The organism is Vicinamibacterales bacterium (assembly GCA_036504215.1).
Classification (GTDB): domain Bacteria; phylum Acidobacteriota; class Vicinamibacteria; order Vicinamibacterales; family Fen-181; genus FEN-299.
Genome location: DASXVO010000061.1, coordinates 1 through 57,671 on the forward strand (window position 1 = coordinate 1; position 57,671 = coordinate 57,671).

Here is a 57,671-nt window from a genome sequence, read left to right on the forward strand (position 1 = left end):
GCCGGAGGGCGTGGAGATGGTGATGCCGGGCGACAGCACGAGCATCCGGGCGGAACTGATCACGCCGGTCGCGATCGAGAAGGGCTCGAAGTTCGCCATCCGCGAAGGCGGACGCACGGTGGGCGCGGGCACGGTGACGGAAATCCTGGAATAGGCGGAGATTCAGGCGCAGGGGCGGTTCGCGAACCGCCCGTACCAGGCGTCAGGACCGGGCGGTGCCCGAATCCCGAATCCTGAATCCCGGCCCCTGTTAGAGACCGAAGCGAGCGAGTAGCAGTTATGCGTGACATCATCATCCTGGCGTGCACCGGGTGCAAGCGCCGGAACTACAACACGACGAAGAACAAGAAGAAGACGACCGAGCGTCTCGAGCTCAAGAAGTTCTGCCCGTTCTGCCGCACGCACACGGCGCATCGGGAGACGAAGTAGCGCACAGGCCAGTAGCTCAACTGGAAGAGCACCGGTCTCCAAAACCGGGGGTTGGGGGTTCGATCCCCTCCTGGCCTGCCACTTACGTCGGGCAGGGATCGGGGATCAGGGCTCAGGGTTCAGGGACAGCCCCCTGACCCCTGATTCCTGACCCCTGATCCCCTGACTCGTTTTGAAACGCTAGGAACCGGCGGTGAAGACCGTGGCCATCATCGATAACGTCAAGGATGCCGGCGGCAATGTCACTGGATGGATGGGGAATTTCCGGACGTTCCTCACCGAGGTCCGCAACGAGCTCAAGCGCGTCACCTGGCCTTCCCGCAAGGAAGTCTACGCCACGACGCTCGTCGTGATTCTCACCTCGATCTTCTTCGGTCTCTACCTCTTCGCGCTGGACGGTGTGTTCAACATCGGAATCCAGTGGATCTTCAAACGATTTGGTGTGGCATGACCGACGACCGGACGAAACAGTGGTACATCGTCCACACCTACTCGGGGTTCGAGAAGAAGGTGTCCGAATCGCTCCGTCAGCGTGTACAGGCGTACGGGCTGCAGGACGAAATCGGTGAAATCCTCATTCCGACCGAAGTGGTGGTGGAGATGCGCGGTGGGCGCAAGGTCGAGACGCCCAAGCGCTTCTTCCCCGGCTACATCCTGGTCGAAATGCACATGTCCGACAACGCCTGGCACGTGGTGAAGAACACCCCGAAGGTCACGGGCTTTGTCGGCGCCGGCGCACGGCCCACGCCGCTCACCCGCGAGGAGGTCGACCAGATCCTCCTCCAGGTGACGGCCGCGGCGGAGAAGCCGAAGCCGAAGTACTCGTTCGAGAAGGGCGAGCGCGTTCGGATCAACGAGGGGCCGTTCACGAGTTTCGAGGGCATCATCGACGAGGTGAATGCCGACCGCAACACGTTGAAGGTCATGGTCACCATCTTCGGCCGGGCGACGCCGGTCGAACTGGATTTCATGCAGGTGGAGAAGGTCTAGAAGGGGCGGGTCTCGTGCCTGCCCGTGCATGGGCGGCCACGAGGGCCGCCCTACGGAATCGTTGGGACAGGACTTATGGCCAAGAAAATTCAGGCGGTGGTGAAGCTCCAGATTGCGGCGGGCAAGGCAACGCCCGCGCCGCCGGTCGGCACGGCGCTCGGCCCGCACGGGCTGAACATCATGGACTTCTGCAAGAACTTCAACGCGAAGACCGCCAAGGACGAGGGGCTCATCATTCCCGTCGTGGTCACGGTCTACGCCGACCGGAGCTACACCTTCATCACGAAGACGCCTCCGGCCGCGGTCCTGTTGAAGCGGGCCGCCAACATCGCGAAGGGGTCGGCCGAACCGAACAAGAACAAGGTTGGAACCGTCACCGCGAAGCAGGTCGAGGACATCGCCAAGCTGAAGATGCCGGACCTGAACGCCGAGAGCCTCGATGCCGCCGTCAAGACGGTGTCCGGCACGGCGCGGTCGATGGGGTTGGACGTCATTGGGTGACCGATGGGCGGGCGCCAGGCCCGAGCCTTCGATGATGGCGACACGGTCGGCGTAGGGGAGGCGCTTGCGGCCGCCCGGACACACCGGTCGTTGTGGCATGGTGTCGGGAATCACGCGTGGGAGGGTCCGACGGTCGGGCCCGTTGACCACAGGGAGGGTCGATGAGGAAAGCGGGGAAGAAGTTCACCGCCGCGAAGGCGGAGGTGGGCGACCGGCAGTTCAATCTCGACGAAGCCGTGCCGCTCGCCCAGAAGGTCAAGTTCGCGAAATTCGACGAGACGGTCGAAATCGCATTCCGGCTCGGCGTGGATCCGAAGCACGCCGACCAGATGGTGCGCGGCACCGTCGTCCTGCCGCACGGCCTCGGCAAGACCAAGAAGGTGCTCGCGATTGCTGGCGGCGAGAAGCAGAAGGAAGCCCAGGAGGCTGGCGCCGACATCGTGGCCGGCGAGGAGATCGTCGAGAAGATCCAGGGTGGCTTCATGGACTTCGAGGCCGTCGTCGCCACCCCGGACATGATGAAGTCGGTCGGGCGCCTGGGAAAGGTTCTCGGCCCGCGCGGTCTGATGCCGAACCCCAAGACCGGCACGGTGACCTTCGACATCGGCAAGGCTGTTCGCGAGATCAAGGCCGGCAAGGTGGAGTTCCGCGTGGACAAGACCGGCATCGTGCACGCGCCGGTCGGCAAGGCCTCATTCCCGACCCAGAACCTGCTGCAGAACGCCACCGCGCTGGTGGAGGCGATCGTGAAGGCGAAGCCGGCGGCGGCCAAGGGCAAGTACCTGAAGAGCATCGTCCTCTCGACGACGATGGGGCCGGCGATCAAGATCGATACGGCCAGCGTCGAGTTGGCGATGAGGAAGTAGGGGTGCAGCAGTCATGGCATTGACCAGAAACGAAAAGACGGCCGCGGTCGAGCAGTTCGCCTCCGCGTTGCAGAACGTGGACAGCGCGATCCTGTTCGACTACAAGGGCCTGAACGTACCCCAGGTGACCGAACTCCGGCGTCAGGTTCGCGCGGCGAAGGGGCAGTACCGCGTCGTCAAGAACACGCTGGCCCGGCGCGCGCTGAAGGGCACCGAATTCGAGCCGCTCGTGGAGTTCTTCCAGGGGACGACGGCGATTGTCTACACCCGGACCGATCCGGTGGCGCTCGCCAAGACACTGACGACGTTCGCGAAGACGGCCCCGGCGCTCACGATCAAGGCGGCGGTGGTCCAGGGACGGAAGATTCAGGCTGCGGAGGTGACCGAGCTGGCGGCGCTGCCGGGCAGGCCGGAGTTGTACGCGAAGCTGCTGTTCCTCCTCAATGCACCGATGGTACGCCTCGTCACGGTCCTCAACGCGGCCCCACAGGCGCTGTTGAACGTGCTCACGCAGGCAGAGAAGAAAAAGGGCGAGGCATAGCACTTGGCGGGTCGACGACCCGCCCTACACCGCAGGGCTCCGGTCCTGCACCCGTAGGGCGGACCACACCGGTCCGCCAATGGGTCTTCAATTGAGCGAGGAGAACTGACATGTCGGAACTGAATCAGCAGCAGGTCATCGATTACATCAAGGGCATCAGCGTCCTCGAGCTGTCGCAGCTCGTGAAGGCCCTGGAGACCGAACTCGGCGTGTCCGCGGCGGCGGCGATGCCGATGATGATGCCCGCGGGCGGCGGCGCGGCGGCGGCGGCCCCGGTCGAGGAGAAGACCGAGTTCAACGTGATCCTGACCGAGGTGGGCGACAAGAAGATCAACGTCATCAAGGTGGTCCGCGAGGTCACGAGCCTCGGGCTGAAGGAAGCCAAGGACCTGGTCGAGGGCGCTCCGAAGCCGATCAAGGAAGGCGTGCCCAAGGACGAGGCCCAGGCGATCCGCAAGAAGTTCGAAGAGGTCGGCGCAAAGGTCGAGATCAAGTAGTCGACCCGCGTCCCTTCCGCTGCAGAGTTGCAGCGTCCCGATCGAGCGGCTTCAGGCCGCAGCCTGCGGCCTGAAGCGCGGCCATCCGTCGCGCCCCGTCCGGCGGGGTGCTGTAGTTGGGATCTTCACAGGATGTACAGCCTTCCCAAGAACGTATACCGAGAGCGCATCGACTTCTCGAAGATCAAGACGACGGTTCCAATCCCGAACCTCATCGAGATCCAGAAGAACTCGTACGAGCGCTTTCTCCAGATGAACCGCCTGCCGTCCGAGCGCGAGGACGCGGGGTTGCAGTCGGTCTTCAAGTCGGTGTTTCCGATCTCCGACTTCCGGGAGAACTCGTCGCTCGAGTTCATCGAGTACTCGATCGGGAACTGGGAGTGCAAGTGCGGCAAGCTCGTCGGGCTGCACCACTTGCGCAAGCCGTGCGCCAACTGCGGAGCGACGCTGGTGGCCGATCCGTTCGGCGACCGGGAAGTGCTCTGTCCCCGCTGCGGACGCGCCAACGAGGCGAGGGGCGACGCCTGCGACATCTGCGGACAGACCGTCGGGTTGAAGCTGAAGTACGACGTGGACGAGTGCCAGGAGCGCGGCATGACCTACGCCGTGCCGCTGAAGGTCACGATCCGGCTCGTCGTCTGGAACAAGGACCCCGAGACCGGCGTGAAGACCATCCGGGACATCAAGGAGCAGGAGGTCTACTTCGGCGACATCCCGCTGATGACGGAGAACGGCACCTTCATCATCAACGGGACCGAACGGGTCATCGTCTCGCAGTTGCACCGTTCGCCGGGCGCGTTCTTCCACTCCGAGGACAAGACCCTCTACATCGCGCAGATCATCCCGTACCGCGGGTCGTGGGTCGAGTTCGAGTTCGACGCGAAGAACCTGCTCTACGTCCGGATCGACCGCAAGCGGAAGTTCCCGGCCACGGTGTTCCTGCGCGCCCTCGGGCTCCAGAGCACCGAGGAGATCATTCGGAATTTCTACACCGTCGATCGGCTGTACCTCAAACCGAGCGTCTACTGGACGGTCAACGAGAGCCTGGTCGGCCTGCGCGCCGGCGAGGACATCGAGATCAAGGGCTCGGACATCGTCATCCACAAGGGGAAGAAGATCACCAACTCGGCGGTCGGCGCGCTGCGGAAGGCGGGCGTCGAGGCCGTGCGGATCGACGATGCCGAACTCGAAGGTGCGTTCGCGGCGCAGGATGTCATCGACACGGCGACGGGCGAGGTGTTGATCCAGGCGAACGAGGAACTGACCGCGCGGCAGCTCACGATCCTCCAGGAGAAGGGCGTCGAGCGCATCGACATCTTCTTCCCCGAGCGCGACGAGATCGGCTCGATCATCTCGCAGACGCTGCGCAAGGACACGATCCAGAACCACGTCCAGGCGCTCGTCGAGATCTACCGGCGCCTCCGGCCGGGCGACCCGCCGACCGAGGACAGTTCGCGGTCGCTGTTCGAGAACATGTTCTTCAACCCGCAGAAGTACGACTTCTCGCGCGTCGGCCGGTTGAAGCTGAACACGAAGCTCAGCCTGAACACGCCGCTCGACGAGAAGATCCTGCACCCGCAGGACTTCTACGAGGTCATCAAGTTCCTGCTGAAGCTGCGGCGGAACCCGGCGGCCGTGGACGACATCGACCACCTGGGCAACCGGCGCGTCCGCTCGGTCGGCGAGCTCCTCGAGAACCAGTTCCGCATCGGGCTGGTCCGGATGGAGCGTGCGATCAAGGAGAAGATGTCGGTCTACCAGGAAATGGCGACCGCCATGCCCCACGACCTGATCAACGCGAAGCCGGTCATGGCCGCGATTCGCGAGTTCTTCGGGTCGTCGCAGCTGTCGCAGTTCATGGACCAGACCAACCCGCTGTCCGAGGTGACGCACAAGCGGCGCCTGTCGGCCCTCGGGCCCGGCGGCCTGTCGCGCGAGCGCGCCGGGTTTGAGGTGCGCGACGTGCACCCGACGCACTACGGGCGCATCTGCCCGATTGAGACGCCGGAAGGCCCGAACATCGGGTTGATCTCGTCGCTGTCGTGCTACTCGCGGATCAACGAGTTCGGCTTCATCGAGTCGCCCTACCGGAAGGTGAAGGACGGCAAGGTGACCGACTACGTGCTGATCGCGGCAGCCGGCGGAACGAAGTTCAAGGCCGGCGAGGTTATCGAGGTCGCTGACGCCGAGGAAGAGAACAACCAGGCCAAGACCAAGCGCCGCAAGCTCGCCGAATGGGAGCCCTACTCCTTCTACCTGTCCGCGTGGGAGGAAGACCAGTACGTGATCGCGCAGGCGAACGTCGAGCTCGCTCCCGACGGCCGGCTCAAGCAGGAGCGGGTCAACGCGCGCAAGGAGGGGAACTTCATCCTGGCGCCGCGGGAAACCGTGCAGTACATCGACGTGTCGCCCAAGCAGCTCGTGTCCGTCGCGGCATCGCTCATCCCGTTCCTCGAGCACGACGACGCAAACCGCGCGCTGATGGGCTCGAACATGCAGCGACAGGCGGTGCCGCTGCTCCGCGCCCGCGCGCCGTTCGTCGGCACGGGGATGGAGTACATCACGGCCCGTGACTCGGGCGCCGTCGTGGTGGCCCGGCGGTCGGGCTCGGTGGACTACGTCGACAGCCAGCGCGTGGTCGTGCGCGTGCATGGCGAGGACGGCGATGCCAGCAAGGAAATGGGCGCTGACATCTACAACCTCACCAAGTTCAAGCGCTCGAACCAGAACACCTGCATCAGCCAGAAGCCGATCGTGAAGGTCGAGCAGCGGGTGGTGAAGGGACAGGTGCTGGCCGACGGGCCCTGCACCGAGCTCGGCGAGCTCGCGCTCGGCCGCAACGTGCTGGTCGCGTTCATGCCGTGGCGCGGGTACAACTTCGAGGACGCCATTCTCGTCTCCGAACGGATGGTGAAGGACGACTACTACACCTCCATCCACATCGAGGAGTTCGAGATCGAGGCGCGGGACACGAAGCTCGGGCCCGAGGAAATCACGCGGGACATCCCGAACGTGCCCGAGAGCGCGCTGAAGGACCTCGACGACAGCGGCATCATCCGGATCGGCGCCTACGTCAAGTCGGGCGACATCCTGGTCGGCAAGGTCACGCCGAAGGGCGAGACGCAGCTGACGCCGGAAGAGAAGCTGCTGCGCGCCATCTTCGGAGAGAAGGCCGGCGACGTCCGCGACGCCTCGCTGGTCTGCCCTCCCGGCATCGAGGGCATCGTCGTTGGCGTGAAGATCTTCTCCAGGAAGGGCATCGAGAAGGACGAGCGAGCCAAGTCTATCGAGCAGGACGAGCTCGACATGATGGAGAAGAACCTGCAGGACGAGGTCCGCATCCTTCACGACGAGGTGAAGAAGCGGATGGTCCAGACACTGCAGGGCCAGGTTCTCCGCTCCGACCTGTACGACGAGTACGGTCGCGAGAAGATCCTGCGCAAGGGGACGGAGCTGACACTCGAGGTCCTGCAGGGGCTGCTGTACGACCAGATGATCCGGGTGAAGGTGAACTCCGACGACCCGCGGCTCCAGGACGACCTCCGCGACCTCGAGGAGCGTACCGAGCGGCAGGTGGAGGTCATCCGCCAGCTGTTCGAGGAGAAGAAGGAGAAGATCCGCCGCGGCGACGAACTGCCGCCGGGGGTCATCAAGCTCGTCAAGACCTACGTGGCGATGAAGCGCAAGCTCTCGGTCGGCGACAAGATGGCCGGTCGCCACGGGAACAAGGGCGTCATCGCGCGCATCCTCCCCGAGGAGGACATGCCGCACCTGCCCGATGGCACGCCGGTCGAGATCGTCCTCAATCCGCTGGGCGTTCCGTCGCGCATGAACGTCGGGCAGATCCTCGAGACCCACCTTGGATGGGCCGCCCAGGCGCTCGGCCTCCACTTCGCGACGCCGGTCTTCGACGGCGCGACCGAGGACGAGATCAAGACGTGGCTCCTGAAGGGCGGCCATCCGAAGTCCGGCAAGACGCGGTTGTTCGACGGCATGACGGGCGAGGCGTTCGAGCAGGAGGTGACGGTGGGCTACATCTACATGCTCAAGCTGTCGCACCTGGTCGACGACAAGATTCACGCGCGGTCCATCGGGCCGTACTCGCTCATCACACAGCAGCCGCTCGGCGGCAAGGCGCAGTTCGGCGGCCAGCGGTTCGGAGAGATGGAAGTGTGGGCGCTCGAGGCCTACGGCGCGGCGCACATCCTGCAGGAGCTTCTCACCGCGAAGTCGGACGACGTCACCGGACGCGCGAAGATCTATGAAGCGATCGTCAAGGGTGACGCCTCGTTCACGCCGGGCTTGCCCGAGTCGTTCAACGTGCTCATCCGTGAACTGCAGTCGCTCTGCCTCGACGTGGAGTTGATCCCGCTGAAGAAGCGGCCGCAGCCGCCGGCACCGCCGCCCGCGACCCCGGTGCTGGAGGAAGCGTAGGACACCCTTATGAAACCAAGTTTTCACGACAAGGGCGCGCTGATGGCGGACTTCGACGCCATCCGCATCAGCTTGGCGTCACCCGAGCGGATTCTGTCGTGGTCGCACGGCGAGGTCACCAAGCCGGAGACGATCAACTACAGGACCTTCAAACCGGAACGGGACGGCCTGTTCTGCGCGAAGATCTTCGGGCCGATCACCGACTGGGAGTGCTTGTGCGGCAAGTACAAGCGCATGAAGCACCGCGGCGTCGTCTGCGACAAGTGCGGCGTTGAAGTCACCCAGGCCAAGGTGCGGCGCGAGCGCCTCGGGCACATCACGCTCGCGACGCCGGTGAGCCACGTGTGGTTCTTCAAGGGGCTCCCGAGCCGCATCGGCCACCTCCTGGACATCTCGCTGCGTGACCTCGAGCGGATCCTGTACTTCGAGGCCTACGTCGTGGTCGAGCCGGGCGACACCGACCTCAAGCAGAACCAGCTCCTCACCGAGGAGTTGTACCGCAAGGCTCGCGAGGACTACGGCCCCGGCGCGTTCCGGGCGCAGATGGGGGCCGAGGCGATCAAGGAACTCCTCCGGCGCGTCGACGTCGAGCAGCTCGCCACCGAGATGCGCGAGAAGATGCGCAAGGAGACGTCGGCGCAGAAGCAGCTGAAATTCGCCAAGCGCCTGCGCGTCGTGGACTCGTTCCGGAAGTCGAGCAACAGGCCCGAGTGGATGATCCTGGACGTCATCCCGGTCATTCCGCCGGAACTGCGACCGCTCGTGCCGCTCGACGGCGGCCGGTTCGCGACCTCCGACCTCAACGACCTGTACCGCAGGGTCATCAACCGGAACAACCGGTTGAAGAAACTGATCGAACTGAAGGCGCCCGATGTCATCATCCGCAACGAGAAGCGGATCCTGCAGGAAGCCGTCGACGCGCTGTTCGACAACGGCCGGCGCGGCCGCGTTCTGCGCGGCGCCAACAACCGCCCGCTCAAGTCACTGTCCGACACGCTGAAGGGCAAGCAGGGACGCTTCCGCCAGAACCTGCTCGGCAAGCGCGTCGACTACTCGGGCCGTTCGGTCATCGTCGTCGGGCCGGAACTGAAGCTGAATCAGTGCGGCCTGCCGAAGAAGATGGCGCTCGAGCTGTTCAAGCCGTTCATCTACAACAAGCTCGAGCAGCGCGGCCTCGTCGCGACGATCAAGCAGGCCAAGGAGATGGTCGAGAAGGCCAGCCCCGAGGTCTGGGACGTGCTCGAAGAGGTGATTCAGGAACACCCGGTCCTCCTCAACCGCGCACCCACGCTGCATCGGCTGGGCATCCAGGCGTTCCAGCCGGTGCTGGTCGAAGGTAAGGCGATCCGGATTCACCCGCTCGTCTGCACGGCGTTCAACGCGGACTTCGACGGCGACCAGATGGCGGTGCACATCCCGCTGTCGCCCGAAGCCCAGATCGAAGCGTCGGTGCTGATGATGTCGTCGAACAACATCCTCTCACCGGCCAACGGCGCGCCGATCGCGATCCCGTCGCAGGACATCGTGCTCGGCTGCTACTACCTGACCAAGGCGAGGCCGAACGCGAAGGGCGAGGGGCGCGCCTTCGGCAACGCCGAGGATGTCGGGCTGGCGCTGCAGGCCGGCGAGGTGGAGACGCTCACGCCGATCCGCCTGCGGTACAGCGGCGCGCTGATGGATCTGTCGGCCATGCAGCGTGACGATCAGGACGTGCTGCACGCCGACATCCAGCAGGTCCAGAACCGGATCGTCAACACGACCGTCGGCCGCGTCCTGTTCAACGATGCGCTGCCCAAGCAGATTCCGTACGTGAACGGGCTGCTCAAGCGCAAGGGGCTCCAGCAGCTCGTGAACCGGTGCTACCTCGACTTCGGGCACCAGCTCACGGTCGAGATGCTGGACAGCCTCAAGAACCTGGGCTTCCACTACGCGACCCGCTCGGGCCTGTCGATCGGTATCGACGACCTGGTCATCCCGCGGGAGAAGCCGGCGCTCGTGGACGCCGCCCGCGAAGAGGTCATCAAGGTCGAGCAACAGTACCTCGAAGGCGCGATTACCAACGGCGAGCGCTACAACAAGGTCATCGCCATCTGGTCGGACGTCACCGAGAAGATCGCCGATGAGATGTTCACCGAGATGGGCGAGATGGACACCGAGGGGCGGAGCTTCAACGCCGTCTACATCATGGCCGACTCCGGCGCGCGCGGATCGAAACAGCAGATCCGCCAGCTGGCCGGCATGCGGGGCCTGATGGCCAAGCCGTCCGGTGAAATCATCGAGACGCCGATCACGTCGAACTTCCGTGAAGGCCTCACGGTGCTGCAGTACTTCATCTCGACGCACGGCGCCCGCAAGGGGCTGGCCGACACGGCGCTCAAGACCGCCGACTCGGGCTACCTCACACGCCGGCTCGTCGACGTGGCGCAGGACGTGATCATCTCCGAGCCGGACTGCGGCACGCTGGACGGCATCGAGGCGAAGGCGATCATCGAGAGCGGCGAGATCATCGAGGCGCTTCGCGACCGTATCGTCGGCCGCGTGTCGCTCGAGAAGATCGTCGACCCGGTGACCAACGAATCGATCGTCGACGCGAACGAGGAAATCACCGAGGACCTCGCCTCCAAGGTGCAGGACGCGGGCGTCGAAAAGGCGAAAATCCGGTCGGTGCTGACCTGCGCGTCGCGACGCGGGGTGTGCGCGCGCTGCTACGGCCGCGACCTCGCCTCCGGCAAGTTGGTCGAACTCGGCCAGGCGGTCGGCGTCATCGCCGCCCAGTCGATCGGCGAGCCGGGCACACAGCTCACGATGCGGACGTTCCACATCGGCGGCACGGCGTCGCGCGTCACCGAGCAGTCGACGCAGGAAGCCAAGAACGCCGGGACGGTTCGCTTCCAGGGACTCCAGGTGGTCGAGGGCCGGAGCGGTCTGGTCGTCATGAACCGCACCGGGTCGCTCGTCGTGCAGGACTCGAAGGGCCGTGACAAGGAGCGGTTCCCGATCGTCTACGGCGCGCGCTTGAAGGTGAGGGACGGCCAGCACGTCGAGCCGGGCCAGGTCCTGGTCGAGTGGGACCCGTACACGTCGTCGATCCTCACCGAAGAGGGCGGCGTCGTCCGGTTCAAGGACATCATCGAGGGCGTCACGGTCCACGAGGACACGGACGAAGTCACCGGCCTGTCGCGCTACATCATCGTGGATTCGCCGGATGAGAAGAAGCAGCCTGCGGTCGAAATCCGCAAGGCCGACGGCAAGACGGTCCTGCGAAAGTACCACATGCCGTCACGCGCCCACCTCATGATCAGCGACGGCGAGACGGTCGAGCCGGGCCAGGTCCTCGCGAAGATCCCGCGCGAGACGACGAAGACCAAGGACATCACGGGCGGCCTGCCGCGCGTGGTCGAACTGTTCGAGGCCCGCAAGCCGCGCGACCCGGCGGTCATCAGCGAGATCGACGGCATCGTGAAGTACGGGCCGACGGTCAAGGGGCTCCGCAAGATCCAGATCGTGCCCGACGAGCCGGGCGCCGAGGATCGCGAGTACTCGGTCCCGCGCGGCGTGCACGTGAACGTCCAGGAAGGCGAGCACGTCCGGGCGGGCGACCCGCTGATGGATGGTCCGCGGAACCCGCACGACATCCTCAGCGTGCTCGGCGAGAAGGAACTGCAGGCGTACCTGGTCAACGAAATCCAGGAGGTCTACCGGCTCCAGGGCGTGAACATCAACGACAAGCACATCGAGGTCATCTCCCGGCAGATGATGCGGTGGGTGAAGGTCGAGAAGGAAGTCGGCGACACCGAGTTCCTGATCGACGAGGTCGTCGACAAGTTCCGCTTCCTCGAGGAGAACGAACGCGTGCTGTCCGAGGGCGGTCGTCCCGCCGAGGGCCGGCCGATTCTCCTCGGCATCACCAAGGCGTCGCTGTCGACCGAGTCGTTCATCTCCGCGGCCTCCTTCCAGGAGACGACGCGGGTGCTCACCGAGGCCTCGATTTCGGGCAAGGTGGACTACCTGCGCGGCCTGAAGGAGAACGTGACGATGGGCCGGCTCATCCCGGCGGGCACGGGCTTCGAGTACTACCGCTCCGTGCGGATCCCGCCGGACGAGCCGCCGCCTCCGCCGCCGCCGACCGAGGAAGAACTCGCCCTCGAACGGGAGATGGAGTACTTCGTCGAGCCCGAGGAAGGCGTGCTGCCGAGGGGCGGGGATGTTGGAGAATAGTGTCAGTCGGAACTGACGCAGTCAGTCGATGCACGAGATAGCCAGTCGGTTCAGGGGCGAGGGTCGCAGGATCTTCGCCCCTTACGTTTGTACTGTGCGACCCGTCGGGCGGTGCCGTCGCGGTCGAGGCGCGCCCGCGCGGGCGATCCATCCCCGGTGACGTCGCGTCTTGGGTTCGTCCCTGCCGGGTGTTGCGGTATGCCACAGGCATGAAGAGCTTCTTCGTCCACAACGGCGGGGTCGCCGTGCACGTGCTGGACAACGGCGTCGAATCGCCCGCGACGCCGTCGTTGCTGGTGGTGGGCGGGCTGTGGGAGCCCGCCGAGCGGGCGATTCCGCTGCTGTCCGGGTTGCGGAGCCACACGGTGGCGCTGAGCTTCCGCGGACGGGGCTTGAGTTCGACTCCGCCCGCCGGCTACGACCTCGCCGACCACCTGTCCGACATTCACGCGGTCGTACAGCACTGCGGGCTCCGGGAGTACTGCGTTCTGGGCTTCTCGCGAGGCGCATCCTACGCGCTCGGCTGGACCCTCGAGCACCAGCGGGAGATGCGCGGCCTCATCCTCGTCGACCAGCCTCCGGTGCATCAGCGGCCCGGGCCGGGGTACGTCGAGTTCTGGTCGAACCTCGTCTACCTCGGCGTGCCGGTGCTCAATTTCATGCGGCGTGCGGCGCTCGAAGGGCTCGAGCGCGAGGCGATGGCGGTGGACTTCTCGGCGCGGCTGTCGGAGTTGCAGATTCCCGTCACCGTCTTCGTCGGTCGGAATGCGGGTGCCGGGATTCCGTCCGATCTCCCGGACGATGCGGTCAAGCTCTATGCGAGGACGATCCCGTCGTGTCGGATCGTCGAGTTTCCACGCTCCGGGCACATGATCCCGGACGAGGAACAAGAGAGGTACATCGCAGCGGTCGCGGCGTTTGTCGAGAAGGTCGGACGAAATCACTCAGGGAGAGGGATCTGACGAAGGTCGGTCAGCGCCGGCGTGCCGGACGCTCGGTGCGACCCCTGATGGTGATCGTGCCCGTGAAGGTCTCCAGGTCCAGTCGGGACGCGCCGGTTCCAAGGACGAAGCTGAACCGCTTGCTGCGGGCGGCCGCGCTCGGTAGCTCCACCGCCAATCTGGCCCGGAAGACCCCCTGGTACGCGCGAACGTTCACCGAGACGCTGGCCTGCGGGTCGAGCGAGACGTCGATTCCGCCACTGTGGGTGGCGAACTGGTATCGCCCGCCAGGCGTCATCGTGCCGTCCCAACTGATGTCCCCGCCGACGGTGCTGACCTCGACCGTCGCACCCTCGACCCGCTCGAGCGTGACCTCACCGTTCACGGTCTCGGCGACGAGATCGCCCTTCACCCCGGTCGCCCGGATTCCACCCTCGTTGACGGCGTGCAACTCGACCCGCCCGCGCCCGTCGTCGAGCGACACCTGACCGTCCACGGACTTCAGCACGATCGTGCCGGCGCCGCCGACGACCTTGATGTCGCCGCGGACGGTCTCGGCGGTCACATCTCCTCGTGTCCCTTCGATTGACACGTCGAGATACGTGCCGCCGACGGTGATGGCCATCCACGAGGGCACGTCGATCGTGAAGTCGATCGCGTGAGGGGCCCCACCAGCGGCTCGCGTCCGGACGGTCAAGGCGTCCCGAGCCGTGGCGATCTCGATCGTGTCCAACCGGAAGTGCGTCGCCCTGACCCGGACGGCATCCTTGTCCCAGGCGCGAACCACGACCTCGCCACCGAAGAGCCGGACGTCGAGCCGCGTGCCTTTCGACACCGGGACCGTGCGATCGAACTCGGCGGCCGGCGCGGCTCCGGCGGCGCCAACCACGAGCGCCACAGCCGCCACCAACTGCGTCAACCGCATTCCGGTCATCTGCATCAGCGTCGAACCCCGATCTTGGATCAGTTGCTGCCGCCCGCGGCCAGCGTCGCCGCCTGCCGGAGCACCTCGAGCTTCTGTTCCCGCGCCGCCTTGAACCGCCGCTGCAGGTGCGAGTCTCCGGGCTGCTGCGACAATGCCTTCCTGTAGTCCGCGATCGCGACATCGAGCCGGGCCAGATTCCTCTCGAGATCCACCACGACGTGCGGGTCGTAGGTCAGATGAGTACGGACGACGCGCTGGAGTCCTGCGATTTCGACCTCGTATTCACGGTCGGCGGCCGTCGGCGGCGTGGCCACCTGTGAGACGGATATTGTGTCGGTCGTGTCTTCGCCGGCGGGAGCGCGCCGGAGCCACCAGCCAAGCGTCGCGGCGCAAGCCAGGACGACGGCCGCTGCGGCGGCCAGCGCTGGCGCCATCCACCGCGGTCTCCTTCGCACCTCTTTCGGGCGGCCGACTGCCGTCGGAACGGCGATCGTCGCGCGAGGGGTCAGGCGGCGTGCGACGGCTGGCCACAGGTCCGTTGTCGGCTCGGAGTCAGCACGCATCCGACCCCCACGAGCCGAAACCTGTCGCAGTTCGTCCAGTACCGTCCGGCACTCGCTGCAGGTCGACAGGTGTTCTTCGACCTGGCGACACTCCTCCGCCTCGAGTAGTTCCCGATCGAGATACTCGGACAGGCGGTCACGCCACTGATGACAGTCCGCCGTGCCGCCTCGTCCGTCCTGCCCCTTCATGGTTTCCTCGGCTCCAGGCTCCGGGTTCCAGGCGCCGGGCCGGCGCCCAGGTGCTGCCTGAGGATCATCCGTGCCCGATGCAGTTGCCCCTTCGAGGTTCCGGAGGTAATGCCAACGAGCGCCGCCACCTCGCGGTGCTTGTAGCCCTCCACGTCGTGGAGCATGAACACCTGCCGCGCGCCTTCCGGCAGCCGCTCGACCGCTGCCTCGAAGTCTATGCCGAATCCGGCGATTTGCGGCGCGGCCACCGCACCATCGACCGCCTGCTCATCGTCAGCCTCGTGGCGCTGCCGTCGGGCGTGGACCCGCTGGTACTCGAGCACCAGGTTGACCGCCAGACGATGAAGCCAGGTGCCGAACTGGGATTCGCCGCGAAAGGTGTGGATCTTCTCCCAGGCGCGCACGAACACATCCTGGGTCAGCTCGTCGACCGCCTCGGACCCGGCCATCCGGCGTACGAGACCATGGATCCGCGACACGTGGCGGCGGTAGAGACGTTCGAACGCACGCTCGTCGCCTTCACAGGTCAAGGCGACGTCGGCGCGCTCGTCGCTCATTCCCTCCACGGTCCACGGTTCAGTCAGGCATACCTCGCTTCGGCTGAGACTCTCGTCCCTCTGCCGGATTAGATGTCGGACCCGGGCCCTGGGTTGGAACCCTCTCCCAACCCTTCGGAGGGAACGGCCATCCAAGAAGTTGATGACGAACGTTGTTCGAGCAGGCCGCCCCCATTTCAGTTGCCAGCCGGAGGAATGTGGGCGAATCTTCACCTCTCGTTGAAAGGTACGACGCCATGTTGAGACAGAGACTGATACTGACGGTATTCGTGGTTACGGCGATGGGCCGTCTTGCGGTGGGCCAGGCGCCGGGTGCCACTGCCGTCGGCCCCGTGCGGGGCGAGTGGACGGCCCAGGTCTTCAGCGACGAGATCCACCTTCAGTTGAGGACGGGGGATGTGGAACGCCGCCGCGAACAGGATAGTCGATGGCGGGGCGAATGGAACTTCGGCCAGTCCTACCCGCTGGCGGCCCTCGCCGGGCTCCCGAGCGGTGGCGAGCACCTGACGGCGGAGAACATCCAGTTCGAGATGAGCCGCGAGGCAGGCACGCTGCACTTCCAGGGCAGCTTCAGGGAGGGCCGCGGCGCGGGGTTGTTCAGCTTCAGTCCGCGCGCCGCGTACGAAGGTGAGATGAAGGCGCTCGGCTACACGCTCACCGACCAATCGGCGGCCGGGTCGTTCCGCATGGCGGCGTTCGACATCGGACCGCGCCTCATCGGGGAGCTCAAGTCTCTCGGCTTTGCGAACCTCCCGCTCGACATGGTCGTGCGGATGCGCACCCACGGCGCCGGCACCGAGTACATCAAGGAACTGCGGGCGCTCGGCTATCGAGACCTCACCGCCGAGACGATTGTCCGCGCACGCGACCACGGCGCGACGGCCTCCTACGTGCGCGACCTCCAGGCGGCCGGCTACAAGGATCTGCCGCTCGATCAGGTCATCCGGGTGCGGGATCACGGCGTGACCAAGGAGGTCATCGAGGCGTATCGAGCCGCCGGCTACAAGGACCTGCCTCTGGACCAGCTCGTCCGTACGCGGGATCACGGCGTGACCAAGGAGTACATCGAAGCGCTGACGGCAAGTGGTTACAAGGGGCTCCCGCTCGACCAGATCGTTCGCATCAGGGACCACGGCGTGACGAAGTCGTTCATCGATGAGATGGCAGCGGCCGGCTACAAAGGGCTGACGATCGACGAACTGGTCGATGCGCGCGACCACGGGGTCACGCCGGAATTCAGCCGCGAGCTGAAAGCCATGGGCTTCGCCGTGCCACCGCTGGAGGGTCTCCGCCGACTGCGGGACCGCGGGTTGACTCCCTCCTACATCCGAGACCTTCGCTCGCTCGGCTACGACAAGCTGACACTCGACGAGTGCGTGATGCTCCGTGAGCGGGGCGTGACGTCCGGCTACATCAAGGAACTGGCCGGCCATGGCTACCAGAAGCTCCCGGTGGCCGACTTGGTGGAACTGCGCGAGCACGGCGTGACGCCGGACTACGTCGCCGACCTGAAGGATCTCGGGTACAAGTCGCTGTCGGTCAGCGAACTCGTCCGTCTTCGCGATCACGGCATCGGCCCGAGTTTCATTCGCCGGGTGCAGGAGCACGGCTACAAGAACGTCTCCCCAGACGAGTTGATTCGCCTCCGGTCGCAGGGCATCGTCAGGAACGACAGCCACTCTCCGCGGAGTCGCTGAGGGTGTCGGATTCGAGGGTCGGGCGGGGAGTTCGGGGACCGGCGCGCCGGTCGGGGACGCTGGGGCCGAGGTTGCTGATCGCGCCTGGAGTTGTTACGATCAGTGGTCGTTCGTGCCCCGTGGTTTCGGTCTTCGGCTCGCACTCCCATGCCCAACCCAGTGACTCGCAAGCAACCCAACTCACGGATGTGCCTCGTCTGCGGCCTCAAGAACGACGGCGGCCTGAATGCGTCGTTCTACGAAACCGGCCGAGGTGAGCTCGTTGCGCTGTTCACCCCTCGCGACGAGCATCAGAGTTACCCCGGACGCCTCCACGGCGGCATGATCACCGCGATTCTCGACGAGACCATCGGGCGCGCGATCATGATGAAGTACGAGGAGGAGGTGTGGGGCGTGACCGTCGAATTCACCACGCGCTTCAAGAAGCCGGTTCCGCTGGGCGTCGAGTTGCGGGTGGTCGGACGGATCGTGAGCGAGGCCGGACGCCAGTTCGAAGGCACCGGGGAAGTGCTGCTGCCGGACGGTGAGGTGGCCGCCACCGGCGTCGGCAAGTACGTCAAGCTGCCGCTCGACCGGATCGCGGACTTCGATGCCGAGGTACAAGAATGGCGTGTGGTCCGCACCGACGCGGACCCGGCGGAGATTGCGCTTCCGGACGCGAACTCCCAAACCTAGACAGTTTCCTTCACTGGCTCTTCTTCGGCTTCGGCCTCCTCCGGTTCCTCCATGCGGTGGACGTGGGGGTGCCGCACGAGGTGCATGTCCATCTCAGCCGATTCGGTCGGGGCGGCCAGGCGCACCGAGTACCACAGAGCGAACAGAACGACCGCGAGCGCGGTGAGGCCGAGCACGACCAGCAACGACGTGGCTTCGGCCCGCACCGGAGCAAAGAGTTCTTCGTCGGCCTGTGAGACCGCGACGAGCCAGTTGAGATGCGGGTAGCTTGCCTTGAGCTGGCTCGCGGCCACACCGACCAGACGGGCGGAGCCGTCAGCCGCTGTGGCGCCGAAGTGCAGCGGCCCCTGCGGCTGGCCCTGCTGGATGGCGGCCAGCCGTTCACGAAGCATGTCGGCCGCGAAGAAACGGGCGTTCGCGGCGATCGGACGGAGGCCCAGCACGAACGAGCCATCCTCGTGGAGCAGGACCGCATCGCCCGTCTGTCCCATCCTCACGCCGCCCAATAGCGCGCCGACCTCTCGAATATCGGCCACCGCCTTCAGCACGCCGACCACCGACCCACCCGCCGGATCCTCGACCGGGGCCACGATCTCGATGCCCCAGCTCCGCGAGCTGTCGTCATACCGCGCGTCCCCCACGACCAGATGGCCGCGGACGCCATCGCCGAACCCCTCCCGCCACCATGGTTCGTCGGATTGCAGGTAGTTGCTGGTCGTGCCTGAGGCCGCCACGAGGCGGCCGTACCGATCCGTCAGCAGGAGTTCGCGATAGATCGGATTGATCGCCGCGACGTCCGCGAGGAAGCCCGAGGTCTTGTTTCCGAGGATCGCCCGGACGGTCGGCGGGGGTGCGCCCGCTTGCTGCCAGTCGCGGTCGTACACCAGCGCGGCGTTGCGATCGAACGCCTGCCGGCTGTCCGCGGCCGCAGCGTCACGCACCTGGGGAATGCGAGCCAGCACCGTGGCATCGATGATGCGGCGGTAGACGTAGGCATCGACGGAGGCGGCCGTCTGGTCCGCCACCTGGCGAAGGTGGAGACCCCACGCGTCCCGCAGGCGTGCCTGGCCGACGCCGAGCACCAGGTAGCTGGCCACGACCAGCATCCCGAGGCCGACGACCAGGAACGCCGTAAAAACACGAAGATTCATCCGGAGAGTGGCAGGGCGCACGTCGTCCCTCCTTGTGGGATCCGAGGGAAAAGGGACCCGTACGAGGCAAGAGCGTGTCTCCAATGTCGAACTGGAGACGGCCCCTGTCAAGGGGTGCGACCGCCGGAAGCTCGACTATTCGTAGCGGAGCGCCCTCAGCAGGTCCGCCGCCGTGACGCGGCGCGCGGGCAGATAGCAGGCGATCGCCGCCACGACAGTCAGCAGGACCGCCACCCCGACGATGGTCGTCGGATCGTGGGCCGCCACCACCCCGATGGCGAGGCCGGCGAACACGGGCCGCAGTCCCTGCACCACCAGCATCTGTTGCACGTCTCCGGGGCGCGCGCCGAGCGCCCTATCTTCGTCCCCTTGCACGGATTTGGCGTCGAGAGGATAATGGCGCGTTGCCGACCTAGTCTGGGTGTTGTGGCTCGCCGGGAACCCGGTTGGCCGTGTTCGAGGACCGAGGTGCGCCATGGCCCTCTCCACCGGTCAGGACCCTCGTGGTTCTCGCGTCCGAGGACTCCCTGGGACAGTTCTGCACATGCCGAGTGTTGGGAACCCTGACCTGCTCCGGCCGTTGCCGCATACGCGCCCGCTGGGATTCCCAGACAGGCTGCCGCCCGATCCGTCATCCACCATCCATGGTGCGTACAGCGAGGTCGCGCTTCGCGCCCGACACCTCGCGATCGAGGAGTGGGGAGCGGGGCGGGCCGTGGACATGATCGGACAGCACCCGAGCTTCGTGGGCCTTCTCGCGCGCCTGCAGAAGGTCGCGGCCTACGACGAACCCGTGCTCATTACCGGGGAGAGTGGAACCGGCAAGGAGTCACTCGCACAGGCCATCTACCTGCTGAGCCCGCGACGAACGAAGCCCTACGTCTCTGTGAACTGCCCGCAGTACCAGGACGGCAACCTCACGGTCAGCGAACTGTTCGGGCACCGGAAGGGCAGCTTCACCGGCGCCATTGCCGATCGCAAGGGCTGCTTCGAGACCGGCGACGGCGGGGTCGTATTCCTCGACGAGATTGCGGATCTGCACATGAGCGCGCAGGTCATGTTGCTGCGCGCACTCGCGTCCGGGGAGTTCCAACCGCTCGGTGCCGACTTCCGCACGACGGTGAACGTCAGGGTTGTGGCGGCCACCAACCGTCCGCTCGAGCAGTTGATGGTGGCGCAGCAGTTCCGCCACGACCTGTTCTTCCGGCTGCACTACTTCATGCTCAAGGTGCCACCGCTGCGCGAGCGCGGCGACGACTGGCTGTTCCTGCTGGACTACGCGCTCTTCCGCCTCCATCAGAAGTACGGCGTGGCGAAGAAGTTCTCCCGAGAGTCGCTCGACCTGCTGACGCCGTACCACTGGCCCGGCAACGTGCGCCAGGTGATCAGCGTGGCGACGATGGGATATGCGCTGGCCGACGGCGACACGATCAACCCACCCGATTTCGAGGCGCAACTCGGCTTCGGCGGCCTGAGCCGCGACGACTCGGCCGACGATCTGTTCGAGCGCGTGGTCGTCGGTGGCGGGGATTTCTGGACGGCGATCCACACGCCGTTCATGGAACGGGAACTCAACCGCTCGCAGGTGCGGGCGTTCGTGAAGAAAGGGCTTGCGGAGACTCGTGGCAGTTACCGTGACCTCCTGGTGCTTCTGCGCATCCCGACGTCCGACTACCAGCGGTTCATGGATTTTCTGCGGCATCACGACTTGAAACCCGACGGCGACGTCCGGTAATTGCGGCTGGTCTGAAAGCGCTTGCTTTCTGCCGCCGTTGGGCTTATAAACCAGACCACTGCGAGGGAGCCAACCATGATCCAAGTTGCGCGTCTGGCGTGTGCGACGGCCGCAGCCCTCGTCGCTGCAGTGGCGATAACGGCCTGCAGCCAGGTGACCGGCCCCTCGTTGACCGTCTCCATCGAGACGCGGCAGCTGGCGCCATCGTCCACCGCGGTGGCGAATGCGGATACGATCTGCTGTTGCCACGTGCGGGGAACGGTCAAGAACACGTCCTCCATTCCCGTGCACGTCGACATCCGGTTCCACGTCAAGGATTCGAGCGGCAACGATTTCACAGCGCTCGACTGGGTGCGCGACATCCCGGCGGGCGGGTCGAAGCCCTACGACGCAGCCGGCATCATCGCGCCGTGCAAACAGGTGACCACGATCACCAACGATCCGCTCGCGTACGGCCTTTACTCGTTGCCCAACTGACGCCGAGCCGGTCCCGCCCGTCACGTCATCTACTTGCGATACGACGACCGTGGCTCCGTACGCCGTCGCGCCGCGGCCTCCGACCTGCGGCCGATTACAGCTTGCTGGAGGTGGGGCGCGCCAGAATGGCGCCCCGCCTCCAAAGTCGAGGCTGTCGGCACGCTGACACAGGATATCCATAGGGCTTTCTCGACATTGCAGATGGGCACGCCAGTTGCTATGGGTCTGTCCGACATCGCGGCTGGATTCAGCCGTCAAACCCCCAACCATGTTATGCGTGGAGGTGAAGCATGACCGTTACCCGTGGACAGCTGCTGGACAAAATCGTTGAGCAGGCAGAGAGCAACCCGAAGTACTACGATCAGCTCGTCAAGGATCCGCGTGGCTTGATGTCCCGTCAGCTCGGGACCGCGATCCCGAACAACGTCAACATCAAGGTCATCGAGGAGACGGCTGACACGTACTACTTGGTGCTGCCCTACAAGCCCAAGGAAGGCGCCGAACTGAGCGATTCGGATCTCGAGAAGGTCGCCGGCGGATTCCTGGACAAGACCTGCCAGGACAGCGTCCTGTCCACCGTGGTCAACCTGGGCTAGCCTCGCACGTTCTGGCGGCTCGCGGACGCCACCGTGCGTCCGCGAGCGCCCATCCGTTCCCACCTCTCGGAGCCTCCCTCATGGGCCACACCGTGCGTTCGAATCCGCACGACGTCCCTGCCTCCGCGCACTGTATGTCCACGCTCATCGACATCGGCTGGCGCGCGGCCACACTCGACGAACGCCTGACTGCCACCGCAGGTTGTGGCGGCGCTCCAGAGGGCGACGAGGTGCGTGCACGCCGGGCGCGATGGGTGCGGCTGTTCAGCGGCGGCGACGAAATCGCGTGGACGCGGCGTCTCGCATGGGACGATCTGACTGTGGATCGCCTGACGCCGGCGCTCACAGACCCGGCGCCAGCCATGCTCACGGCGCCGTGGGTCGACTCACTTCCGCGTCTGACAGCCCTGGCGGCGGCGTGTGCGCGCGATTACGGCACTGATGGATGGGAAACCGAGGTGCGGTCGCTCGGCGGTACGGACGAGGTCCCATTCGCCGATGTATGGCTGCCGTGCGCTCGGCTCTTCCGTGAACGGCTCGCGGAGTGCACGCACTCAGGCTTCCTGATGCCTGCCGCGCGTCTGGCGCTCGAGCACCAGCTCCTGTCGGAGATTTCCCGCGCGGGCGAGCAGATCCTGCTCGAACGGTACCGTGCCGCCAGAGCGGCCACGGCGGCCCGGTCCCACTCTGGGCCGGAGGCGCCCTCGGACCTATCGCCCGGGCGGGTGCCGCGCGACGTGTACGATGGGTTCGTTCGCGCCTTGTTGGAGAGCGGCCTGACGGATCTTTGGGACGGGTTTCCGGCGCTTGCCCGCCACGTGGTCTGGCTCGTCCACAGCGCCGTCGTCGGGGCCGCGGAAATGCTCGAACGGCTCGCCACCGACGCGGCCGCGATTGCCGCCCACTTCGGTTTTGCGGCCGCCACCATCGCTCGCCTGAATCCCGCGCTGTCGGACCGCCACGACGAGGGCCGGCGCGTCGCCGTGCTGCACTTCCAGAACGGCCATCGCCTGGTGTACAAGCCGCGGGACATCGCGCTCGAGTTCGCCTTCAACGAGTGCCTGGCGTGGCTGCGCCGCGGTGGGCTCGCCGACGTGCCGCGGTCGCTGACGGTGCTCGTCCGTCACGGCTACGGATGGGTGGAGTACGCGGAGCAGGCAGCCCAGCCTGATGCCGACGCCGTGCGTGCGTACTATCGCCGTGCCGGCGGGCTGACGTGCGTGGCGCATCTGCTCCGGGCGCGCGACCTGCACGGGGAGAACATCATCGCCACCGCTCACGGGCCATCGCTCGTCGACGCGGAAGCGCTCGTGCAGCCGGTCGGCCTCTCGGAAGGCGGGGAGGACGGCGACGACAGCACGTCGAGTTGCCTCTCCACCGGGTTGATCTCGCTCCGACATCAGGATGCAACGGGCGAGTACTACGACATCGGTGGATTTCGGCCGGCGCAGGCGCGCACGGCCGAGATCGGCCGCCTGGCATGGAGCGGCCTTCGCTCGGACGCGGTCGAGGCGACAACGTGTCGTGAGACCGATCCGGTCCAGGCAAACGGAGTGACGTGCGGCGAAACCATCCAGGCGCCCGACGCGTTCGTGAACGACCTCGTCGAGGGTTACGAGGCGACGCACCGGTTCATCGACGCGAACCGGGACGAGCTGGCATCCGTGCTGATCGCGAGCCTGGCGGGCCACCCAACGCGTCTCCTGTTCCGGCCGAGCGACCGCTACGCGACGGTGCTCCGCGTGCTCGACGCGCCGGCCCACTGGCGGTCTGGCGTCGATCGCAGCATCGCGTTCGACGCGCTGAACCGGGTGTTCTGCCGGGAGCCGGCGCCGCCCCCGCTGTGGCCGCTCGTGGCCGAGGAGCGCCACGCGCTCGAGCGGGCCGACCTGCCCCGATTCAGCGTCTCGACGAGTGCCCGCGATCTCGTGGCTGCAGACGGCGGGCGGATCACCGGGCACTATCGCTCGAGCGGCGCCGAGGCCGTGGCTCGGCGCCTGGCGGAGATGAGCGAAGACGATCTCGATCGACAGAGCGCCTCGATACGCGGGGCTCTTCGGCAACGGCGACCGGTCGACCTGACGATCGCGCCTCGCCACCAGGACGCACTGGTTGCCGCAGCGGAGGCCATCGGTGAGGAGTTGCTGGCCGCTGGCGTCGAGCGGGGCGGTGGCCTCGAATGGCCGGTGTTCGGACGTCGGCTCGACCTCTACGGCGGCGCGGCAGGGCCCGCGCTGTTCCTCTCGGCGCTCGCGGGCGTTTGTGGCTCACGATGGCTGGAGCCGGCACTCGCGTCGCTATCGACGCTCCGTACGCATCTGGCGGATAATCCGTTGCGTGCCCGGGGCATCGACGGCGTGGGCGCGGGCAACGGCGTCGCATCCGTGGTCTATGCGCTGACGGTGTCGAGCGGGCTTCTAGGTGACCCGTCGTGGCTCGCGCCGGCGCGGACGCTGGCTGGCGAGTTGACCGACACCATGCTCGATGCGTCCGACGCCTTCGACCTGGTCGGTGGCCTCGCCGGTGCCCTGGTCGCGCTGCTCACGCTGCACGACGCGACGGGTGAATCCGAGTGGCTGGATCGGGCCGCGGGAGCGGGGCGGCTGCTGATCCGGCGGCAGCGGCGTGTGTCCGGCGACACGGCGGCGTGGGCCTCGCCCGACGGTCGGCTGCGCGCTGGATTCGCGCACGGGGCGGCCGGCGCTGCATACGCCCTGGCACGCCTGGCGACCGCAACCGGCTCCGCAGGTGCGGCCCGCGCCGCCGCGGACGCAGTATCCTGGGAGCGCGCGGTCTTCTCGCCGGCCGACGGCAACTGGCCGAGCGTGCGAAGCGACGGCGGGACGACGATGATGACCGCCTGGTGCCATGGGGCCGCGGGCATCGCGCTGGGGCGGGCGCTGATGCGGCCGATGGCCGCGTCTTGCGACGTCGATGCGCTCGATGCCGATATTCGGATGGCCGCCGAGACGACCGGACGCGCTGGCGCTTCACGGTTCGACCACCTGTGCTGCGGGACGCTGTCGCGCGCCGAGGCCTTGCTCGTGGCGGGCCGCAGCCTGCAGATCGGAGCGTGGATCGACTCGGCCAGGCGTCTCGCCGAACCGATTGCCGTCCGTGTTCAGCGTCACGGCGCCGCGGGCGCGCACGTGGCCGGGTTCGAACACGGCACGTTCCAACCGGGGTTCTTCCAGGGGCTGTCGGGCATCGGCTTCGAACTGCTTCGCGTGTCCGACGCTCCACTTCCCTCGGTGGCGGGCTTCGAAAGCGTAATGAGGAGGGCATGATGGAGCCGAACGTCAACATCCGGATCGTGCCGCTCGACGCGTCGCTGGCTGATGGCTGCGAGGCGATGACCTTCCCGCGGTTCCGTCACCTGCTGCTGATGTATCCCGCGCCCCGGTTTCCGAGTGAAGGAGACCGGCAGAACGTCCAATCGGTCGGCGTCGTGGCCATGCTCGGACGGCAGGCGGTTGGCCTGAGCCTGGCCGCCATTCCCGAGAACACGCCGGCGCAGGCGGAGATGCTGTCGCTCTTCGTGTATCCGGACCTGCGGGGACACGGCCTCGCGACCGAGTTACTCGCGGACACCGAGGCGGCGCTCGCCGCGAAAGGTGTCGACCGCGTGGACGGCACCTACATGACCGGGAAGGAATCGATCGTTGCGCTCGAGCGCGTCCTGGCCAAGCGCGGCTGGGATCCGCCCGTGTTGCGGACGGTGACGGTCCGCTTCACGCCGGAAGAGGCGCGGACCACGCCGTGGTACGGCCGCAATCTCGTTCCGCGCGGAGCTGAAATCGTGCCGTGGCGGACGGTCACCACCGAGGAGAAGAAGCGGCTGTTCGACGCCAACGCGAAGGACCCGTGGATCGCCGAGGGGCTCGAGCCGTGGGCCCACGAGAAGCTCGGATACGAACCCGAGTCGAGCCTCGCGATGCGGCTTCGTGGCGAACTGGTGGGCTGGGTGATCAACCACCGGGTGTCGGCCGACACGGTGCGGTTCACGCTCAGCTTCATGCGGCCCGACCTGGCCCGCCGGGCCGCGATCCTCGCCCTCTACACGGCGTCCATCGAAAAGGTGGACCAGGCGGGCTACAGCTACTGCATGTTCATCACGCCGGTGAAGTACGAGGCGATGGTGGACTTCATCATGAAGCGCTGCAAGCCGTGGATCGGGTACGTGGGCGAGACGCGGGGCGTGTCGAAGGCGCTCAAGAGGGTGTAGCGCAGCAGGAGGGGTGGGTGGCCGAGGCGTCGCGCGATCAGACGGTCGTTCGTTCGCAGTTCCTCGAGGTGTTGCCGCTCGACACCGGCAACTTTCTCTGCCTGCAGACGCTCGTCCAGGCCCGCCTCGTCGTGAAGCCGGAGGTGCTTGCCATCCTGGATGCGTTCGCCGCGCCGCGCCGGCTCGGCGACGTCATCGACGAGTTCGTCCGCGATCGTCGCGGGGCCTCCGACCGGCTCCACCACGTGGTCACCGCTTTCGTCCAGAACCGGATGTTGTTCGCCGGCACGCACGACGAGGAACGGACCCAGTACCTGGCGGTGCTCTCGCAGTGGTACGGACGCGATCCTGAGACCGCGCGTCAGGCGGCGCGACGATTCACCTCGCAGGCGGTGCCGCGGTTCGCCGCGCCCGTCGCGCGCGATCTCGACAGCTTCGTTCCCGCGGGACGCCGCCTCGACGTCGTGATGGTCGGCCTCTGCGACGTGCAGATCGAGATGGACGTCCTGCGTGAGACGGCCCGCGAATTCGGGATCGATCTGCATCCGGTCGCGACGTTCGAGACGACGCTCGACGTGCTGCGCGACGGCGGGCACCACGCGGTGATCGTGGGTTCGCTCGGCGCTCGCCACGGGCATTGGCATCGTGCGGATGGCGGTGGCGACTTCTCGCCGTCCCGGTACGCCAGCGCGATGCGGGACCTCCTGGTCCGCATCCGCGCGCTGACCGGCGTGCCGGTCCTGGTGCACAACCTCCCAGTGCCCACCTGCTCGCCGCTCGGCCTCGCCGAGCGCGGGGCCGACTCGGCGATCGAACGGTGCCGGCGCATCAATCGCGACCTCGTGGAAATCGCGGCGGAGTACCCGGACATCTACGTGCTCGACGTCGACGCCGCGCTGGCGTTCGAGGGCAAGCGGAGACTCCTCGACGACCGCGTCATGACCACCACGCACCTCGGTGGCCTCGGGTGGTGGACCATGATGGCGCGGCTCGAGGTCGCGAGCGTGCACGGAATCCGTCCGCCGGTCGAACGCCTGTCCGAACTTGGCGTGACCGATCCGTTCGAGTTCGATCGCGTGGTGGCAGCCGAGGAGTTGGCCATGTTGGCCGCCATCTTCGGCGTCGGCCGTCGCGATACGGTGGTGGTGGCACTCGACGGCACGCTGTGGCCCGGGGATCTGACGACCACGGGTTCGCCGTTCCCGGCGGGCGTGGACTTCGGCACCTGGTCGTTTCACGGCTTCTACCTGGGTGTGGCCGAGGCGCTGCGCGGACTCATCGGTCGCGGCCTGCGCCTGGGCGCGGTCACCCGCGGCGACGAGACGACCGTGCGCGCCCGATGGCGTTACCCGGGGCGAGCCCCCATCGATCGCCTCCTGATGGCCGACGATTTCGCCGCACTCCGGTTCGGCGTCTCCGATCCCCCGACGGCCGTGCGCGAGATTGCCGACGAACTCGAAACGACCGCGGCGCAACTGGTGTTCATCGCGTCGGACGCCGTTGACCGCGCGGCCGTTCGAGTGGCGCTTCCGGAGACGATGGTCCTCGGCGACAACCCGTTCGCCGTGCGCGGCGCCCTGCTGACGCACCCGGCGCTCCAGGTCGTGGCGGCGCGGCAGGAAGGTGTCGAACACCCGGCGATGATGGTGGCGCTCGCGCGCCGCGAGAAGGCGCGGAAAGGGGCCGGAGACGAGCGCGACTTCGTCGCGTCGCTCGAGATCCGCTGCGAGGTCGGTCACGGCGTCGAACCGGACGACCTCGATCGCGTCCATGATCTCGTCGTCCGAACGCGGCAGTTCACGACGACCGGACGTCAGTTCACGCGAGAAGCGCTCGCGGCCATGGACGGCGCCGCGGGCGGACGCGTGTTCACGTTGCGCGTCGAGGACCGCTTCGCCGACTACGGGCTCGTCGGCGTCGCGGTCGTCATCGGCTCGGTGCTCGAATTGCTCCTGCTCAGCTGCCGCGTCGTGGGCCTCGGCGTGGATCGGGCCTTCCTTCGCGTCATCCTCCAAGAGGTGTCGGAGGAACACGCAACCATACGCGCCCGGCTGCTGATGCTCGCCGAGAATGCGCCGGCGCGAGGGTTGTTCAGGAACAATGGCTTTCGTCAGGTGGACGACGGCACGTGGGAGATCGCACGCGACGGCATCCCGGCGCCCGGAGCACCGCCATCGCCGGAGGCCATCCGGGTGACGGTGCGCGGGGCCGTGTCGCCCCGGGATCTGGCACCTGGCGCGTCGCACGTGGTGGGAGACTGATCCATGCTCCGCTCGGACATCGAAGCGATCGTCCTCGAGACGATCCGCACGACGAACCTCGCGCGGGACCCCGGCCAGCAACTCGAGGTGTCGCCGGCTGCCCGGATCTTCGGCCGCGGATCGGCGCTCGATTCGATGGGGCTCGTGACGCTCCTGCTGGACGTCGAGGAGGCCCTGGGCACGGCGGGTCAGGACATCACGCTCACGGACGACCGGGCGATGTCGCAGTCGCGCAGTCCCTTCCGGAGCGTTCCCGCGCTCGTGGAATACATCGCCGTTCTGCTGGGAGAAGCTCCATGTCCACCGGCCGCCGCATCCTGATTACCGGCGCCAGCCGAGGCCTTGGCCTCGCCATGGTTCGCCACCATCTGGACCGCGGGGACATCGTCCTCGGCTGCGCGAGGAGCGGCACCGAGGTGACGCACCCGGGCTACAGCCACCTGCAGCACGACGTCTGCAAGGAATCCGAGGTCGACGCCCTCTTCAAGGAGGTACGGGCACGGGGCGGCCTGGACGTCCTCATCAACAACGCCGGCGTGGCCGGCATGAACGCGGTGGCGCTGACGACGGCCGACGCGGCCCGGCGGATCATCGACGTGAACGTGCTGGGGACGTTCCTGTGTTCGCGCGCGGCAATCCGGCTGTTGCGCGCGTCGCCGGCCGGGCGGATTGTGAACGTCACGTCGGTCGCCGTGCCGCTCCGGCTCGAGGGCGAGGCGATGTACGCCGCTGCCAAGAGCGCCGTCGAGACTTTCACGCGGATCATCGCCCGCGAGGTGGCGCCGCTCGGGATCACGTGCAACGCCGTCGGACCCTCGCCGGTCCGCACGCGGCTGACGGAAAGCGTGCCGAAGGAGAAGATCGAGGAACTGCTCGGGCGTCAGGCCATCCCGCGCTGGGGTGAACCGGCCGACGTCATCAACGTCGTGGACTTCTTCCTCAGACCGGAGAGCGCCCTCGTCACCGGGCAGGTCGTCTACCTCGGAGGCGTCGGATGACGTGCGTGGACTTCCTGCTCGCGCGGATGGCGGAGCACGCTGATGCGCTGGCGGTTGCCGCCGGCGACACCACGTGCACGTATCGCGAGATCCTCGAAGAGACGGCGACCTGGCGTGAGCGCGTGGAGAAGGCCGGCGTGCCGCGCGGGGCCGTGGTCAGCGTCGAAGGAGATTACGGCGTCGGACCGATTGCGGCGTTCCTTGCACTGGCCGAGCGCGGCGCGGTGATCGTGCCGCTCTCCCCGGACTCGGCCCAGCACCTGGACGAGTTCCTGCAACTGGGTCAGGTCGAGTTCCGCCTTCGCGCGGCAGACAGCGCCGAGGCGCAGCCAACCGGCCGCCGTGCGGGCCACGCCTGCTACGACACGCTCTGTCAGCGCCGGGTGCCGGGGCTCGTGCTGTTCACGTCGGGCTCCACGGGCCGTCACAAGGCGGCCGTGCACGACCTCGCTCGCCTGTTGAGAAAGTTCGAGACACGGCGCCACCGGCGCCGCACGCTGGTGTTTCTCCAGTTGGATCACATCGGCGGTGTGAACACCCTCCTCTACACGCTCTCGAACGGCGGCGCCGTGGTCGCTCCACCGGATCGGTCCCCGGCGTCGGTCGCGGCCTGCATCGAGCGGTACGCGGTCGAATTACTGCCCACGTCGCCGACCTTCCTCAATCTGCTCCTGCTGTCTGGCGAGCACGAACGTCGAGACCTGTCGTCGCTCACCCTGATTACCTACGGCACGGAGGCAATGCCGGAGAGCACCCTGCGAAAGGTGGCGACCGCGTTCCCCCGGGCGAAGCTGCAGCAGACCTACGGCCTCACCGAGGTCGGCATCCTGCGGTCGCAGTCGCGCGGTTCCGATTCGCTCTGGGTTCGCGTGGGCGGGGAGGGCTACGAGACCAAGGTGGTCGACGGACGGCTCTGGGTCCGGGCCGAGTCGGCCATGCTCGGCTACCTGAATGCACCGAGCCCGTTCGACGCCGATGGCTTTCTCGATACCGGCGACCGGGTGGAGGTGGACGGCGAGTGGCTGCGGATCCTGGGCCGCGAGAGCGAGATCATCAATGTTGGCGGGAACAAGGTGTATCCGGCCGAGGTCGAGGACGCGCTGCTCGATCTGCCCGGCGTGAGGGACGCGGTTGTGCACGCCGAGCCGAATCCCATCACCGGGCAGATCGTCGCGGCGACGGTCGTGCTCGACGACCGAAGCGAGCCGGTCTCCGCGTTCAAGCTGCGGATGCGTCAGGGGCTCAAGCCGCGCCTGCCGGCGTGGAAGATTCCAGCCAAGGTGATCCTCGCGGACGGCCCGCTTCACTCGTCGCGCTTCAAACGGATGCGGGGCGCGGCGTCGCGCGAGCAGGAAAGGACGCGTTGACAAGGAAAGGACGCGTCCTTGACACCTCGGGACCCACGTTGTAACCTGCCCCGGGTCCGGCACAGCTTTGGGCTCAATCTGCACAAGTCAGTGTCAACGTCAGTGTCCGACACACGGAGGACGCTCATGGTCTCCAAGCTCGCGCGGCTGGCGCTACCGACGGTGGTGGCGCTTGTTCTGCCGTGGTTGGCGTCGGCGCAGCCTGCCAAGCCGCAGGCGCAGCCATCCAAACCCGCCGTTGCCGCCCAGGCGCTTCAGGCGCCGGCCGCGGAGGGTGCCTACCGGCCTCCGGTCGTCCAGTTCGATCCCAAGGGCCTCTCACTGCTCGACGCGGTCCGCCTCACGCTGGTGAACGATCCGAACGTGAAGCTGCGTGACACGGATGTCGAGCGGCAGTTGGGGGTCTTCCGGGAGCAGCGTGGGTTCTTCGACCTGACGCTGAAAGGCAAGGGAGACTTCCAGTACGTGCGGAGCGAGCTGCGCGATACGGACAAGCGCAACGAGCAGTTCAAGCGTGACCAACTCGACGACGGGATTGCCCAGGGTCAGAAGCTGCTGGCGAGCCTCAACCCCGCCGTCACCAACCTGAACAACCCGAAGCTGGTGACCGATCCGAAATCGGTTGACCTGCAGGCGAACGTGTCCGACACGGACGTGAAGACGGAGCTGTCGATGATCCAGTCACAGCTCTTTCTGATCAAGGACATGCTCGACAAGACGACGGATCCGACCACCAGGAAGGATCTGACCGACCTGCGCGACAAGACCATCAGCAACGGCCTGCAGCGGTTCAACGCGGCGCGGGACGCGACCAACAAGGCGGTCGCGGACACGATCGTCCTGCGCAGGAATCTGGGCGCCACGCCGCAGGATCGCTTCGACCGCAGCTCGAACGTCCGGTTGGACTTCACCAGGCCGACGCGCTCGGGCCTCGTGCTCAATCCGTTCGTGACGCTCAACTACACGGCGGCGAACTACGTCGGGAAGGACAGCTGGGACCCGAACTTCGGCGGCCTCGGCGTCAAGGACTTCTACAAGGGTGAGATCGGCTTCGACCTCACGGTGCCCCTGCTCCGCGGCCTGGGCAAGGACGACTCGGGAGCCACCGAGATGGCCGCGGCGCGCGACCTCGAGTCGGTGCGCTGGACGCTGGTCAACGAGAAGGCGCGGAGCGTGCTGAATACGGCGCTGGCGTACTGGGAAGCGCGGGCGGCCACCGAACTGGTGGACGTCGCGAAGCGGTCGGTGGACATGCAGTCCCAGATGGCGGACCTGGTGAAGAGGCTGGTGGCGGCGCAGGAGAAGGCGCGCACCGACGAGACCCGGGTCACGGCCAGTCTGGCCGATTCGCAGGCGCGGCTCGAGTCCGCCAACCGGCGCCTGGCCGAGGCGCGCGTGAACCTCGCGCGGGTGATCGGCGTGGCGGTGGGTGATGCCGGCTCGATCCCCCTCGCGGGCGATCCGTTCCCACGCCCTGGCGCGTTCACGGTGGACGCGGCGAGCCTCGCCGAGTTGACGAAGGCGGCGATCGCCGGGCGGCCCGACCAGATGGCGTTTGTCAAGACCGAGGAAGGAAGCAGGATCCTGTCGCGCGGCGCCAAGCTCGAGACGCGCCGGCAGCTGAACCTGAACCTGTCGGGATGGGGGAATTCGACGAGCGAGGATTCGCCAAAGTTCGGGCGCTGGGTGTTCCGGAGCGGCAGCGTGGGGCTCGACTTCGAGGTGCCGTTTGCGAACAACACGGCGCTGGGGCGTTACGACCAGGCGATGGCGGCCCTCCACCAGGACTCGATCAATACCGCCGATTCCTCGCGCACCATTGCCCTCAGCGTCTACCGCGTGGCCGAATCGCTGCGGCTGGCCGCCGAGCGGGTGAAGTGGGCGGAAGAGGCGGCGCTCGCCTACGAGAAGACCATCCAGGACGAGCAGGCGCGGATGAAGATGGGCGACTCGACGCTCATCGATACGATTCTCACCGAGCAGCAGACGACGGCGGCGCGGACCGCCTTCGTGCAGGCGCTGCAGGATTACGCGAGCCTGCTGGCCCGGCTGCGCTACGAATCGGGCACGCTGATTCGCGACGTCAACGGCCAGACCTCCGTCGCGCTCGAAAACCTCCTGACGGTGCCGTTGTCGCTGCAGAAGACGTCTCCAGCGAGGTAACGAACCATGTCACACATCCTTCTCCTTCTCCGACGAACGGGATGGGGTGTCGCATGGTTTGCGGTTGCGTGGCTGTCGGCCACCGCCGCGCCTGCGCAGACCCCGAAGGTCGTGAACCTCGATGAGGTGGTGAAGGCGACGCTCGACCGGTCTCCCGACGTGCTGGTCGCACGTGAGGATATCGCCGGGCGGACGGGCCGGCTGCGCGAGACGAAAGGGGCGTTCGACTCCACCCTGCACCTCGGCGCGACCTACCAGCACACCGACACCTACATTTCCGGCACCTGGTGGAACGAGGAGTACAAACGGCGGACGCAGTTCGAGCAGGCGCACGCGGCGTTGACGCTGATCCGCCAGCAACTGGCCGACGCCATTGCACGAGGATCGGCAGTCAAGCCGGTCTGCCCTCCCGGGTCGACCTTCGTGCCGCTCGACGCCACGGTGCCCGGTCAGCTCCCGCGGCCGGTCTGCACACCGGTGACGTCGGATCCGTTCGCGGCCGACCTGTCGACACTCGATCCTGCGAACTTCGACATCACCAGGTTCTACATGCCGGCGTCGCCCACGCGCGACCCGATGTCGGCCCTCGAGTTCACCAGGAAGTACGCGCAGATCAACGGCCTCCCGATCAACACGTTCGTCGAAGACTCGAAGCAGCGCGGCTATGACGAACTGCTGAAGAGCTACTCGCTCGTGAGCGAATACGAACTGCGCACGCAGATGGGCCTGGATCGGCTCGGGCCGTTCCCGTCGTTCGAAGTCCGCAACACGGTCCGGCTCAACGGCGACTTCACCAAGCCGCTTCGGAGCGGCGGGTACGTGCAGGTCTCGGCGTACGTGGACGGCGTCGAGAACAGCTTCCGGGGGAAGCCGCTCGATCCGAAGTTCGGCGGCAAGGAGCTCCAGAATCGCTTCCGGGGTCACGTCGAAGGGGTGTGGTCCCAGCCGCTGCTCCGCGGCCGCGGAGCCACCAGCGTCATCGCACCCGAGCGGTCCGCCGCGGCGAACCTGCAGGCCGGGCGGTTCAGCTACCTGCACACGGTGTCCAAGAGCGTGCTGGACTCGACGATCGCGTACCTGGACCTGCTGGCGGCCGAGCAGTCGCTCGCGCTCCTGCAGGACTCGCTCACGGCGCAGCGGCGGATGCTCGACGCCAACACGCGGCTGGCGGCGGCGGGTGAGGTCGCGCGCAGCGACGTCAACCGTATGCAGGCGCGCGTGGCGGACGTCGAGGTGAGCGTCGCGCAGGCGCGCCAGGATCTGATCAGCAAGCAAACGGCGGTGGCGGTCAAGGCCGGCATGCGCGCGGAGGACATCGCCGCGCAGATCAAGGCGGGCGAGAAGTACCCGGACGAGCCGCTGCCGGTCGATGTGGACGCGGTCGTCCGGGCAGGAATCGTCAGCCGGAACGACATCCGTGCGGCCGATGCCTCGCGCCGGAGCGCGCGGGTGCTGCTCGACGCCGCCGTATTCGACGCGAAGCCGCGCCTCGACATGCAGGTGCGGGCGGGGATCACCAACGTCTACTACAGCCCGTACTTCCGCGTGTTGATTGACGAGTTCAACCGCTGCACGTCGGACTGGTCGGTCACGCGCGGGGTCTCGTGCTACGAGCCGAGGGATACGCCGGTCAACTACTTCAACGTCGTCGGCGTGGGGCGGGCCTACGGCACGCACTGGTCGCCGACGGCCGCGATCCAGTTCAAGTTCGAACTGCCGTTCGGCAACAACACGTTGATGGGCCGCGTGGAGAAGTCGCGGGCCGCCGTTCACCGCGCCGACATCCAGGTGATGGACCTCGGCCGCGTCGCGACCGAGAACATCGCCCAGAATGCTGCGTCGCTCCAGAAGGCCAGGGACGAGTGGGTGCGGCGCCGTGAGGCGGTGGAACGGTACACGACATCGTGGACCGACACCGACAAACGGCGGGCGGCGGGCGACATGACCCTGATCGACACCCTGCTCACCGAGCAGGATCTCACCAACGCTCGCCTGTCACTCGTGCAGGCGCAACACGACTACGCTGCCGCCCTGGCGCGCCTGCGCTACGAAACCGGCACGCTCGTCGTGGTGCGCAACGACCGGCCGGAACCTGATTTGAGCGGACTGGTCATCAAGTAGCCGCCAACCGGCCGAGCGGTCGAGAACGGGTCGGCCGGGCGCCCTCGGGCGCCCGACCGGTCACCCGGATATCCAGGGAAGGGGAGGAAGCCGTGCAAGGAGGCATGTTCCGCAAGGCTGCCATCGACAAGGTGTCTTCACCGGAACAGCTCGATCTGCTGATGCAGGTTACGTCTCCGATCGGCTGGCTCGCGCTCCTGACCGTCGGTGTGGTCCTGATCATCGCCGGCTTCTGGAGCGTGCTCGGGTCGATTCCGGAACTCGTGGACGGCAACGGCACGCTGTTCCGCGGCGAGCGCCTCATCGAGGTCAAGGCGCCGGCGTCCGGCCGGTTGCTGCAGTTCAACGTCAATTCCGGAATGAAGCTCCAGGCCGGGCAGGTCATCGCAAAGGTGAAGCGAGACCAGGACAGCATCGAGCAGAAATCGGCCGACCAGCTCACGATCGCCAAGAACGAGGCGATGGTCGAGTCCAAGCGCGGCGAGATCGGCAACCTGCACCAGCAGCGCAACATGCAGGCGAGTCTGGTGGCCCAGGGCCTCAAGGCGGCCAACTCGCTGCTCGACTGGGACCGCCGCATCATCCAGGCCGAGGGCGAGCTGAACTCCATCGAGAAGGAAACGCGCGTCCTCCAGGCGCGCATGTCCTCGACGACCGACATCACGACCCCCGAAGGCGGGCGCGTCGTCGAGGTCATCAAGACGACCGGGGACTCCATCCGCGAAGGCGAACCGATGCTGCGGCTCGAGCCCGACACGACGGGGTCGCGCCGGCAGTTCTGCGGGGGCAACACCCACGTGATCCTCTTCGTGCCGGCGCAACTGGCCGGGAAGGTGCGTCCCGGCCAGGATGCCCACGTGTCGCCGCTCGACGTGAAGAAGGAGGAGTACGGCTACATCGTCGGGAAGGTGGAGTGGATCTCGTCGTACGCCGCGTCGCCCGAGGACATGCGCGAGAAGCTGAAGAACGACCAGTTGGTGAAGTCGTTCAGCGGCTCCGGTCCGGTGTTCGAGGCACGCGTGTGCCTCGAGGCGGATCCGAAGAACAAGGCAAACGGCTTCCGGTGGTCGTCCTCGGGGCCGGACAAGCCCATCGATACCGGCGGCGCGTGCACGGCGTCGCTGGTGGTGGACTCCAAGCAGCCCTACACCTACATCATCCCGATGGTCCGCCGCACGGTCGGCCTCTAGGCGAAGGAGCAGCATGAGCGGCGAGCCCGAGACACCGGCTGCCCCCGAGACGCCTGCGATTCCGAAACCGCCGAACCGGCGGGTGAAGGCGCCGACCCTCCTCCAGATGGAGGCGGTCGAGTGCGGCGCGGCGGCGCTCGGCATCGTGCTCGGCTACTTCGGGAAGACCGTGCCGCTCGAGGAACTGCGCGTCGAGTGCGGCGTGTCGCGCGACGGCAGCAAGGCGAACAACGTCCTCAAGGCGGCGCGCAAGTACGGCCTCACCGCGAAGGGTTTCAAGTACGACGAGCTGGCGAAGCTCTACGATCTGCCGCTCCCCATCATCCTGTTCTGGAACATGAACCACTTCCTCGTCCTGGAAGGGTTCAGGGGCGGAAAGGCGTACCTCAACGACCCGGCCCAGGGGCCGCGCAAGATCACGATGGAGGAGCTGAACTCCTCCTATTCGGGCGTCGTCCTCACGTTCGAACCGGGGCCCGAGTTCTCCAAGGGCGGCGACAAGCCGAGCATGCGCCGCGCGCTCACGCGGCGGTTGTCCGACTCGAAGCTGGCGCTGCTCTACGTGATGCTCTGCGGCCTGTTTCTCGTGGCGCCCGGCCTCGTGGCGCCGACCTTCACGCGGATCTTCATCGACGACTACCTGATTGGGAACCGTGAATACGTCGTGAAGCCGCTTCTGTGGAGCATGGGCATCACGACGGTCTTCATGATGCTCCTGACCTGGCTGCAGAAGTACTACCTGCTGCGCCTCGAGACCAAGCTCTCGCTGCTGCACTCCAGCCGGTTCTTCGCGCACCTGCAACGCCTGCCGATTCCGTACTTCGTCCAGCGGTACGCCGGGGAAATCGGATCGCGCGTGGCGATCAACGACCGGGTCGCGAACGTGATCGGCACGAAGCTCACGAGCACGACGATCGACCTGTGCGTCGTGTTCTTCTACCTGGCGTTGATGCTCTGGTACGACGTGCCGCTGACGCTGGTCGTCGTGGCGGTCACCGCGCTGAACGTCCTCTCGATCAAGCTCGTCGCGCGGATCCGCACAGACGTCAGCCGCCGGCTGCTGCTCGACAAGGGCAAGCTGCAGGGCACGGCGATGGGCGGCCTGCAGATGATCGAGACGCTGAAGGCGACCGGTGGCGAGGCCGAGTTCTTCGCGCGGTGGGCGGGCTATCAGGCGAAGTCGCTCCTTGGCGACCAGACGCTGTCGCTGCTGTCCGAAACGACCTCCGCCGTCCCGGTGGCGGTCACCAGCCTCGCGACGATGACCGTCTACGTGATGGGCGGCTACCGCGTGATGAGCGGCGTGATGACCGTCGGCATGCTGGTCGCCTACCAGACGCTCGTCGGCAGCTTCACGCGCCCGCTCAGCAACCTCGTCAACTTCAGCGGCATGCTGCAGGAGCTCGAAGGCGACATGAATCGCCTGGACGACGTGCTGCGGTACCCGCGCGATCCGCAGTACACCCGCCAGATTCCCGAGCGAACGGCCCAGGACGATTCCGCCGTCAAGCTGAGCGGCCGTGTCGAGCTGCGCGATATCGCGTTCGGCTACAGCCCGCTCGACCCGCCGCTCATCGAGGACTTCAACCTGACCATCGAGCCCGGACAGCGCGTCGCGCTCGTCGGGGGCAGCGGCAGCGGGAAGTCCACGGTCGCCAAGCTCGTCTCGGGCCTGTACGAGCCTTGGAAGGGGCAGGTGCTCTTCGACGGCGTGCCACGCACGGAGCTGCCGCGCGCGCTCATCACCAACTCGGTGGGCGTCGTCGATCAGGAGGTGTTCCTGTTCGGCGGCACGATCACCGAGAACGTGTCGATGTGGGACAACACGCTGTCGGCGAGCCGCATCGCCCAGGCGTGCCGCGATGCCGCGCTCGAGGACGTCATCGAGGGGCGCGAAGGGCGGTACGAATCGATCATCGACGAGGGAGGCAAGAACCTGAGCGGCGGCCAGCGTCAACGCCTGGAGATTGCCCGTGCGCTGGCCGGCGAGCCGTCCATCGTCATCCTGGACGAGGCCACGAGTGCGCTCGACCCGACCACCGAGACGCTGATCGACGAGAGTCTGCGCCGGCGCGGCTGCACCTGCATCATCATCGCGCACCGGCTCAGCACGATTCGCGACGCCGACAAGATCCTCGTCATGCAGCGTGGCAAGGTCGTGCAACAAGGGACGCACGACGAGATGAAGGTCATCGACGGCCCGTACAAGTCTCTGATCAGCGTCGGGTAGCCCTCGGCCCAGAGCCCAGAGCCAACGATGGAGTAACCGCCATTTCCGTCACACAGGAACGCCTCCTTCGCATCGTGTCGTCCCCGCAGCCCGGGCGGGAAGGGTGGGAACTGCCCATTGGGCGCGACGGCGTCACGATCGGGCGGGCCGACGACTGCACCGTCGCGTTGGCCGACGGGCAGGTGTCGCGCCGGCACGCGCGCATCGAGTCGCGCCCGGACGGCGTGTTCCTGATCGACAATCAGAGCGGCAACGGCACCTGGGTCGGCGACGCGCAGGTGTCCGAGGTGCGTCTGGCGCACGGCACCCGGTTCCGCATCGGCGATACGGTGTTCGAGTTCGTGGCGCCGCCGCCTCTTGTTGAAGAACAAACGCTCGTCATCAGCCTGCCGGCGCAGCCCCCCATTCCGGTGGTTCCCGAGACCCACGCGCGCGAGTTCATCGTCAAGGTCGTGGCCTCCAAGGGTGGCGAGGCCGTGGGCGCCGAGTACCGCGTGACGGGCACGGCGACCATCGGGCGTGGCGACGACTGTGCGGTGGCGATCAAGGACAACAGTGCCTCTCGCCGCCACGCGACCGTCGAGGCGCTGGAGGACGGCCGCTTCCGCATCGTCGACGCGAGCAGCGTCAACGGCCTGTGGATGGGAGAGCGGCGCGTGAAGGACGAAGTGATCGACGCGGGGCAGCAGTTCCGCGTCGGCAATACGTTCTTCGAATGCCAGCTCCCGGCGGCACCGACGCCCGAGTCCGAAGGCACGATGATGATGGCGGACCTCGGCTCGCTGATGGCCAAGGTGGCCCAGCAGCGGATCGAGGACGCGGGAGAAGTGGTGTCGATTGCCGGCAACCAGGCGATCCTGCTCGACGATCAGCGCGTTGCCTACTACGTCGTCTCCGGCAAGGCCGAGGTGTTCACCGTCCAGGTCAAGGACGGGAAGCCGTTCGGCGCCCGCAGTCACTTCCTGACCGTCGATCACGGCGAGGCGTTCTTCGGCGTGACCCAGAGTTTCTCGGAGGATGGTTTCCTCGCCACCTCCAAGAGTGGTGTCGACATCCGGCGGATACCGCGCGAGGAACTGACCCGGCTCGCCGCCGAGGATGCGGACCTCGCCGCGCAGGTGGCCAAGCTGGTTGACGGCTGGGTGTCGGGCCTGTCCACCCGGCTCACGCGCGACATTTCGTCCAGGCCGTTCGCCGACGTCACGCTGCAGGCCGGCGCCCAGGCGTCGGTCGCGGCCGGGAATCGCGCGCGTCCGGGCGAAGGCGTGGCCTGGGTCCCGGCCGAACCCGACCGCCTGCTCTTCATCGGCCTCTCCACGCTCTCGCCGGACGAGACCGTCCTGTTCCCGCTCGGCGCCTCCACGTGGATCGAACTGGCGGGCGAGGAAGCCGAGACCATGGCCGTGACGCCGGTTTCGACGACCGCCTTGCTGGTCAATCCGGCGCTGTGGACCGGCCTCGACTACTTCCACCAGGTGCTGTGCGAGTGCGAGTTCATCAACAAGCGCCTCGCCCTGCTGGACGAATACGACCGCATCGGCCGAAAGAGCGACGAGTCGGATCGGGCGCGCAGCGACGCGATCGACGCGATCGGCGCCGTGCTCGCCGGCAAGCACACCGAGCCGAGCAGTCTGTCGAGGGTCGGCGGCGGCCAGCCGCTGGTCGAGGCGTGCCGGCTCATTGGCGATTGGCTGGGGGTCAAGATCGTCAACCCGGCCGGGGGAACTGCCGAGCGGTCGTTCGAGGATCACCTGAACGCGATCGCGAGCCACTCGCGGTTCCGCACGCGCCGGATCGCGCTCAAGGGCGAATGGTGGAGTTCGGACGCGGGCCCGTTCCTGGCCGCGCTCGACCAGGGCGGGGCGCCGATCGCCGTCATCCCGCGCCGGGCGGGTGGGTACGAGTGCATCGATCCGACGGCGAAGACGCGTCAGACCGTGACGGCCGAGGTGGCCGCGACGTTGGCGCCGTTCGGCTACTGCTTCTATCGGCCGTTCCCGTCGGGCGAACTCACGGGCAAGGCGCTCGTGAGGTTCGGGGCGAGGGGGTTGGCCTCCGACTTCCGCGTGCTGCTGGCCATGGGCGTGGTGACGGGCATCTTCGGTGCTGCGGCGCCGTACCTGACCGGCCAGATGATCGACAACGCGATCCCGCAGAGCAACGGACCGCTGCTGCTGCAACTCGGCCTCGGCATGCTGCTCGCGACCTTGGCGACCGCCGCGTTCAAGGTCACGCAGAGCTACGCCGTCGTGCGCGTGCAGAGCAAGATGGACTACACGCTGCAGGCTGCGCTCTGGGACCGGCTGCTGGACCTCCCGTCGGTGTTCTTCCGGCAGTACGGCGCGGGCGACCTCGCCGAGCGGGCGGGCGGCATCGACACGATCCGCGGCGTCGTGTCGAGGTCGGGCGTCACCGGCGTGCTCGGATCGATCAGTTCGGTGGCCTACCTCGTCCTCATGGCCACCTACAGCTTCAAGCTGACGATGATCGCGATGGTGATCACGCTGGTGATCGTCGGCATGACCACCGCGGGCAATTACTGGCAACTCCGCTACCAGCGGGTCGAGAGCACGCAACGCGGCGCGATCTCGACGCTCGTCCTCCAGTTGATTGCCGGCATCGCGAAGGTGCGCGTCTGCGCCGCGGAGAATCACGCGTTCAAGGTGTGGGCGCAGAAGTTCTCGATGCAGAAGCGGACGGGATTCTCGATCGGCACCGTCACGAACGTCGTCGGCACCGCCAGTTCGTCGTTCAACATCCTGTCGTCACTGGGGATCTTCGCCGCGCTCTACTACTTCAAGCTGTCCGCGCAGCCCGGCGAACCGCCGCCCTTCACGACCGGCGAGTTCATCGCGTTCAACGGCGCGTTCGGGTCGTTCATCACCGCTGTGCAGTCGCTCAGTGACGCGTCGCTGGCGCTTCTCAAGGCCGTCCCGGTGTTCGAGCGCCTCAAGCCGATCATCACGACGCCGCCGGAGACCGACGAGACGAAGTCGACGCCGGCGCGGCTGCGCGGCGAGATCTCCGTCTCGCGGCTGCACTTCAAGTACGTGCAGGACAGCCCCTGGATTCTCAAGGACGTCTCGTTCAAGATCAAGCCCGGCGAGTTCATCGCCTTCGTCGGCGGATCGGGCTGCGGCAAGTCCACGCTGCTGCGCCTGCTCCTCGGGTTCGAGAAGCCGCAACTCGGCGCGATCTACTACGACGGACAGGACCTGTCGAGCCTCGACAGCCGCGCGGTCCGCCAGCAACTCGGCGTCGTCCTGCAGGAGAGCCGGCTGCTGCCCACCGACATCTTCCGCAACATCGTCGGCACCTCGTCGCGCACGATGGCCGACGCGTGGGACGCCGCGACGATGGCGGGGCTGGGGGACGACATCAAAGCCATGCCCATGGGCATGCACACGGTGGTGTCGGAGGGCGGCGGCACGTTCTCCGGCGGCCAGCGGCAGCGCCTCCTCATCGCACGCGCCCTGGTGAACCGTCCGCGAGTCATCTTCTTCGACGAGGCGACGAGCGCGCTCGACAACAAGGCCCAGAAGCAGGTGACCGACAGCATGGACCGGATGGACGCGACGCGCATCGTCATCGCGCACCGCTTGAGCACGATCGTCAACGCCAGCCGGATCTTCTACTTCGAGGGCGGCGAGATCCGCGAACAGGGCACCTACGCCGAGCTGATGGCGAAGAACGGGCTGTTCGCGCTACTCGCCAAGCGCCAGATCGTCTGAGGTGGCCATGGACCGCAGCTCCCTGTCCGTCCGCCAGGACGTGCTCCGCGCGTGTGGAGCGACCGCGGCAGACATGGACGAGATCCTCGCCTACACCAGCAATCCCTTCGACCTCTCGCGGCTGGACGTGGCCGCGCTTCCGCTGGCCGACGAACCCCACCTCGAGGCGTGGGACGAGTACAGCCGCGAGGCGCGGTCGGACGGCGTGTTTCGCGCGTTGACCGGGCGCCTGGTGCAGTTCCGGTTTCCAATCGAAGCGGGGATCAGCCAGACCGACGCCTATCGCGCGGCCACCCGGCGCGGCGTGGCGCCGGATCCCGATGCGCCGGGCCTCGTGCTCGAGCATCCGGAGTTGCTCGAGTTGACGCTGCACCCGACGCTGGCCGGGCGCATTCCCGTGTTGACGACCGGGAGCCGGACGGACTTCGTGTCGCTCGTCCGCGCCTGCTCGGCCCGCAACGAACCCGAGCCCGTTCCCAATTCGATGGGCGCCTGCATCGTCAACGGACTGAACAACTGGGACCGCGTCGGGCGCTACCGCCGCGCACTCGAGGCAGACCGCGGCGCGTTGTTCGACGAGGCGTCGTGGGGCGAGGCGTTCCGCGCGCTCGTCCCGCAGAAGGGCCTGTATCAGGACCGGTTCATCATCCTCAGCCGCTCTCCCTACAGCGCCGTGGCCGCGGCGGACGTCGGCATGGACGACGACGAGTGGCGCGCGCGGTCGGTCGTCATCCGACGCGACCACGAGTGCACGCACTATTTCACGCTGCGGGCGTTCGGCGTCATGCGCAACAACCTCCTCGACGAATTCATCGCCGACTTCGCCGGGATCGTCGCGGCGTTCGGCCGGTACGATGCGCGGCTGGCGCTCCGGTTCCTGGGCCTCGAGTCGTTCCCCGCGTACCGGCCCGGCGGCCGATTCGAGAACTACCTCGGCGCCCCGCCCCTCTCCGCCCGTGCCGCCGACGCGATGAAGGCCGTCGTCGTTCGCGCGGCCCGCCAACTGGAAGGCCTCACGACGAACCTCGATCTCTCGACGCCGGGCTCCGCCTCGCGCCTCGTCGTCGCGCTCGCCGGCCTGACGCTGGAGGAGGTGGCGCACGGCATGCCTTCCCTTGACGGAGTCGCCCCCATCGAGTACCGTTCGGCTGACTCAGATTGCACCGGGTGAGCGGCTGACAGTCCGGGGCTCCGGCCGCCCGAGCGGCGGCGGCCCCGCCTTTGGAGCAGCGAGTCCCAATGCCCGACCGTGCTTCGACGCGGACCGACCCACTGCCCGTCGTCTCGATATCGGAAGGCGCACGCGTCTTTCGCACGGGCGACCAGGCGGATGCCTTTTTCATCATCCAATCCGGCGAAGTGGAACTGCTGCGTGCGAGTGACGACGGCCAGGAGCGCCTGGCGCTGCTCGGAGCCGGTGAACTGTTCGGCGAGGACGCGGTGGTCGAGGGACAGACCCGCACCTGCGATGCCCGCGCGATCGTCGCGGTCACGCTGCTCCGCCTCGAGCCTGCCGTCTTCACCGACCTCATTCGTGTGAGACCGGACGTCGCGACGCGGGTCATCGGCCGCCTCGGGGCGCGCCTGAACGATGCGAGAGCGGCGTGTCTGGCGATGGCGCGGCCCGTCGCGCGACCTGCGGCCACGATGGCTGGCGCCGCTGCGCCGCCACCACCACCTCCTGCCATCGTGTCGCCCCGATTGGTCCATGTCGACACGGGTCGGCAGTTCGCCCTGCCCGCCGACGCGCTCGTTGGCCGGGCCGATCCCCGGACGAAGTTTCAGCCGGACATCGAGCTTTCGGCGATGGACACTCATCGCTCGCTCAGCCGGCGCCACGCCCGCATCACACGACAGCCAGACGGGTTCTTCATCGTCGAGGAGCCGCGGGTCGCCAACGGCACCTTTCTCAACGGGCGTCGGCTGACGCCCGGGGTGGCGACCGCGATGACGGATGGGGACGAGGTGTGTTTCGGGTTGATCAAGACGGTGTTCCGGGCGAGTTGAGAAGAGCCGACTGGCGGGCATGCAGGCCCGCCGCCCTCGAGTGGGCTTCACGCGGGCGAATCACACACCAGAGGCGGGCCAGAAGCGGCGAGCCGACGGCCCGATGGAGATCATGGCCGACGATCTGAACAGCATCGACGTGTCGAACCTGGAAGGCCTCGCCAAGCTGGAAACGGATCAGCGCGGCCTGCGTGCGCTGTCCGAGAAGGCGGCGTGGCACCGGGACAAGGTGGTCGAGGTCTATTCGAGGGTGGTGCGCGACTACGAGGCTCGCATTCGTGCCCTCGACGAACAGGCGGCTGCCCTGCGGGAGAAGGTTCGCGAGGATCTCGGCCGGCTGGAGCGGTTGTACGCCGCGAGCCGGGAGGCGATGGACCGGGCGCGCGTCGAGTTGCAGGAAAGTGAGTTCCGGTTCGAGATCGGGGAGTTCACGCGAGAGGAGTTCCAGAAGCGCCAGCAGGCCGCCGATCAGGCGATCGCCGAATGCCAGCAGGAGTTCGACGCCATCGGCAAGATGCGGGCACGCTACCTGGAGATCGTCCCCGCAACGCCCGAACCGGTGACTCCGCCGACTCCCGTGCCCGTGCCGGCACCGAACGTGAGTCAGGCGTCTTTGGCGCCGCTGCCGGGCCCGCCGCTGGCGACACCTCCGGCAGTACCGACGCCCGTCGACGCGCCGGCGCCCTGGCAGGCCGCAGCACCCGCGGTCGCGGAGGCCCCGATGACCGTGGTGCCGGTTCCGGCCAGCCGTGAAGGTGAGACGAGCTTCATGCCGCCGCCATCGACGTCCGCCTTCAACACGCCGCTCCCGGTTGCGCCCGGCGTCGATCCCGGCGCCACGCAGTTCGTCGGCCTGCCGCCGGCCCCGGGCAGGCCGCCCGCGCCAGTGCCGGGCGAACCGTTCGGGACGATCGCCGTGACCCAGGCCATGCTCGTCGAGGACCGCGGGGGGCTGCCGGGCGCGCATCACAAGCTCGGCCTCCTGACGACCATTGGGCGGACGCCGGACAACCAGATCGTGGTGCCGGTTCGTGAAGTGTCGCGCAAGCACGCCGAGATCGCGTTGAACGAGGGAGGCTACTTCCTGAAGGACCTCGGATCGCCGAACGGGACGTTCGTGAACGGCCAGCGCGTCACCGAGCAGCGGCTCGAGGACGGCGATCGGATCGGCCTGGGTGGACAGGTCTTCGTGTTCAAGGCGCGATAAGACATGGAGATTCGCGAGGCACACGAAGGCGACGTGCTGGTGCTGGCGCCAGAGGGCAGCCTGACGAGTCCCGAGGACTGCTCGCCGCTCGAGAAGCGCATGGGGGTGGCCGTCAAGCAGGGCACCCGCTACGTGGTCCTGGACTGCGGCAATGTGTCGCAGATGACGGCGAACGCCATCCGGACGCTGCTGCCCGCCTCGCGGAAGCTCGGGCGCTTGAAGGGGCGCATCGTCCTGTGCGGGATGAGCGCGAAGCTGCAGAAGGCCTTCGCGATTTCCGGCTTCGACCGGGACTTCACGGTCGTTCCGACGCGGCAGGAGGCGGTGGCGCGAGCGCTCGAGCCGGTCGCGGCCGCTCCGTCGAAGCGTCCCGCCTCCGTGCCGGTCTCGGCCGGGCCGGCCGCGCCTGAGCCGCCCCTCCCCCCGCCTCCATCTCCGCCGCCGCCGGCTCCAGAAGTTGCTCCTCAGGCGCCCGATCCGCGCCTCGACATCGCCGACGCGCTGCTGCAGGCGCTCGGGGTCGAAGGACGTCTCAGGGCGGCCCCTCCCGTTCCCGGCGCAGCGACGCTGGCGGATGCCGACGCCGTCGCCGCGGTCGTGCTCGGCGCGCTGGCCGCGCGCTCGTCCTGAATGCCGGTACCCGTCGTTCGCCTTTGTAGTAGACTCCGGGCAAGCCGACCGAACTCTGTCACTGGCACATGGTGTCCTCATGATGGAAGCCTTCGGGATTTCGGATCCAGGCCGCGTGCGGAAGGGCAACGAGGACAGTTACGTCTGCAACGAGTTGTTGCAGCTGTTCGTCGTTGCGGACGGAATGGGTGGCCATTCGGCCGGGGAAGTCGCGTCGCGACTCGCCATCGAGGCCGTCGAGGGATTCATCCGCCGGTCTCATGACGACTCCGACTTCTCATGGCCCTACGGGGTCGATCCCCAGCTGTCGCTCGGGGGCAATCGCCTCCGGACCGCCGTCCATCTCGCCAACCGGCGTGTCTTCCGCGCCGCCGAGAGTTGCGACGACTACACGGGGATGGGTACCACGCTCACGGCGGTGCTCATCACCGGCGATCGGCTGGCCTACGGGCACGTCGGAGACAGCCGGCTCTACACACTGAACGGCGAGGGCTTCCGCCAGATCACGCACGACGATTCGTGGGTGGCGACCATTCTCGCCAACGATCCGAACATCACGCCCGCCGAGCTGGCGCGTCACCCGATGCGCCACGTCCTCACCAACGTGCTCGGAGCGCGCGAGCAGGTGGAGGTCCAGCTCGCCGAGTTCCACCTCGCGCCTGGCGCGGTGTTCCTGCTCTGCAGCGACGGCCTGCACGGCATGGTGAACGACGCGGGCCTCGAGCGGATCCTGCGGGAGGGCGGACCTCTCGACGCCATGGGACGACGGCTGATCACCGCGGCCCTCGAGGGCGGCGGCCACGACAATGTCACGGCGGTGTTGATCCGGACAGCCGCAGAGCCATGACCCCAGGGGCCGGAGTCGGGCCACAGCCCGAGCGGATCGGGCGCTACAGAATCCTCCAGCGCATCGGGAAGGGTGCGATGGGGATCGTGTATAGCGCGCACGACGAGGTCATGGACCGCGTCGTCGCCGTCAAGGTCCTGATGGCGGACCTCGAGGCCGAACCCGACACCCGTGCCCGTTTCTACCGCGAAGCCCAGTCCGCCGGCCGCCTCCTCCATCCCAACATCATCACGATCTTCGACATGGGCGAGGAGGAGGGCCGCATCTTCATCGTCATGGAACTGTTGAAGGGTGACACGCTGGCGGAGTTCCTCAGACGGCCAGGCGGGGTCCCGCTCGAACAGAAGGTCGCGCTGATGGTCCAGGCCTGCGAGGGGCTGGGCTCCGCACACGCGCACGGCATCTTCCACCGCGACATCAAGCCGGGCAACCTCTTCGTGCTGCAGGACGGGACGCTCAAGGTCCTCGACTTCGGCGTGGCTCGCCTGGCGAGTTCGACGATGACGGCGAGCGGGTTCATCATCGGGACGCCGGACTACATGTCGCCCGAGCAGGCGCGCGGTCGTGAAATCGACCAGCGGTCCGACATCTTCTCCGCCGCCGGTGTCTTCTACTACATGCTCACGGGGCGCAAGCCGTTCGCGGCCCCGGACCTGCCGTCGGTGCTGCGCCGGGTGCAGATGGAGGATCCCGAGCCGCTTCCCGACGGAGACGTGCCGCAAGCGCTGGCGCGCGTGGTGATGAAGTCGCTCGCAAAGGATCCGGCGCTCCGACACCAGTGGATGGCGGAGTTCAGCGCCGACCTGACGAAAGTACGCAGGTACTACGAGGCAGAGACGCGTCAGATCGCGGTGACTGCCCACGATCGCTACGAATCGATCAGCAACCTGCTGCACGAACGGGCGGCGCTCGCCGGGTGGCTGGGCCTGCCGGTACCCGAAGACGAGCCCGAAGCCGCCAGGCGGCTGCGCGATGAGCACGCGTCGTTCGTGGAGCAGCGACACGATTCCCTGCTCCTCGTACCCTTCACCCGACCGCACATCGCGGAGATCGCGGCGTCGCTCTGCGCCGAGCACCAGCCGCTCTCCCGTGAGGTGGCCCGCCTGCGGGAGGTGCGCACGGTCGTCGATGCGGCGGTTCAGGCCCTGGCCGCCGGACGGGTGGACGAGGCCCGGCAGCGCCTCGAACAGATCGAGCCGGTGTTCGCCGACGCACCGCGCGTCGTCGAGGAGCGTGAACGCTGCCAGGCTGCGGCAATCGAGTTGGAGGCGCGCCAGGCACGGATGGCCGCCCTCATCGGCGAGATCCAGAGTGCGCTCGCGGTTTCCAACTGGTCGGTCGCCGTGGCGTTGTGCGACCAGGCCCTGGCGATTGAGCCGCAGGCGAGCCACGTCATCGCAATGCGCGTCCGAGCCAGGGACGCGGAAGACAGAGAAGCCCGGCAGCGCGAGCGCGACCAGCAGCGTGCCGCGGACCGCGCACGCCGCGCCATCGACGAGCGGAGATTCGATGCCGCCGAGCAGGAGCTCGCCCTGGCGCGTCAACTGGAAGCCCCGCACGATCGGACGGCGCCGCTCGCACAACTGCTGAGCGAGGCACGGGAGGCGGCGGTAGCCGAGGCGGCTCGGGCCCAACGTGCCGCCGAGACGCTCGCGACCGCGCGGGCACACTTTCAGGCCGGCCGGCGCGACGAGGCGATCGCGACGCTCGAAGCGTCTCTCGATGTCGAACCGGATGCGCCCGGTGTCCGCAGCGAACTCGGCCACCTGCGAGCCGAGGCGCGGCGTCGCGCAGAGGCGGAGCAGCGACACGCCGAGGCTGGCGCCCATTCAGCGCGCGCGGCCCTCGCGCTCGAGGCGGGCGACCATGCCACCGCCTCCCGTGAGGCGGACGATGCGCTCGCAGCCGAGCCAGGACACGCCGAGGCGGCGAGGATCCGGGCGGTCGCCCGGGCCACGATCCGCGAACGCGAGCGCCAGGAGCGCGAACGCCTCCGCCGGCGCGAACAGGATCTCAGGTCGGCTCGCCAGGCGCTGCGCGTGGAGAATGTATCCGAGTCGGAAGCCACCGTGGCCAGGATCCTCGCCGAGGATCCACACAATCGCGCCGCGCTCGATCTCGTTGCTGAGATTGCGGGCGTCCGCTCGAGGCTGGACGCGGTGGCACGGGAGAAGGAAGACGACACGGTGGCCATGGCGGCCCCGGTCGGCGTCGATGACGACGACACGGTGAGGATGTTGCGTGCGGAGGCCGAGGGCGACAAGTTGGTGAGCCGCATCGGCCAGCGCCTGCGGGGCATCCTGACCAAACGAGGGTCCGGTGCACCGTGAGTGCGGCGGCAAACCATGATGAAGAGTAGATCGGCGTGAACTACATACTGAGAATCAAGGACGGGCGGAGCGAGCACGAGCGACTCCTCGTGGGCGTCCTCTCCGTGGGACGCGATCCCCGATGCGACATCAGCGACGCCGACCCGTTGTTGTCGCGTCGTCATGCGGAGTTCACGGACAGCCTGCAGGGCGTGGAGGTGCGCGACCTCGGAAGCCGCAACGGTCTGCTCGTCAACGGCAAACGCCAGACCGATGCCCTGCTGCGACCCGGAGACGTGGTGCAGATCGCCCACCTGGCAATCACCGTCCTCTCGGCGGCGAGCGCGGGGCCGGCACCGGCCGAGGTCGCCCCGTCGGACCCCCGGGCGGAACAGACAGTGGGCGAACGTCGGGCGCCATCGTCGTGGTCGGTGCAGGTGCAACACGACGACCGAACGAATTTCGTGCCGTCACCGGCGTTGAAGGCTCTGTCCATGACCCCGCTGCCCGCGCCCGGTCCCGCGATCGCGGGCGACGGGGAGGAGGACATCCCCACGCTGGTGCCGGGCCGTGTGACGGCGATCGCCGCGCCGGCCATCGTAGAACAGGAGATTCCGACCGTAGGTGACGCGCCACCGGGCGCGGTCGCGGTCGACGAGAGCAGCGTGGCGACGCCCGACGCAAGTGGCACGTCCACCCAGGATTCGGGCGCCCCGGCCCCGAGTGAACCGGCCGTGGACGCCCCGATCGCCGCACCCGTGCCGCGCGACGTGCGGATCGTCCGCTCCGTGGACCTGCTGGTGCTGACGTCACTTCTGAGCTTCGGCTTGGGCGTCGCGGCCGTGATGGCCTGGCAGGCTCTGCCCGGGACGCTTGCCGGGACGGCCGTGGCGTGGGCGGCGTCGGCTGGCGCCCTGGTGACAGCTCTCGGCTGCGCATTGCTGGCCGTGCGAGGGATTCGGCGGCGGATGAGGAGAATCGGCGGATAATGTTGAGGCTGCAACTCGTTCGGCCGGCCTGCCGGCCGCCATTGACGCGAGGGAAGGTACCGTGCCCAGACTGGCGATCTATCGCGGAGAGACGTTCGATCGGGAGGTGGAGCTTGGGCAGGGGAGTGCGCGGATTGGTCGCGGCGATCAGAATGAGATTGCGCTGCCGGATCCAGCGAAGTCCGTTTCCCGCTTCCACGCCGAGTTGCGTTTCGAACAGGGCCGCTACGTCATCGTCGATCTGAACAGCCAGAACGGGACGTGGGTGGCGGGACGACGCGTGCAGCAGGCCCTGCTCGAGCCAGGCGTGCCGGTGATCCTCGGCACCTTTCGGCTGGTGCTCGTTCCCGACCCGGTACCGGAAGCGTCCGACGCGGGCGAAGCCACCATCGTCAGGCCCGGGCCACCCCGGAAAATGCCGGACGCGGCCTCCGCGGCCACGGCGATCTCGCCCGGCCGGGTCGTCACACCGCCCGAGCCGCCCGCATCCGCGGCGACCCTGATCGTCGCAAAGGCGCCGCTTCCCCCGCCCGCGGCGCCCAAGCCGCCCGAGCCGCCGGTGAAGCCAGCGGCGGAGAAGCCGCCCGTCGTCTCCGCTCCCGCGCCGTCCGCAGCGCCGAAAGCTGAGCCTGCCCCAGTGAAGTCGGCGCCCGCGCCTCCGCCGCCAAGCCCAGCGGCCGAGCCGCTTGCACCGCCCAAGGTGGAAGCTCCGCCTTCGAAGCCCGTGCCGCCGCCTCCGGCTCAGAAACCGGCGCCCGCGCCGACGCCGCCACCTGCCCCATCCGTGGCAGCCAAGCCCGCGCCGCCGGCCACGCCTGCGGCTTCCGCGGCGAAGCCTGCAGCGCCGGCGCCAAAGCCTGCGGCCCCCGCACCGAAGCCCAAGGCCGCCGGCAGGGGAGTGCCCAAAGTCGTGTTGTTCGGCGGGTTCACGGTGCTCGCGCTGGCCGTCGTCGCGGGTGTGATGTACTTCTGGCCGCTCCCGGCAAAACCGACAGAGACGGGGCCCGCGCCGGTCGAGCAGAAGGCGCCGGGCGCTCCTGAGCCAACCGCCCAGAAGCCGCCGGAGGCTGCGCCGGCAGCAGGACAACAGCCCGCGCCGCAGACGCCGCCCGTGCAATCGGCGGTCGAGAAGCCGCCCGCACCAGCCGGCGCCGGGGACAAGCCGGCGAGGAAACCGGCAACACCTCCAACCACCGCGCCCGGCGCCCGGAAGCCGGCCGAGCCGGCGGTTGATCCGAAGATCCGGGCGCGCGACCTCCCTGGCCTCTACGCGCAGGCCAAGGCGTCGATGATCAAGGGCGAGTATGCGCCGGCCATTGGCGCGCTCGAGACGATTGTCAAGATCGACCCGAAGTACATGGATGCGGCCGGCATGCTGGACACCGCGCGGGCGGGAATCCGCAACGCGGCGCAGTTGGCCGTCGATGCCGGGAACCGGGCCGAGGCCAGCGGCGATAACTCTGGTGCGCTGAAGCAGTTCGAGAAGGCGCAGCAACTCGACCCGAACGTGAGCGCGGCGGCGGACGGCATCAAGCGTGTGCGCGCTCGGATGGCCGTTGAAGGCGAGGATGCGTTCAAGCGCGCCAAGCAGTACGACGCGCTCGGCCGGGTGTCCGACGCGGTCGGGATGTACGAGAAGGCGATTCAGTTGCTGCCCCCGGACAGCCCGAACGCGAAGACCGCCAGGGAGCGAATCGCGGCGCTCAAATCGGGCGGGGCGTAGCAGGATTCTGGCTCCTGACTTCTGGCTTCTGACTCCTGTTGATGGGGGCATTCATGCTCAGGACGATTGCAGCTCTTTGCGGTACCGTGATGCTGGCCGGGACGCTGGTGGTCGCTCAGACGCCGGCGCCGGCCGCCAAGCCAGCCCCCGACGCGTGGATGGCCCGGACCACCAAGACGCCGTTCCAGACGCAGAAGGCGCCGGACGCAAGTCTGCAGATCGATGTGCCGAAAAAGGACTGGATGGCTCTACCGACCGGTGGAGCAACCGTGCTGATGGTCGCCAGCCGAAAGGGAGACGCGGTGGTGGCCATCGAGCGCTCCACCATGCGGCAGGCACTCGAAGCTGCGGACATCACGGACCTCTTCGCCCAGATTGAAACCGACGCCATCAAGGAGCGTCATCCGAAGGCCACCGACTTCCTGGCAAAGGTCATGGACTCGGGCGAGCGCCGGCTCGTGGCGGTGCAGTTCACGCGGCCGGGAGTGCTTGGCCTCGAGCGCGTTCGCCAGTACTCGATTCCGGTCGGGAAGCAGTTGTATCGCATCACGTGCGTGAGCGCCGCGGCGCAGTTTGCCGCGTACGACCCGCTGTTCTCGCACATGGCTGCGTCGTTCGCGGTGACCGCCGGATAGGGGGCAGGATGGAGGCCGTACTCGGTCAGCGGCCTGACGTGGGCACCAGGGAAAGCAGGGCCAGGTGACGAACCCCTCGAAAATCGGCCGCTACGAAATCATCGAGCGCGTGGGCCGCGGCGGCATGGGTGCCGTCTACCGCGGACGCGATACGATTCTCGATCGCGAGGTGGCCATCAAGGTGATGTCCTCCGATTTCGCTGCGGACGAGACGTCGCGGCCGCGTTTCTATCGCGAGGCCCGCGCGGCTGCCAAGCTCCAGCACCGGAACATCGTCACGATCTTCGAGTTCGGCGAGGAAGACGAAACGCCGTTCATCGTGATGGAGTTCCTGCGCGGCCAGGATCTGTCCAAACGCATGCGCACGGAGCCGCCGCTCACGCTCGAAGAGAAGATCGAGGTCATCGCCGAGTTGTGTACCGGCCTGCACTTCGCTCACGAGCAGGGTGTCATCCATCGCGATGTGAAGCCGGCCAACATCTGGCTGGTGCCCGACGGTTCGGTCAAACTCCTCGACTTCGGCATCGCCAAGTTCGCCTCGTCCACGATGACGAAGCAGGGATCGGTGTTCGGCAGCATTTCCTACATGTCGCCCGAGCAGGTGACCGGCGGCGAAGTGGATGGCCGCGCCGACGTCTTCTCCGCGGGCGTGGTGCTCTACGAGTTGCTCACAGGCAAGAAGCCGTTCGCGGGCGATTCGCCCACCGCCGTGCTCGCGCGGATCATGGACGACGAGCCGGCACCGCTGCAGGACCTCTCGCCCGAGATTCCAAGGCCGTTGATTGCGGCGCTGGCCAAGGCGCTCCAGAAGGACCGTGAGAAGCGGTACCGCCACGCGGCGGATTTCGGGGCCGACCTGCGCCTCGTGCGGTCGGCGATCGCGGCTTCCACCGACGCGATTGCGGCGGAGGTGGATTTCGCCGAGACGATGCTGTCCGACCAGAAGCCGAAGTCCGGCGACATCTCCGCGAATCAGCCGGCCGGCCAGTTCGTGGTCTCGCGGACTGCCAGCCTCCCGATGCCTGAGCCCGCGGCCGAGATCCTGCCGAAGACCGGTGGGCGGACATGGCTCGTGCCGGTCCTCGCCGTGCTGCTGGTGCTCGCCGCGGCCGGCGGGTACCTCGTCTTCGGGCGCGGTCCATCCACTTCGGACGCCGGTGAGAAGTCGACGGTCGCAGCCGCGCAGGTCGCGCTGAAGATCGAATCCGAACCAGCGGGCGTCAGCATCGTGGTGGACAACGTCGACACGGGTCGGGTGACGCCGGCTGAAATCACCGTGGGTCCTGGCCGGCTGCCGACGATACGTCTCGCGCGCGCCGGGAAGCCGCTCGTGGAAGACCGCGTGACCGCTGCCGACGTACGCGCCGGGCGATGGTACCGAAGAGTCGCCGCGGAGCCGGCGCGTCAGCCGGTCCAGACACCCCAGAACCCGCCCGCCGAGTCGAGGACGACCGTGATCGCGCGGGGAAGCTACCCGTTCGAGGTGGTGGACGAGCGGGGACGAACGGTGTCGGCGTCTTCCGATGCTCACCAGTTCTCGGTGGCCGGCCGGCGCACGCTGCGGCTGGTGAACCAGGATCACTTCCTCGATAAGGCCGTGACGGTGGATGGCAGCGGCCGACCGGTGAACGTCGAGGCGCCGGGTCTCGGTACGCTCGATCTGCGCTCGCCGTTCGAGACGTGCCGGGTGATCATCTCGGGTCGCGACCTCGGCGAGCCGCCTGTCACGGTGCAGTTGGCCGAGGGGGGCTACACGGCGCAGATGTCGTGCCCCGATGGCCAGACGCGACGCGCGTCGTTCAGGATTGCGGCAGGGCAGAAGCAGGCAGTCAGGATACAGTGAGCAGGACATGAACAGCGCACGAAGGGTGATCGCGATTGCCGGGTTGGCGCTGGCCGTGCTGGGCGGCGTTGGCTGGGCACAGGACGAGGAGTTCGCACGTCGGCAGTACGAGAGCGGCCTCGCCTTCCTGCGAGATCAGAAGTTTGCCGAGGCGCTCAAGGACTTCCAGTCGGTGGTGGACGCGTACCCGAACAGCCGCGTCGCGTCCGCTGCGCTGCTGCAGATCGCCACCTACCAGCTCGATACCGCCGGTGACGTGGCGGCGGCGCAGGTGGCCATCGACACGATCCAGAAGAAGTACGCGACGTCGGAGAGCGCGCCAATGGCCCTCGTGATGGCCGGGCGCGTCGTGATCGCCAAGGGGCGGACTCCGGCGGAGGTCGAGACGGCGCTGGCGAGTTACGAGCGCGTGTCGCGGCTGTTCCCGGGGGCGGATGCGGTGCCGGCGGCTGTCTACCAGGCTGCCGAGGCGCTGCGCCTGGTTCATCGCGAGGACGAGGCCGCCCTCCGCTATCGCCAGGTGTCCACCGACTACCCACAGTCGGCGTGGGCCCCGCGCGCGCTGCTCGGCGAGGCGCGGTGCCTCGTGATCACGGGCAAGCCCCTCCGTGCGATGGAACTGCTGCAGCGTGTGCGGCAGCGCTTCGGCGCCACCCCGGAGGCCGTCACCGCCGTCTCCTGGAACACCATTCTCTATCGCCTGTACCTGCGCGCGCCGTCGCAGCCGCCGTATGCGTATTCGGGCCGCGCAATCGCCGGCACGGCCGGTAAGATCAAGGACATCGAGATGCTGGCCGTCGACCCGCATGGCACGGTCCTGGCGGCCACCCGGAGCGCGATCATCCCGTTCGACCCGCTGGGCAAACCGCTGCCGCTCATATCGGCGAACGAGTGCCGTGGCGTGACGTTCGACCGGGCCGGCCGACCGGTCGTGTTTCACCGCGGCGGCGTGCTGATGCCGGGCGGAGCGTCGGTCCTGCTGGCCGTTCCCAAGCCCGACGGCTCGCTGCGTGCGTTCGACGAGATTCCGGCCGGCGTCCAGACGTCGCTCGGCGACCTGCTGGTCGCGGACAAGAACGCGAAGACGATCGTGCGATTCGCGGCGGGCGGACGCTACCTCGGGTCGTACGCCACCCTCCTGCCCGCCCGGATGGTGATCGACGACACCGATCGCGTGATCGCACTCGATCAGGACGACAGTGTGGCGATCCTGGAGGCCGACGGGCGGCTGCGGGTGAAGATCCCGGCGCGCGGGCAGGGCTACACATTCGACCGGCCGCTCGACGTGTCCGTCGACGCCTTCGGCCACGTCTACGTGCTCGATCGCGGCCAGGTCTTCGTCTTCACGAACCAGTTGCAGCCGAGACTGCTGTCCTCGTTCAGCGTGCCGGCGAAGATGCCGGGCAACTTCCGCAAGGCGAAGTGCTTCGGCCTCGATGGCGCGGCGCGTTTGTATATCTACGACGACGACGCCGAGAAGATTCAGGTGTACCAATGATGCCCCTTCGACATCGAGCCGTTCTGGTGACGATGGTCCTGGCGGTCCTGGGGACGGCTTCGTGGTCCGCGGCGCAGGTGGCCACGCCCGAATCGCAGTTAGCCGATGCCAAGCGTCTGTTCGACGCCACGAACTACGAGGGTGCTGCGGCGGCGCTCGACACGCTCGTGACCGCTCTCGAACCGCAGTCGGGCAAGGACGCAGCCATCGTGAAGGTCCTGACGATCGCGCTCGAGCTTCGGGCGCGGGCGCGGTTCTTCCTCGGCAACGCGGAGGGGGCCCGGTCGGACTTCCGCGCGCTGTTCAAGCTGTCCCCGGGCTACACGCTGACGACGCAGGTGTCGTCGCGCGTGCGTGCGGTGTTCGATGAGATCCAGAAGACGACGGTGGGGAAGATCGTGCTCAACCTCACGCCCGTCGACGCCGAATTGGCGCTCGACGGGGCGCCGTTCACCGCGGCGCCAGGTTCGATTCCGATCGTCGCCGGCACGCATACGTTGAGCGGCAAGCGCGCCGGATGCCGTTCCGCCGCGCAGTCGTTCACGGTGGCACCGAACGCCACGACCGAGGTGGTGCTGGCGCTCGAGCGGATCTCCGCGTCGCTCGCGCTCGTCACGTCGCCACCGGGAGTGGACGTGCTGGTCGATGGCGTGTCGCGCGGCCGTACCGAGGCCGGTCCCCAGCCTCCACAGTGGGTCGAATCGGTGGCCAAACTGGGGGTGCCGGCGAGCGACGTATCCAAACCGCTCATCCTCGATGACCTCGGTCAGGGCACGCACATGATCGAGTTCCAGCGGGAGTGCCACACGAAGGCCGAGCGCCGGGTGGTCATCGACAAGCCCGCCGACTTCCGCCTCGATCCGGTCAAGATCGAGCGGGCGATCGCGTCGATCTATCTCGACTCGAAGGCGAGCGGCGTGACGGCGCTGCTCGATGGCGCGCCCAAAGGCACCGTGCCGCTCTCGCTGGACGACGTGTGCGAGGGAAGCCACGTCGTCGAACTGCGATCGCCCTGGGGGCGCTACGTCGAGCGCGTGACCACGAAGACGGGCGACAAGCTGACGGTACAGGGGGTGATCAAGCCGGCGGTGGCGCTCCTGTCGGTGACCGGCCTGCCAGAGGGCTACCGGGGCACGGACCTTCGGCTGGACGTCGAGCGCGCGTTGACCGGTGCGAAGTCGATGACCTTCTTCGCCCCGCCCGCGGACAAGGTGCAGCAGGCCATGCGCGCCGAGTCGCTGTCGCCGGGCTGGCTGGCCTTCGACCGGTGGCGTCGTCCGATTCGGCCCGCGGCTGCCGCCATCACGCCGTCGGCGCGGCTCGAAATCTCGAGGAGGCTCGCCAAGACGCTCGAGGTGCAGGGGCTCGCGGAGCTGACGGCACGCCCTGGCGGTGACCGGAACGACTTCTTCCTGACGGTGCTGTCCAGTGAGAGCGCCGAGCCCGACGTGTTCGAACTGACGCTCGACGAGCCGGCGTCGACTGGTGCGGCCGTCACGCGCCTCGATACGCTGCCCGGCATGTATCGTCCAACGTCGGGCCTCACCGTCGTCGATGTGCTCGACGTCACCGGCGGAGTGGTGGTCGGTGTCGAGAACACAGTGGCCGCAGCGGCCGGCTTCGTGGCGGGCGACGTCATCACCGGGATGGGCGATCAGCCCGTGACCGACGGCACCTCCTTCAACACGATGGTCACGCAGCGCAAGGCCAACGAC

The 57,671-nt window shown here is 67.5% G+C and carries 43 protein-coding genes, 1 tRNA gene and 1 pseudogene (1 of these 45 running past the window's edge); 40 read left to right on the forward strand and 5 right to left on the reverse strand.

Annotated features, from left to right (window positions below):
* The 12 genes and pseudogenes from tuf to VGK32_18585 all read left to right on the forward strand — a co-directional run.
* Positions 1-154, forward strand: a 154-nt coding sequence (gene tuf, locus VGK32_18530; GenBank protein ID HEY3383764.1) for an elongation factor Tu, incomplete at its 5' end; no start/stop codon positions are given.
* Between the two features lie 125 nt (positions 155-279).
* Positions 280-429 (forward strand): 50S ribosomal protein L33, encoded by a 150-nt coding sequence (rpmG, locus tag VGK32_18535; GenBank protein ID HEY3383765.1) that lies wholly within the window; start codon positions 280-282, stop codon positions 427-429.
* Positions 430-434: 5 nt separating this feature from the next.
* Positions 435-510, forward strand: a tRNA-Trp gene (locus VGK32_18540).
* Between the two features lie 121 nt (positions 511-631).
* Positions 632-880 carry a preprotein translocase subunit SecE gene (gene secE / locus VGK32_18545; GenBank protein ID HEY3383766.1) on the forward strand — a complete coding sequence of 83 codons (249 nt, stop codon included), beginning with the start codon at positions 632-634 and terminating at the stop codon, positions 878-880.
* Positions 877-1,419, forward strand: coding sequence for a transcription termination/antitermination protein NusG (nusG, locus tag VGK32_18550; protein HEY3383767.1), 543 nt, complete (start codon positions 877-879; stop codon positions 1,417-1,419). The genes secE and nusG overlap by 4 nt, the downstream gene beginning before the upstream one ends.
* Before the next feature lie 75 nt (positions 1,420-1,494).
* Entirely contained in the window at positions 1,495-1,920 is a 426-nt protein-coding gene (rplK, locus tag VGK32_18555) for a 50S ribosomal protein L11 (protein ID HEY3383768.1), read from the forward strand.
* Positions 1,921-2,081: 161 nt separating this feature from the next.
* Positions 2,082-2,786, forward strand: a complete 705-nt coding sequence (gene rplA / locus VGK32_18560) for a 50S ribosomal protein L1 (protein HEY3383769.1) — start codon at positions 2,082-2,084, stop codon at positions 2,784-2,786.
* 13 nt (positions 2,787-2,799) lie between these two features.
* Positions 2,800-3,327, forward strand: a complete 528-nt coding sequence (rplJ, locus tag VGK32_18565; protein HEY3383770.1) for a 50S ribosomal protein L10 — start codon at positions 2,800-2,802, stop codon at positions 3,325-3,327.
* Between the two features lie 110 nt (positions 3,328-3,437).
* Entirely contained in the window at positions 3,438-3,824 is a 387-nt protein-coding gene (gene rplL, locus VGK32_18570) for a 50S ribosomal protein L7/L12 (GenBank protein ID HEY3383771.1), read from the forward strand.
* A gap of 132 nt (positions 3,825-3,956) precedes the next feature.
* Positions 3,957-8,192: pseudogene (rpoB, locus tag VGK32_18575) on the forward strand (DNA-directed RNA polymerase subunit beta).
* Positions 8,193-8,267: 75 nt separating this feature from the next.
* Positions 8,268-12,476, forward strand: coding sequence for a DNA-directed RNA polymerase subunit beta' (gene rpoC, locus VGK32_18580; GenBank protein ID HEY3383772.1), 4,209 nt, complete (start codon positions 8,268-8,270; stop codon positions 12,474-12,476).
* 209 nt (positions 12,477-12,685) lie between these two features.
* Positions 12,686-13,438: an alpha/beta hydrolase gene (locus VGK32_18585; protein HEY3383773.1), complete on the forward strand. Its 753-nt coding sequence runs from the start codon at positions 12,686-12,688 to the stop codon at positions 13,436-13,438.
* A 10-nt stretch (positions 13,439-13,448) separates the two neighbouring features.
* Here VGK32_18585 and VGK32_18590 read toward each other — a convergent pair whose 3' ends face one another.
* The 3 genes from VGK32_18590 to VGK32_18600 all read right to left on the reverse strand — a co-directional run bounded on the left by VGK32_18590 (position 13,449) and on the right by VGK32_18600 (position 15,651).
* On the reverse strand, positions 13,449-14,357 hold the full coding sequence (locus VGK32_18590) for a DUF4097 family beta strand repeat-containing protein (protein ID HEY3383774.1): 909 nt from the start codon (positions 14,355-14,357) through the stop codon (positions 13,449-13,451).
* A gap of 23 nt (positions 14,358-14,380) precedes the next feature.
* A complete protein-coding gene (locus VGK32_18595) occupies positions 14,381-14,776 on the reverse strand; it encodes a hypothetical protein (GenBank protein ID HEY3383775.1) in 396 nt (131 codons plus the stop codon).
* Between the two features lie 314 nt (positions 14,777-15,090).
* Positions 15,091-15,651 carry an RNA polymerase sigma factor gene (locus tag VGK32_18600; protein HEY3383776.1) on the reverse strand — a complete coding sequence of 187 codons (561 nt, stop codon included), beginning with the start codon at positions 15,649-15,651 and terminating at the stop codon, positions 15,091-15,093.
* A gap of 236 nt (positions 15,652-15,887) precedes the next feature.
* Here VGK32_18600 and VGK32_18605 point away from each other — a divergent pair, with 236 nt between their 5' ends.
* Together VGK32_18605 and VGK32_18610 are read left to right on the forward strand one after the other, a co-directional pair.
* A complete protein-coding gene (locus VGK32_18605) occupies positions 15,888-17,348 on the forward strand; it encodes a hypothetical protein (protein HEY3383777.1) in 1,461 nt (486 codons plus the stop codon).
* Between the two features lie 186 nt (positions 17,349-17,534).
* The gene (locus VGK32_18610; protein ID HEY3383778.1) at positions 17,535-18,023 is read left to right on the forward strand and encodes a PaaI family thioesterase; all 489 of its coding nucleotides are present in this window, start codon (positions 17,535-17,537) and stop codon (positions 18,021-18,023) included.
* Here VGK32_18610 and VGK32_18615 read toward each other — a convergent pair.
* Entirely contained in the window at positions 18,020-19,195 is a 1,176-nt protein-coding gene (locus VGK32_18615) for a cache domain-containing protein (GenBank protein HEY3383779.1), read from the reverse strand. The genes VGK32_18610 and VGK32_18615 overlap by 4 nt on opposite strands.
* Before the next feature lie 114 nt (positions 19,196-19,309).
* On the reverse strand, positions 19,310-19,495 hold the full coding sequence (locus VGK32_18620; GenBank protein ID HEY3383780.1) for a hypothetical protein: 186 nt from the start codon (positions 19,493-19,495) through the stop codon (positions 19,310-19,312).
* 223 nt (positions 19,496-19,718) lie between these two features.
* Here VGK32_18620 and VGK32_18625 point away from each other — a divergent pair, with 223 nt between their 5' ends.
* The 26 genes from VGK32_18625 to VGK32_18750 form a co-directional block, all read left to right on the forward strand.
* Positions 19,719-20,909, forward strand: a complete 1,191-nt coding sequence (locus tag VGK32_18625; protein HEY3383781.1) for a sigma 54-interacting transcriptional regulator — start codon at positions 19,719-19,721, stop codon at positions 20,907-20,909.
* 75 nt (positions 20,910-20,984) lie between these two features.
* Complete coding sequence (locus VGK32_18630) at positions 20,985-21,386, forward strand: FxLYD domain-containing protein (protein HEY3383782.1); 402 nt, start codon at positions 20,985-20,987, stop codon at positions 21,384-21,386.
* Between the two features lie 290 nt (positions 21,387-21,676).
* Positions 21,677-21,982, forward strand: coding sequence for an NHLP leader peptide family RiPP precursor (locus tag VGK32_18635; GenBank protein HEY3383783.1), 306 nt, complete (start codon positions 21,677-21,679; stop codon positions 21,980-21,982).
* 134 nt (positions 21,983-22,116) lie between these two features.
* Positions 22,117-25,269: a type 2 lanthipeptide synthetase LanM family protein gene (locus tag VGK32_18640; GenBank protein ID HEY3383784.1), complete on the forward strand. Its 3,153-nt coding sequence runs from the start codon at positions 22,117-22,119 to the stop codon at positions 25,267-25,269.
* Positions 25,266-26,207, forward strand: a complete 942-nt coding sequence (locus VGK32_18645) for a GNAT family N-acetyltransferase (GenBank protein HEY3383785.1) — start codon at positions 25,266-25,268, stop codon at positions 26,205-26,207. Before VGK32_18640 ends, VGK32_18645 begins: the two co-directional genes overlap by 4 nt.
* Positions 26,208-26,224: 17 nt before the next feature.
* Entirely contained in the window at positions 26,225-28,468 is a 2,244-nt protein-coding gene (locus VGK32_18650) for a hypothetical protein (protein ID HEY3383786.1), read from the forward strand.
* 3 nt (positions 28,469-28,471) lie between these two features.
* Complete coding sequence (locus VGK32_18655) at positions 28,472-28,789, forward strand: acyl carrier protein (GenBank protein ID HEY3383787.1); 318 nt, start codon at positions 28,472-28,474, stop codon at positions 28,787-28,789.
* Complete coding sequence (locus VGK32_18660; GenBank protein HEY3383788.1) at positions 28,765-29,466, forward strand: SDR family oxidoreductase; 702 nt, start codon at positions 28,765-28,767, stop codon at positions 29,464-29,466. The genes VGK32_18655 and VGK32_18660 overlap by 25 nt, the downstream gene beginning before the upstream one ends.
* A complete protein-coding gene (locus tag VGK32_18665) occupies positions 29,463-30,833 on the forward strand; it encodes a fatty acid--CoA ligase family protein (GenBank protein HEY3383789.1) in 1,371 nt (456 codons plus the stop codon). Before VGK32_18660 ends, VGK32_18665 begins: the two co-directional genes overlap by 4 nt.
* Positions 30,834-30,959: 126 nt before the next feature.
* Positions 30,960-32,996 carry a TolC family protein gene (locus tag VGK32_18670; protein HEY3383790.1) on the forward strand — a complete coding sequence of 679 codons (2,037 nt, stop codon included), beginning with the start codon at positions 30,960-30,962 and terminating at the stop codon, positions 32,994-32,996.
* Positions 32,997-33,002: 6 nt separating this feature from the next.
* Entirely contained in the window at positions 33,003-35,117 is a 2,115-nt protein-coding gene (locus VGK32_18675) for a TolC family protein (GenBank protein HEY3383791.1), read from the forward strand.
* A 104-nt stretch (positions 35,118-35,221) separates the two neighbouring features.
* Positions 35,222-36,307 (forward strand): HlyD family efflux transporter periplasmic adaptor subunit, encoded by a 1,086-nt coding sequence (locus tag VGK32_18680; GenBank protein ID HEY3383792.1) that lies wholly within the window; start codon positions 35,222-35,224, stop codon positions 36,305-36,307.
* A gap of 13 nt (positions 36,308-36,320) precedes the next feature.
* The gene (locus VGK32_18685; protein HEY3383793.1) at positions 36,321-38,537 is read left to right on the forward strand and encodes an NHLP family bacteriocin export ABC transporter peptidase/permease/ATPase subunit; all 2,217 of its coding nucleotides are present in this window, start codon (positions 36,321-36,323) and stop codon (positions 38,535-38,537) included.
* A 74-nt stretch (positions 38,538-38,611) separates the two neighbouring features.
* Positions 38,612-42,268: an NHLP bacteriocin export ABC transporter permease/ATPase subunit gene (locus VGK32_18690; GenBank protein ID HEY3383794.1), complete on the forward strand. Its 3,657-nt coding sequence runs from the start codon at positions 38,612-38,614 to the stop codon at positions 42,266-42,268.
* A 7-nt stretch (positions 42,269-42,275) separates the two neighbouring features.
* Positions 42,276-43,439: a hypothetical protein gene (locus VGK32_18695; protein HEY3383795.1), complete on the forward strand. Its 1,164-nt coding sequence runs from the start codon at positions 42,276-42,278 to the stop codon at positions 43,437-43,439.
* 68 nt (positions 43,440-43,507) lie between these two features.
* Positions 43,508-44,275, forward strand: coding sequence for a cyclic nucleotide-binding domain-containing protein (locus VGK32_18700; protein HEY3383796.1), 768 nt, complete (start codon positions 43,508-43,510; stop codon positions 44,273-44,275).
* Between the two features lie 112 nt (positions 44,276-44,387).
* Entirely contained in the window at positions 44,388-45,482 is a 1,095-nt protein-coding gene (locus VGK32_18705) for an FHA domain-containing protein (GenBank protein ID HEY3383797.1), read from the forward strand.
* A gap of 3 nt (positions 45,483-45,485) precedes the next feature.
* Positions 45,486-46,112: an STAS domain-containing protein gene (locus tag VGK32_18710; protein HEY3383798.1), complete on the forward strand. Its 627-nt coding sequence runs from the start codon at positions 45,486-45,488 to the stop codon at positions 46,110-46,112.
* A 79-nt stretch (positions 46,113-46,191) separates the two neighbouring features.
* The gene (locus VGK32_18715; protein ID HEY3383799.1) at positions 46,192-46,959 is read left to right on the forward strand and encodes a PP2C family serine/threonine-protein phosphatase; all 768 of its coding nucleotides are present in this window, start codon (positions 46,192-46,194) and stop codon (positions 46,957-46,959) included.
* Positions 46,956-49,289 carry a serine/threonine-protein kinase gene (locus VGK32_18720; protein ID HEY3383800.1) on the forward strand — a complete coding sequence of 778 codons (2,334 nt, stop codon included), beginning with the start codon at positions 46,956-46,958 and terminating at the stop codon, positions 49,287-49,289. Before VGK32_18715 ends, VGK32_18720 begins: the two co-directional genes overlap by 4 nt.
* A gap of 35 nt (positions 49,290-49,324) precedes the next feature.
* Positions 49,325-50,257, forward strand: coding sequence for an FHA domain-containing protein (locus tag VGK32_18725; protein HEY3383801.1), 933 nt, complete (start codon positions 49,325-49,327; stop codon positions 50,255-50,257).
* Between the two features lie 61 nt (positions 50,258-50,318).
* Positions 50,319-51,980 carry an FHA domain-containing protein gene (locus tag VGK32_18730; GenBank protein ID HEY3383802.1) on the forward strand — a complete coding sequence of 554 codons (1,662 nt, stop codon included), beginning with the start codon at positions 50,319-50,321 and terminating at the stop codon, positions 51,978-51,980.
* 53 nt (positions 51,981-52,033) lie between these two features.
* Entirely contained in the window at positions 52,034-52,615 is a 582-nt protein-coding gene (locus VGK32_18735) for a hypothetical protein (protein ID HEY3383803.1), read from the forward strand.
* Positions 52,616-52,679: 64 nt separating this feature from the next.
* Positions 52,680-54,458: a serine/threonine-protein kinase gene (locus tag VGK32_18740; protein HEY3383804.1), complete on the forward strand. Its 1,779-nt coding sequence runs from the start codon at positions 52,680-52,682 to the stop codon at positions 54,456-54,458.
* Between the two features lie 7 nt (positions 54,459-54,465).
* The gene (locus tag VGK32_18745) at positions 54,466-55,956 is read left to right on the forward strand and encodes a tetratricopeptide repeat protein (GenBank protein ID HEY3383805.1); all 1,491 of its coding nucleotides are present in this window, start codon (positions 54,466-54,468) and stop codon (positions 55,954-55,956) included.
* On the forward strand, positions 55,953-57,671 hold the 5' portion of the coding sequence (locus VGK32_18750) for a hypothetical protein (GenBank protein HEY3383806.1). The gene runs 453 nt beyond the window's last position; the window shows 1,719 of its 2,172 coding nt (coding positions 1-1,719); its start codon is at positions 55,953-55,955; its stop codon lies off the right edge, out of view. The genes VGK32_18745 and VGK32_18750 overlap by 4 nt, the downstream gene beginning before the upstream one ends.

Bases quoted from the DNA above. Each gene is read 5' to 3' on its own strand.
- rpmG (HEY3383765.1), top strand. From the start codon at position 280: ATGCGTGACATCATCATCCTGGCGTGCACCGGGTGCAAGCGCCGGAAC.
- nusG (HEY3383767.1), top strand. From the start codon at position 877: ATGACCGACGACCGGACGAAACAGTGGTACATCGTCCACACCTACTCG.
- rplK (HEY3383768.1), top strand. From the start codon at position 1,495: ATGGCCAAGAAAATTCAGGCGGTGGTGAAGCTCCAGATTGCGGCGGGC.
- rplA (HEY3383769.1), top strand. From the start codon at position 2,082: ATGAGGAAAGCGGGGAAGAAGTTCACCGCCGCGAAGGCGGAGGTGGGC.
- rplJ (HEY3383770.1), top strand. From the start codon at position 2,800: ATGGCATTGACCAGAAACGAAAAGACGGCCGCGGTCGAGCAGTTCGCC.
- rplL (HEY3383771.1), top strand. From the start codon at position 3,438: ATGTCGGAACTGAATCAGCAGCAGGTCATCGATTACATCAAGGGCATC.
- rpoC (HEY3383772.1), top strand. From the start codon at position 8,268: ATGAAACCAAGTTTTCACGACAAGGGCGCGCTGATGGCGGACTTCGAC.
- VGK32_18585 (HEY3383773.1), top strand. From the start codon at position 12,686: ATGAAGAGCTTCTTCGTCCACAACGGCGGGGTCGCCGTGCACGTGCTG.
- VGK32_18590 (HEY3383774.1), bottom strand. From the start codon at position 14,357: ATGCAGATGACCGGAATGCGGTTGACGCAGTTGGTGGCGGCTGTGGCG.
- VGK32_18595 (HEY3383775.1), bottom strand. From the start codon at position 14,776: ATGGCGCCAGCGCTGGCCGCCGCAGCGGCCGTCGTCCTGGCTTGCGCC.
- VGK32_18600 (HEY3383776.1), bottom strand. From the start codon at position 15,651: ATGAGCGACGAGCGCGCCGACGTCGCCTTGACCTGTGAAGGCGACGAG.
- VGK32_18605 (HEY3383777.1), top strand. From the start codon at position 15,888: ATGTTGAGACAGAGACTGATACTGACGGTATTCGTGGTTACGGCGATG.
- VGK32_18610 (HEY3383778.1), top strand. From the start codon at position 17,535: ATGTGCCTCGTCTGCGGCCTCAAGAACGACGGCGGCCTGAATGCGTCG.
- VGK32_18620 (HEY3383780.1), bottom strand. From the start codon at position 19,495: ATGCTGGTGGTGCAGGGACTGCGGCCCGTGTTCGCCGGCCTCGCCATC.
- VGK32_18625 (HEY3383781.1), top strand. From the start codon at position 19,719: ATGCCGAGTGTTGGGAACCCTGACCTGCTCCGGCCGTTGCCGCATACG.
- VGK32_18630 (HEY3383782.1), top strand. From the start codon at position 20,985: ATGATCCAAGTTGCGCGTCTGGCGTGTGCGACGGCCGCAGCCCTCGTC.
- VGK32_18635 (HEY3383783.1), top strand. From the start codon at position 21,677: ATGACCGTTACCCGTGGACAGCTGCTGGACAAAATCGTTGAGCAGGCA.
- VGK32_18640 (HEY3383784.1), top strand. From the start codon at position 22,117: ATGTCCACGCTCATCGACATCGGCTGGCGCGCGGCCACACTCGACGAA.
- VGK32_18645 (HEY3383785.1), top strand. From the start codon at position 25,266: ATGATGGAGCCGAACGTCAACATCCGGATCGTGCCGCTCGACGCGTCG.
- VGK32_18655 (HEY3383787.1), top strand. From the start codon at position 28,472: ATGCTCCGCTCGGACATCGAAGCGATCGTCCTCGAGACGATCCGCACG.
- VGK32_18660 (HEY3383788.1), top strand. From the start codon at position 28,765: ATGTCCACCGGCCGCCGCATCCTGATTACCGGCGCCAGCCGAGGCCTT.
- VGK32_18665 (HEY3383789.1), top strand. From the start codon at position 29,463: ATGACGTGCGTGGACTTCCTGCTCGCGCGGATGGCGGAGCACGCTGAT.
- VGK32_18670 (HEY3383790.1), top strand. From the start codon at position 30,960: ATGGTCTCCAAGCTCGCGCGGCTGGCGCTACCGACGGTGGTGGCGCTT.
- VGK32_18675 (HEY3383791.1), top strand. From the start codon at position 33,003: ATGTCACACATCCTTCTCCTTCTCCGACGAACGGGATGGGGTGTCGCA.
- VGK32_18680 (HEY3383792.1), top strand. From the start codon at position 35,222: ATGTTCCGCAAGGCTGCCATCGACAAGGTGTCTTCACCGGAACAGCTC.
- VGK32_18685 (HEY3383793.1), top strand. From the start codon at position 36,321: ATGAGCGGCGAGCCCGAGACACCGGCTGCCCCCGAGACGCCTGCGATT.
- VGK32_18695 (HEY3383795.1), top strand. From the start codon at position 42,276: ATGGACCGCAGCTCCCTGTCCGTCCGCCAGGACGTGCTCCGCGCGTGT.
- VGK32_18700 (HEY3383796.1), top strand. From the start codon at position 43,508: ATGCCCGACCGTGCTTCGACGCGGACCGACCCACTGCCCGTCGTCTCG.
- VGK32_18705 (HEY3383797.1), top strand. From the start codon at position 44,388: ATGGCCGACGATCTGAACAGCATCGACGTGTCGAACCTGGAAGGCCTC.
- VGK32_18710 (HEY3383798.1), top strand. From the start codon at position 45,486: ATGGAGATTCGCGAGGCACACGAAGGCGACGTGCTGGTGCTGGCGCCA.
- VGK32_18715 (HEY3383799.1), top strand. From the start codon at position 46,192: ATGATGGAAGCCTTCGGGATTTCGGATCCAGGCCGCGTGCGGAAGGGC.
- VGK32_18720 (HEY3383800.1), top strand. From the start codon at position 46,956: ATGACCCCAGGGGCCGGAGTCGGGCCACAGCCCGAGCGGATCGGGCGC.
- VGK32_18735 (HEY3383803.1), top strand. From the start codon at position 52,034: ATGCTCAGGACGATTGCAGCTCTTTGCGGTACCGTGATGCTGGCCGGG.
- VGK32_18745 (HEY3383805.1), top strand. From the start codon at position 54,466: ATGAACAGCGCACGAAGGGTGATCGCGATTGCCGGGTTGGCGCTGGCC.